At 43.9% G+C, this 56,769-nt stretch carries 62 protein-coding genes, 1 tRNA gene and 2 pseudogenes (1 of these 65 cut by a window edge); 31 read left to right on the top strand and 34 right to left on the bottom strand.

The genetic code is table 11. The features are described from left to right. Window positions 1-8: 8 nt before the first annotated feature. The gene (gene glgC / locus R7Z10_RS17840) at window positions 9-1,265 is read left to right on the top strand and encodes a glucose-1-phosphate adenylyltransferase (protein WP_262640673.1); all 1,257 of its coding nucleotides are present in this window, start codon (window positions 9-11) and stop codon (window positions 1,263-1,265) included. A 1,014-nt stretch (window positions 1,266-2,279) separates the two neighbouring features. Here glgC and R7Z10_RS17835 read toward each other — a convergent pair. From R7Z10_RS17835 to R7Z10_RS17785, 11 genes are all read right to left on the bottom strand, one after another. Beyond that, window positions 2,280-2,900 (bottom strand): hypothetical protein, encoded by a 621-nt coding sequence (locus R7Z10_RS17835; protein WP_262640672.1) that lies wholly within the window; start codon window positions 2,898-2,900, stop codon window positions 2,280-2,282. A gap of 97 nt (window positions 2,901-2,997) precedes the next feature. Further along, window positions 2,998-3,678 (bottom strand): hypothetical protein, encoded by a 681-nt coding sequence (locus R7Z10_RS17830; protein ID WP_262640671.1) that lies wholly within the window; start codon window positions 3,676-3,678, stop codon window positions 2,998-3,000. 170 nt (window positions 3,679-3,848) lie between these two features. Beyond that, complete coding sequence (locus R7Z10_RS17825) at window positions 3,849-6,542, bottom strand: hypothetical protein (RefSeq protein WP_262640670.1); 2,694 nt, start codon at window positions 6,540-6,542, stop codon at window positions 3,849-3,851. A gap of 65 nt (window positions 6,543-6,607) precedes the next feature. Next, the gene (locus R7Z10_RS17820) at window positions 6,608-7,039 is read right to left on the bottom strand and encodes a hypothetical protein (protein ID WP_140184401.1); all 432 of its coding nucleotides are present in this window, start codon (window positions 7,037-7,039) and stop codon (window positions 6,608-6,610) included. 243 nt (window positions 7,040-7,282) lie between these two features. Beyond that, a complete protein-coding gene (locus R7Z10_RS17815; protein WP_020329574.1) occupies window positions 7,283-7,531 on the bottom strand; it encodes a hypothetical protein in 249 nt (82 codons plus the stop codon). Window positions 7,532-7,544: 13 nt separating this feature from the next. After that, entirely contained in the window at window positions 7,545-8,708 is a 1,164-nt protein-coding gene (locus R7Z10_RS17810) for a site-specific integrase (protein WP_262640669.1), read from the bottom strand. 96 nt (window positions 8,709-8,804) lie between these two features. Then, window positions 8,805-9,926: a hypothetical protein gene (locus tag R7Z10_RS17805; protein ID WP_318105443.1), complete on the bottom strand. Its 1,122-nt coding sequence runs from the start codon at window positions 9,924-9,926 to the stop codon at window positions 8,805-8,807. Window positions 9,927-10,160: 234 nt separating this feature from the next. Continuing rightward, window positions 10,161-11,729, bottom strand: a complete 1,569-nt coding sequence (locus tag R7Z10_RS17800; protein WP_318105439.1) for a sensor domain-containing diguanylate cyclase — start codon at window positions 11,727-11,729, stop codon at window positions 10,161-10,163. 120 nt (window positions 11,730-11,849) lie between these two features. Next, window positions 11,850-12,044 carry a hypothetical protein gene (locus R7Z10_RS17795; protein ID WP_136977353.1) on the bottom strand — a complete coding sequence of 65 codons (195 nt, stop codon included), beginning with the start codon at window positions 12,042-12,044 and terminating at the stop codon, window positions 11,850-11,852. Window positions 12,045-12,135: 91 nt separating this feature from the next. Next, window positions 12,136-12,273 carry a hypothetical protein gene (locus tag R7Z10_RS17790; RefSeq protein ID WP_262640666.1) on the bottom strand — a complete coding sequence of 46 codons (138 nt, stop codon included), beginning with the start codon at window positions 12,271-12,273 and terminating at the stop codon, window positions 12,136-12,138. Window positions 12,274-12,288: 15 nt separating this feature from the next. Continuing rightward, on the bottom strand, window positions 12,289-12,411 hold the full coding sequence (locus R7Z10_RS17785) for a hypothetical protein (protein ID WP_254901957.1): 123 nt from the start codon (window positions 12,409-12,411) through the stop codon (window positions 12,289-12,291). A gap of 176 nt (window positions 12,412-12,587) precedes the next feature. Here R7Z10_RS17785 and R7Z10_RS17780 point away from each other — a divergent pair, with 176 nt between their 5' ends. The 3 genes from R7Z10_RS17780 to R7Z10_RS17770 all read left to right on the top strand — a co-directional run bounded on the left by R7Z10_RS17780 (window position 12,588) and on the right by R7Z10_RS17770 (window position 14,602). Further along, window positions 12,588-13,493, top strand: a complete 906-nt coding sequence (locus tag R7Z10_RS17780) for a WYL domain-containing protein (RefSeq protein ID WP_318105435.1) — start codon at window positions 12,588-12,590, stop codon at window positions 13,491-13,493. A 295-nt stretch (window positions 13,494-13,788) separates the two neighbouring features. After that, complete coding sequence (locus R7Z10_RS17775; protein WP_255212448.1) at window positions 13,789-13,914, top strand: hypothetical protein; 126 nt, start codon at window positions 13,789-13,791, stop codon at window positions 13,912-13,914. 229 nt (window positions 13,915-14,143) lie between these two features. Further along, on the top strand, window positions 14,144-14,602 hold the full coding sequence (locus tag R7Z10_RS17770; protein ID WP_318105432.1) for a hypothetical protein: 459 nt from the start codon (window positions 14,144-14,146) through the stop codon (window positions 14,600-14,602). A gap of 529 nt (window positions 14,603-15,131) precedes the next feature. Here R7Z10_RS17770 and R7Z10_RS17765 read toward each other — a convergent pair. The 4 genes from R7Z10_RS17765 to R7Z10_RS17750 form a co-directional block, all read right to left on the bottom strand. Then, window positions 15,132-15,563: a DUF2787 domain-containing protein gene (locus tag R7Z10_RS17765; protein WP_161687980.1), complete on the bottom strand. Its 432-nt coding sequence runs from the start codon at window positions 15,561-15,563 to the stop codon at window positions 15,132-15,134. A 100-nt stretch (window positions 15,564-15,663) separates the two neighbouring features. Further along, window positions 15,664-16,164, bottom strand: coding sequence for a hypothetical protein (locus R7Z10_RS17760; RefSeq protein WP_158156905.1), 501 nt, complete (start codon window positions 16,162-16,164; stop codon window positions 15,664-15,666). 44 nt (window positions 16,165-16,208) lie between these two features. Next, window positions 16,209-16,592 (bottom strand): hypothetical protein, encoded by a 384-nt coding sequence (locus R7Z10_RS17755; protein ID WP_158156907.1) that lies wholly within the window; start codon window positions 16,590-16,592, stop codon window positions 16,209-16,211. A 101-nt stretch (window positions 16,593-16,693) separates the two neighbouring features. After that, window positions 16,694-17,929: an integrase family protein gene (locus R7Z10_RS17750; RefSeq protein ID WP_318105419.1), complete on the bottom strand. Its 1,236-nt coding sequence runs from the start codon at window positions 17,927-17,929 to the stop codon at window positions 16,694-16,696. Between the two features lie 208 nt (window positions 17,930-18,137). On the opposite strand from R7Z10_RS17750, the gene R7Z10_RS17745 reads away from it, so the two are divergent. The 3 genes and pseudogenes from R7Z10_RS17745 to R7Z10_RS23780 all read left to right on the top strand — a co-directional run. Continuing rightward, complete coding sequence (locus tag R7Z10_RS17745) at window positions 18,138-19,223, top strand: phospholipase D family protein (RefSeq protein ID WP_213870420.1); 1,086 nt, start codon at window positions 18,138-18,140, stop codon at window positions 19,221-19,223. 358 nt (window positions 19,224-19,581) lie between these two features. Further along, window positions 19,582-19,776, top strand: a pseudogene (locus R7Z10_RS17740) (IS630 family transposase); the annotation flags it as partial. Further along, window positions 19,772-19,858, top strand: a pseudogene (locus R7Z10_RS23780) (IS3 family transposase); the annotation flags it as partial. The pseudogenes R7Z10_RS17740 and R7Z10_RS23780, both read left to right, overlap by 5 nt. A 59-nt stretch (window positions 19,859-19,917) precedes the next feature. Here R7Z10_RS23780 and R7Z10_RS17735 read toward each other — a convergent pair. The 7 genes from R7Z10_RS17735 to R7Z10_RS17705 form a co-directional block, all read right to left on the bottom strand. Then, window positions 19,918-20,118 (bottom strand): hypothetical protein, encoded by a 201-nt coding sequence (locus R7Z10_RS17735; protein ID WP_023585700.1) that lies wholly within the window; start codon window positions 20,116-20,118, stop codon window positions 19,918-19,920. A gap of 560 nt (window positions 20,119-20,678) precedes the next feature. Next, complete coding sequence (locus tag R7Z10_RS17730; RefSeq protein ID WP_203345219.1) at window positions 20,679-20,816, bottom strand: hypothetical protein; 138 nt, start codon at window positions 20,814-20,816, stop codon at window positions 20,679-20,681. 2 nt (window positions 20,817-20,818) lie between these two features. After that, window positions 20,819-20,965: a hypothetical protein gene (locus R7Z10_RS17725; protein WP_023585697.1), complete on the bottom strand. Its 147-nt coding sequence runs from the start codon at window positions 20,963-20,965 to the stop codon at window positions 20,819-20,821. A 560-nt stretch (window positions 20,966-21,525) separates the two neighbouring features. Continuing rightward, entirely contained in the window at window positions 21,526-22,086 is a 561-nt protein-coding gene (locus tag R7Z10_RS17720) for a hypothetical protein (RefSeq protein WP_029841376.1), read from the bottom strand. A 205-nt stretch (window positions 22,087-22,291) separates the two neighbouring features. Next, a complete protein-coding gene (locus tag R7Z10_RS17715) occupies window positions 22,292-23,197 on the bottom strand; it encodes a diguanylate cyclase (protein ID WP_318105411.1) in 906 nt (301 codons plus the stop codon). A 508-nt stretch (window positions 23,198-23,705) separates the two neighbouring features. After that, window positions 23,706-23,790: transfer RNA gene (locus R7Z10_RS17710), tRNA-Leu, on the bottom strand. Window positions 23,791-23,979: 189 nt separating this feature from the next. After that, window positions 23,980-24,645: an SDR family NAD(P)-dependent oxidoreductase gene (locus R7Z10_RS17705; RefSeq protein WP_262600331.1), complete on the bottom strand. Its 666-nt coding sequence runs from the start codon at window positions 24,643-24,645 to the stop codon at window positions 23,980-23,982. A 227-nt stretch (window positions 24,646-24,872) separates the two neighbouring features. Here R7Z10_RS17705 and R7Z10_RS17700 point away from each other — a divergent pair, with 227 nt between their 5' ends. Then, a complete protein-coding gene (locus R7Z10_RS17700) occupies window positions 24,873-26,141 on the top strand; it encodes a DUF2254 domain-containing protein (protein WP_005385537.1) in 1,269 nt (422 codons plus the stop codon). Between the two features lie 184 nt (window positions 26,142-26,325). After that, the gene (locus tag R7Z10_RS17695) at window positions 26,326-26,805 is read left to right on the top strand and encodes an RDD family protein (protein ID WP_005385535.1); all 480 of its coding nucleotides are present in this window, start codon (window positions 26,326-26,328) and stop codon (window positions 26,803-26,805) included. An 87-nt stretch (window positions 26,806-26,892) separates the two neighbouring features. Here R7Z10_RS17695 and lptG read toward each other — a convergent pair whose 3' ends face one another. After that, the gene (gene lptG, locus R7Z10_RS17690; protein WP_005381071.1) at window positions 26,893-27,963 is read right to left on the bottom strand and encodes an LPS export ABC transporter permease LptG; all 1,071 of its coding nucleotides are present in this window, start codon (window positions 27,961-27,963) and stop codon (window positions 26,893-26,895) included. Between the two features lie 3 nt (window positions 27,964-27,966). Then, the gene (gene lptF / locus R7Z10_RS17685; RefSeq protein WP_005381072.1) at window positions 27,967-29,067 is read right to left on the bottom strand and encodes an LPS export ABC transporter permease LptF; all 1,101 of its coding nucleotides are present in this window, start codon (window positions 29,065-29,067) and stop codon (window positions 27,967-27,969) included. 200 nt (window positions 29,068-29,267) lie between these two features. Between lptF and pepA the strand changes: the two genes are divergently transcribed. From pepA to R7Z10_RS17660, 5 genes are all read left to right on the top strand, one after another. After that, a complete protein-coding gene (gene pepA / locus R7Z10_RS17680; protein ID WP_005381073.1) occupies window positions 29,268-30,776 on the top strand; it encodes a leucyl aminopeptidase in 1,509 nt (502 codons plus the stop codon). A 115-nt stretch (window positions 30,777-30,891) separates the two neighbouring features. Continuing rightward, window positions 30,892-31,341, top strand: coding sequence for a DNA polymerase III subunit chi (locus R7Z10_RS17675; protein ID WP_031777270.1), 450 nt, complete (start codon window positions 30,892-30,894; stop codon window positions 31,339-31,341). Window positions 31,342-31,437: 96 nt separating this feature from the next. Then, a complete protein-coding gene (locus tag R7Z10_RS17670; protein ID WP_104975631.1) occupies window positions 31,438-34,296 on the top strand; it encodes a valine--tRNA ligase in 2,859 nt (952 codons plus the stop codon). Between the two features lie 202 nt (window positions 34,297-34,498). Then, window positions 34,499-34,903 (top strand): DUF2061 domain-containing protein, encoded by a 405-nt coding sequence (locus R7Z10_RS17665; RefSeq protein WP_005381078.1) that lies wholly within the window; start codon window positions 34,499-34,501, stop codon window positions 34,901-34,903. A gap of 115 nt (window positions 34,904-35,018) precedes the next feature. Further along, window positions 35,019-35,924: a bifunctional helix-turn-helix transcriptional regulator/GNAT family N-acetyltransferase gene (locus R7Z10_RS17660; protein ID WP_213908214.1), complete on the top strand. Its 906-nt coding sequence runs from the start codon at window positions 35,019-35,021 to the stop codon at window positions 35,922-35,924. 19 nt (window positions 35,925-35,943) lie between these two features. Here R7Z10_RS17660 and R7Z10_RS17655 read toward each other — a convergent pair whose 3' ends face one another. Together R7Z10_RS17655 and rraB are read right to left on the bottom strand one after the other, a co-directional pair. Further along, a complete protein-coding gene (locus R7Z10_RS17655) occupies window positions 35,944-36,744 on the bottom strand; it encodes a hypothetical protein (protein ID WP_054702640.1) in 801 nt (266 codons plus the stop codon). Window positions 36,745-36,898: 154 nt separating this feature from the next. Beyond that, complete coding sequence (gene rraB, locus R7Z10_RS17650; RefSeq protein WP_005381081.1) at window positions 36,899-37,312, bottom strand: ribonuclease E inhibitor RraB; 414 nt, start codon at window positions 37,310-37,312, stop codon at window positions 36,899-36,901. A 582-nt stretch (window positions 37,313-37,894) separates the two neighbouring features. Between rraB and arcA the strand changes: the two genes are divergently transcribed. From arcA to R7Z10_RS17620, 6 genes are all read left to right on the top strand, one after another. Then, on the top strand, window positions 37,895-39,115 hold the full coding sequence (arcA, locus tag R7Z10_RS17645; protein ID WP_005381082.1) for an arginine deiminase: 1,221 nt from the start codon (window positions 37,895-37,897) through the stop codon (window positions 39,113-39,115). Window positions 39,116-39,271: 156 nt separating this feature from the next. Continuing rightward, window positions 39,272-40,276: an ornithine carbamoyltransferase gene (locus R7Z10_RS17640; RefSeq protein ID WP_170897654.1), complete on the top strand. Its 1,005-nt coding sequence runs from the start codon at window positions 39,272-39,274 to the stop codon at window positions 40,274-40,276. A gap of 99 nt (window positions 40,277-40,375) precedes the next feature. Next, window positions 40,376-40,471 (top strand): hypothetical protein, encoded by a 96-nt coding sequence (locus R7Z10_RS17635; RefSeq protein WP_005381084.1) that lies wholly within the window; start codon window positions 40,376-40,378, stop codon window positions 40,469-40,471. Window positions 40,472-40,557: 86 nt separating this feature from the next. Next, complete coding sequence (gene pyrB, locus R7Z10_RS17630; RefSeq protein WP_005381085.1) at window positions 40,558-41,487, top strand: aspartate carbamoyltransferase; 930 nt, start codon at window positions 40,558-40,560, stop codon at window positions 41,485-41,487. A gap of 15 nt (window positions 41,488-41,502) precedes the next feature. Then, window positions 41,503-41,964, top strand: a complete 462-nt coding sequence (pyrI, locus tag R7Z10_RS17625) for an aspartate carbamoyltransferase regulatory subunit (protein ID WP_005381086.1) — start codon at window positions 41,503-41,505, stop codon at window positions 41,962-41,964. A 130-nt stretch (window positions 41,965-42,094) separates the two neighbouring features. Then, window positions 42,095-42,484, top strand: a complete 390-nt coding sequence (locus tag R7Z10_RS17620) for a RidA family protein (RefSeq protein WP_005381087.1) — start codon at window positions 42,095-42,097, stop codon at window positions 42,482-42,484. An 84-nt stretch (window positions 42,485-42,568) separates the two neighbouring features. Here the strand turns inward: R7Z10_RS17620 and R7Z10_RS17615 are convergent, their stop codons facing one another. From R7Z10_RS17615 to mlaF, 8 genes are all read right to left on the bottom strand, one after another. Further along, window positions 42,569-43,294, bottom strand: a complete 726-nt coding sequence (locus tag R7Z10_RS17615; protein WP_005381088.1) for a 1-acylglycerol-3-phosphate O-acyltransferase — start codon at window positions 43,292-43,294, stop codon at window positions 42,569-42,571. A gap of 155 nt (window positions 43,295-43,449) precedes the next feature. After that, window positions 43,450-44,706, bottom strand: coding sequence for a UDP-N-acetylglucosamine 1-carboxyvinyltransferase (gene murA / locus R7Z10_RS17610; RefSeq protein ID WP_005388419.1), 1,257 nt, complete (start codon window positions 44,704-44,706; stop codon window positions 43,450-43,452). Window positions 44,707-44,715: 9 nt separating this feature from the next. Further along, on the bottom strand, window positions 44,716-44,970 hold the full coding sequence (ibaG, locus tag R7Z10_RS17605) for a BolA family iron metabolism protein IbaG (RefSeq protein WP_005381092.1): 255 nt from the start codon (window positions 44,968-44,970) through the stop codon (window positions 44,716-44,718). A gap of 3 nt (window positions 44,971-44,973) precedes the next feature. Further along, window positions 44,974-45,294: a lipid asymmetry maintenance protein MlaB gene (locus tag R7Z10_RS17600; protein ID WP_005381093.1), complete on the bottom strand. Its 321-nt coding sequence runs from the start codon at window positions 45,292-45,294 to the stop codon at window positions 44,974-44,976. Further along, window positions 45,294-45,932, bottom strand: a complete 639-nt coding sequence (gene mlaC, locus R7Z10_RS17595; protein ID WP_005381098.1) for a phospholipid-binding protein MlaC — start codon at window positions 45,930-45,932, stop codon at window positions 45,294-45,296. The genes R7Z10_RS17600 and mlaC overlap by 1 nt, the downstream gene beginning before the upstream one ends. Before the next feature lie 2 nt (window positions 45,933-45,934). Beyond that, a complete protein-coding gene (mlaD, locus tag R7Z10_RS17590) occupies window positions 45,935-46,423 on the bottom strand; it encodes an outer membrane lipid asymmetry maintenance protein MlaD (protein ID WP_005381099.1) in 489 nt (162 codons plus the stop codon). A 2-nt stretch (window positions 46,424-46,425) separates the two neighbouring features. Then, the gene (gene mlaE, locus R7Z10_RS17585; protein WP_005381100.1) at window positions 46,426-47,217 is read right to left on the bottom strand and encodes a lipid asymmetry maintenance ABC transporter permease subunit MlaE; all 792 of its coding nucleotides are present in this window, start codon (window positions 47,215-47,217) and stop codon (window positions 46,426-46,428) included. Continuing rightward, window positions 47,207-48,010 carry a phospholipid ABC transporter ATP-binding protein MlaF gene (gene mlaF, locus R7Z10_RS17580; RefSeq protein WP_005388422.1) on the bottom strand — a complete coding sequence of 268 codons (804 nt, stop codon included), beginning with the start codon at window positions 48,008-48,010 and terminating at the stop codon, window positions 47,207-47,209. The genes mlaE and mlaF overlap by 11 nt, the downstream gene beginning before the upstream one ends. 374 nt (window positions 48,011-48,384) lie before the next feature. On the opposite strand from mlaF, the gene R7Z10_RS17575 reads away from it, so the two are divergent. From R7Z10_RS17575 to mgtE, 11 genes are all read left to right on the top strand, one after another. After that, a complete protein-coding gene (locus tag R7Z10_RS17575; protein WP_005381102.1) occupies window positions 48,385-49,350 on the top strand; it encodes a calcium/sodium antiporter in 966 nt (321 codons plus the stop codon). A 29-nt stretch (window positions 49,351-49,379) separates the two neighbouring features. Then, window positions 49,380-50,351, top strand: a complete 972-nt coding sequence (kdsD, locus tag R7Z10_RS17570) for an arabinose-5-phosphate isomerase KdsD (protein ID WP_005381104.1) — start codon at window positions 49,380-49,382, stop codon at window positions 50,349-50,351. 86 nt (window positions 50,352-50,437) lie between these two features. Beyond that, a complete protein-coding gene (gene lptC / locus R7Z10_RS17565) occupies window positions 50,438-51,001 on the top strand; it encodes an LPS export ABC transporter periplasmic protein LptC (protein WP_005381106.1) in 564 nt (187 codons plus the stop codon). Beyond that, window positions 50,982-51,476, top strand: a complete 495-nt coding sequence (gene lptA, locus R7Z10_RS17560; RefSeq protein WP_005381109.1) for a lipopolysaccharide transport periplasmic protein LptA — start codon at window positions 50,982-50,984, stop codon at window positions 51,474-51,476. The genes lptC and lptA overlap by 20 nt, the downstream gene beginning before the upstream one ends. A gap of 1 nt (window position 51,477) precedes the next feature. Continuing rightward, entirely contained in the window at window positions 51,478-52,203 is a 726-nt protein-coding gene (lptB, locus tag R7Z10_RS17555) for an LPS export ABC transporter ATP-binding protein (RefSeq protein WP_005381111.1), read from the top strand. Between the two features lie 50 nt (window positions 52,204-52,253). Next, on the top strand, window positions 52,254-53,723 hold the full coding sequence (locus tag R7Z10_RS17550) for an RNA polymerase factor sigma-54 (RefSeq protein ID WP_005381112.1): 1,470 nt from the start codon (window positions 52,254-52,256) through the stop codon (window positions 53,721-53,723). 24 nt (window positions 53,724-53,747) lie between these two features. Then, complete coding sequence (gene hpf / locus R7Z10_RS17545; RefSeq protein WP_005381114.1) at window positions 53,748-54,035, top strand: ribosome hibernation promoting factor; 288 nt, start codon at window positions 53,748-53,750, stop codon at window positions 54,033-54,035. A 2-nt stretch (window positions 54,036-54,037) separates the two neighbouring features. Beyond that, the gene (gene ptsN / locus R7Z10_RS17540) at window positions 54,038-54,484 is read left to right on the top strand and encodes a PTS IIA-like nitrogen regulatory protein PtsN (RefSeq protein WP_005381116.1); all 447 of its coding nucleotides are present in this window, start codon (window positions 54,038-54,040) and stop codon (window positions 54,482-54,484) included. Between the two features lie 14 nt (window positions 54,485-54,498). Beyond that, complete coding sequence (gene rapZ / locus R7Z10_RS17535; protein ID WP_005381118.1) at window positions 54,499-55,362, top strand: RNase adapter RapZ; 864 nt, start codon at window positions 54,499-54,501, stop codon at window positions 55,360-55,362. 2 nt (window positions 55,363-55,364) lie between these two features. Then, window positions 55,365-55,640 (top strand): HPr family phosphocarrier protein, encoded by a 276-nt coding sequence (locus R7Z10_RS17530; protein ID WP_005381120.1) that lies wholly within the window; start codon window positions 55,365-55,367, stop codon window positions 55,638-55,640. A 148-nt stretch (window positions 55,641-55,788) separates the two neighbouring features. Further along, window positions 55,789-56,769, top strand: the 5' portion of a protein-coding gene (gene mgtE, locus R7Z10_RS17525; protein ID WP_005381121.1) for a magnesium transporter. The gene runs 378 nt beyond the window's last position; the window shows 981 of its 1,359 coding nt (coding positions 1-981); the start codon lies at window positions 55,789-55,791; the stop codon falls past the right edge of the window.

Raw genomic sequence — 56,769 nt, 5'->3', positions numbered from 1 at the left:
AGGTCTCTATGCCCCAGAATTATGACAGACATATCAGTAATTTGACCAAAGACACTTACGCTTTGATATTGGCAGGTGGTCGAGGTAGTCGTTTATTTGAACTCACCGATTTTCGAGCAAAACCTGCTGTATATTTTGGTGGTAAGTTTCGTATTATCGATTTTCCACTATCAAACTGTTTCAATTCAGGTATTCACCGCGTAGGTATCGCAACACAATACAAGTCGCACTCGTTGATCCGTCACATTAGCCGCGGTTGGGGAAGCCTTAGAGCTCAACAATTTGTTGAAATTTTACCTGCTTCACAACGAACGGGCGATGACTGGTATGCTGGTACAGCGGATGCGGTATATCAAAATATTGATATAATTCGTTCACATAGACCCAAGTACATTCTAATTCTGTCTGGTGACCATGTATATCGTATGGACTATGGTACTCTACTAGCGGAGCATGTAGCAAATAACGCAGATATGACAGTCTGTTGCCTAGAAGTTGATACTGAAGAAGCTGCGGGTAGCTTTGGTGTTCTGACCGTAGATTCCAAAAATAAAATAGTTGCTTTTGATGAGAAACCAGCTCAACCCAATGAAATTCCGAATAAACCGAATAAGTGTTTGGCTTCAATGGGCAATTATTTATTCAATGTTGATTTTCTTTTTGACCAGTTATTAAAAGATGTGGATGTCCAAGGATCCACCCGCGATTTTGGCCACGATATCATTCCTTCAATCATTAATGAGAGTAATGTTTTTGCGTACTCTTTCAAAGATCCAGACAGTGAAAATCAGCCCTACTGGCGTGACGTGGGTACACTTGACTCATTTTGGGAAGCCAATATGGAACTTGTTACAACTAAACCACAACTTGACCTTTATGATAAAGACTGGCCGATTTGGACATATCAAGAACAGCTTCCACCTGCTAAATTCATTTTTGATAACGATGAACGCCGTGGTATGGCCGTAGATTCAACGGTTTCTGGAGGGTGCATTATTTCTGGTTCAACTATTAGAAAATCATTGTTGTATTCAAGTGTCCATGCCCACTCATACAGTCTTATTGAAGAGTCAGTATTGTTGCATGGCAGTCACGTTGGTGAACACGCTAAACTGAAGAGAGTTATCCTTGATAGTTATTGTTGTGTCCCGGCCGGCTTGAGCATTGGCTATGATAAGGAACAGGATAAAGCCAATGGTTTTCGTGTTACAGAAAAAGGAATCACCCTAGTAACTAAAACTATGCTGGAAAATCTTGCTAAATAAATGTACTGAACAATTTTTTCTCGAAATACGAGTCAAAGGCATCGCAATGGCGATAAATATGGCAAGCGAGTACAACTAGTCTGACACCCAAATTATGGTCTTATCTTCACCACTCGGAGATAAGACCACGTTTCACCTGAATATATACCCTGCGGCTAACAATTTTTTCATCCACAAAAATCGAGAAATTGGTGTGTTAAAAAGCGAATCTTATGTTGTAACATGCCTATGAATAGCCACCGACTTCATAGACACTCTGTCTCATAATAGTGGTATTACATTGAGTAAGCCAAAGGGAAACGAATCAAAGTGACAGCTCTAGCAAACAGTTGAGCATCAATGTTTTAGAGCGGATGTTCTAAGGCGCTACTGTCCCGAAGTGACTCAAAATCATCGTCAGCATATCTCCGGGCAACCGATGTCTAAATACTCACCTTTAATGAATAATTTTGCAAAACCATATATTTCTCTCACATGAATTTTATTGAGGAAAATTTTGAAGCAGGACGACAAGAAATTTAAAGAGCGAAAATTTTGAAGCAGGACGACAAGAAATTTAAAGAGCGAAAATGACAATGGGGCAAAACCGACTTAGCACAAGCACCACCCCCGATGTGATCACCAACCCCGAATTTATCACCATCTATCAGGTTCTAGAGCGAGCGAACTGAATGGCAGTTTTCAGGTCCAGAGTTAGAAACTAATTAATAATAACCAGTACAACAGCCGCTACCGCGTTGCTGTTGTACTGGTTATATTACGACTCAACACCCCAGACAGTCTCGTGCCACCACCTAACCATCCCAGCTAAAATCCAACAACAAATTCCCCCTCAGAACCTTCGAGCAGACACTCAGAGCGGAATATTCAACGGTATTGACCCAACGGCTATAAATACCAGTCGCAGTGGTTACAGGCAGAGAATTCGCAGCAGAACCACCAGCACAAAACGCAGACAACAAAAAAGGGAGCAGCCACTCAACGCAACTACTCCCTTTCAAACACCAATGTGCACTACTTCAGCTCATAGAACAGCTCGGTCAAAGCCGCTTCACCAACCAGATCAACTAACTGCGCAACAAAGCCATCAAACTCATCAGCAAACCCAATTTTCGCCAAACCAAACTCAGCAACAACTTGATCCAGTGATAGATTCAAAACCTCACCCTTATTCTTAGCTCGACGAGCCTTGTCATTCAGCGAGGTAACGGCCTTAACCAAATCACCACCAGCAACCAGCGCAGGATTAGCAAGCAACAAATGGCGCGCAGACGGATAGAGCTTACCTTGGTAGAACATAGGTTTGGACTGACCCTTTAACTTCTCACGCTCGGTGTGTGCAGCAGACAGCGCTTCCTCTACAGATATACCAGCCTTTATGCGGTTCATTAACGTACTTTGCGCCACACCTAGCTCTCTAGCCGCTTGTCGCATACTTGAGTACTCAGTGCCATCTATAACAACTTTCTTGCGGTAGTCACCTTTGGGTCGTGCTTCTAGCTCAAGGGCTTGCTCTAGCGTCCACCCGAACTTGGTAACGCGCTCATTCACCAGTTTAGGATTCAAACCATAGTGACGTGCAGCAGCAGTGCGAGAAGGGAACTCAACTCCCTCAATTTCATAGATATTTTTCATATTGTTATCTCTTTTCAATTTGCTAAGCATAAAACCACACAGAGGCCGCCTGGAACAAGCCAGACGACCTCTGCATGGTTACTACTCGAAATAGGTCTTAAAACGGGGCATCATCGTCCACAGGCGCTTTTTGAGCTACACCCTCGCCGAAGCTGACCTTGGATTTAATCTGCTCATATAGCGCCAGCATATCGCGCACGAGTTCAGCGTTCGGTCTCGGCTGTCCATTGGGCTTCACCCAGTTCTGTTGCTTCCACTTCGGTGCCCATTCAGTAAGAGTGTTCACCACAGTGATGTTCAGACCCAACACTTCAACGGAACCAGCACCATTATCCAGTTCAGCTTTAGCGCGCTTCAGACCATGTCGACCGAGTTGTAAGTGCATAGTGGCAGCAGTCCCCTTCAGAGCTTCGGTCACATAAGTTTCTCCATTCACCACCGATATTGTTGACGCCTTACCACCTGTACCAAGATGGCAGTTAACAGTGACTTTTTTATCTCCCGATGAGGGCAGATACTTACTCAGATAACTCAAGTCCTCCTGAACTTTCGGCATACCGTTATTACGTGGTCGCTTCGGTGCTTTTCTCTTCAAGCGTTTATTGTTTGCTTTGCGGATTTTGGGAATTGCATCAACCGCCTCCTGATAGCTATTAAAACCTTTAACATTGCCGCCCGGTTTACCGTGAGATAAAGCGCGAGCCTCATCGAAGGTTTTAACAGGTACGATCGCTTCATCAGTAATCGCCAAATAATAATTACAATGTGACTTAGCCATAATAATGCTCCTTAAAATTTTATTGAGTTAGCCGCCGGAATGACGGCTGTGGATTTGAATAAATGTCATTGCGTGTGAGGTTGGGTTTCTTATATCCCCAACGGTGCAATGGTTGATTGGTAAAAAAGCCCTTTGAGATAAGGGCTTTCGATAGGTCAATATTTACGATCTCAACGGGCGTTGAGAGCTTCTCGCAGTGAGGAACGAGATTCAGGGTTGAAGAGGATTTCAACTTCGAAGTCAGGAAACTTCGAGACTATTAAGCGAGCTAAACTGATGGTTAGCTCAGTCATCGGTACAGCGCCTTCAATCAATTTGGCGTTCTTAGCACTACGAACAGCGGTCGCTTTAGTCAGATAGCCGTTATCTGTTAACCACTCAGCTAATGCTTTGGCGGTAATGTCCTTCTTTCTCATGCCATTTTTCTCATGAGCATAGAAACGCAAAAACAACCGCGCCATTAAGCTTTCCGAAGTCTCATCAGCCTTTAAGCGAACGTCTTTGTGACTGGTACTTTCTGCCATTACTAAACGGTCTTGCCATGAACACCAATCATCAAAGTTTTTTAGAACATGAGACTTGCGCCAGCGATCAAAGCGCAATCGTGTAAACAGCATCTCATCCAAAGACTTGTGTGGCTTGGTTTCAAGCGCAATATGACTCCGTCCTTTCACGTCAACCATTACCGGATTTAGGAGCTGTCGCTTTTGATCATATTCCATATTCAGGAAGATAGACCGCTTCTCAAGCATCAAATCCTTATGTTCTAAAAAGCGCATCCGGTTCGGTGTCAGGTAGCTACCATCAACTTTGTCACCTGGTTTACGGGTTAAATATTTATCCACCATATAAGCACTTTGGTCATTGATGGTTGGATCGACTTTAACGCCACCTTTAGCCAGTATTGGCTCAAAACCTTCACTCTCTATAACGGTGTACTGAGCACGAGTCTTAGCACCGATCAGTTGCTTCGCTTGATGCTTGAGTTCTAGTACTTCACCGCCAGTTGGGTCTATACGGTGGTAGAGCTCTCGGAACCGCTGACAAATAGGACCTTTTAAGTCTATTTCATTCAGATCAGCATTAGTCAGGAAGCCGTCTGTCGTCACTGAAACAACAACCTTGTCATCGGGGATGCTATGAAGCATTTCCCCCAACAAGGCTCTAGCTAAGCCAGTCGTGTAAGCGGCGAAAAATGGGTTGGTCAAAGTCGATGGTGGTAGTTGTGTAGAGTAACCAGCTTGGATATCGAACGACCTCTTTGGGCGCAACGATTGAGCTAGCTTTCCATAGCAACTATTCAACATTTCCTTAGTCAATTTCTCGTCAAAGCTATTTTTAACGAATGACTTACGCCGTTCTCGCCCCCAGCGCATGAAGTCTTCGAAGATTCGTTTATCATTCTTCCAGGGCACGACAAACGCTTGCTTGATGATAATTTCTGCACCTTGGCTATAAGCAACTTCAAGCTCATGACCTGTACAGTGCGTCTCACCCGATAGCGGAAATATCAATCCATACTCAGATCGAACGGCTAAACTTGGGAAGCGAGTATGTTCAGGGAACTTAAACTCAACCCAAGCCAAAGCACATTTGTCTCCAAACAGCTCTTTCAGATCTCTGGTCATGTACATCTGGTCGTAATCTAACTCTCGCAGACCTAGCGTAATCGCCGAATAACATGATGGAACGTCATAATCTCGCCAAGTATCAATAGGAGTAGGACCAGCGATAAATGACTCGTTGCGTCCTCCATGGTAGGCCATGGTCGAAAAATGCTCTAATGTCATGCGAGCTGTTACAGGCACATCACGAGTTATCGTTAGCGGTTTACTTCGGTCAGAAGGCCACACTTCTTTAGTCACCTTCTCAAAACCAAACAAACCACGGTAACCGCGCTTATCCTCCAAACTATTAACAAAGGCTTTAACGGCAATACCACCGATGGTGAACGGAACCGAATTTAGACCGAGTGTATTTTGACAGAAGGAAGAAACACGCTCGAAATGACGAGCACTGATAATTGAATCAGTAATTGCATACTCAGCGAATTTCTCCGGTTGTGCTTCCAGAAACTCATCCATTCGAGAGATAGAGTAAGGCTCTGGGATTTCTACCTTTGGAATCTTCAATAGCTCTCCGACAGAGGCTAATGATGATCCATTGGGTGAAAGCAGCATGGTGTCGTAAAACGTGATATACAAGGTGTGTCGATTGCGGGATTTGTCGTGAACATTGAGAGGCTCTTTATCGATACGGCGAGACATGACTTTATCAAGTTCCAGTCCGTATACGTCATCAAGGCTCGCCACCGTCTTACGCAACCCTTTTACGTGGGTCTTTAGCTGATCAAAGGCTTGGCTGAAGTTAAACAAATCAGCCGATAGCCAATGAGCACACAAAACGATGTCAGTCGGCCACTTATCAAGTACTTCATCTTCCATCGCTTTTTCGATAGCCTGAACCAAGCATTTGTCCAGTGCTAGCCGTCCCGATTTTTTGGTCGATTCGGGGAACAAGATAATCGTTGATAACTTGCCGTTGAATAGAACCGCGAATTGGTAGCTCAAGATACGGTTGTAGCCTCCGCATTTAGATTCTACATACTCAGTATCCATGGCTATCACGGGACGTTCAAAGAACGGTGTTGCCTTTCGCTTTTTACGCTTGGTTTGCTTCTTCTTTTTAGGTTTACGAAGCAATATTGGCTTAGCTTTACGCTTAACGCCATCAAAAGAAGCAGACTCACTAGGTTGAGCTTCCCCCCAAGCACTTACCGCTTCTTCCTCAGTCCAACCGGATGTTGCGAGGTTGTCCATACTTAAGTCAGAAGCCTGTTCTAACCAATCATATGTTTCATTCATAATACTACTCTCTAGAAACGCAAAAAGACGCTCTAAGCGTCTTTTTGCAAGGTTTACAATGATGATTACTTAAAGTCTGACCAAGCAATCTTAGGCAGGTCATTACCCTCACTGTACGTCAGTAAGGCTTCTGTAATCGCGTCACGCAAACCTTCGAGGTCACTGAACTCTTCAGGCGTAAACATAGCAAGCAAGTTGTCACTGTTTACCACCGTCATCAACAGTGCACCCGACTTTGGAGAGATGAAAGCACCGCCGACCGTATCCGCATGGATCCAGCCACCGCTTTCTAGCATGAAACATTTATTCTTCTCAGGTTTCATCTTCTTGGAAACTTGCTTAAACAACTCTTCAGCATGTTCTCCTGATTCGGCAGCGATAAGGTTACCCTTGGCTCCCAAAACAACCAGCAGTTCATCTGATGGCAGAACTGTTTTGCCTCCAAAAATGTTTGCTACACCTGACTTAGTACGAATGAATAGAGAATTATTGCTCATTTTTCTGTGTCCTTCTAAAAATTGAATTGTTAAAGAGCAATCTGGTTGGACGAACCAATCCAGTTGCCCTCCCGCCCCAAACTTGGGATACCAATATTCTGCTTTTTTAAGACATCGCATTTTGGGGGTACAAAAATGCGATTTTCAGGTCACGAATCGTTGCACAATGAAAACTCCTGAAATAAACAAAGCCCAGAGTGCATAGCACTCTGGGCTTTGTTTTTAGCACGTTACAAACTTAAGTTAGATTAACCAACGAGGAGCCAACTTCCGTTCTTGCTCTTCCAACAGTTTCTTCTGCTTCTCAGCCTGCTCATCTTCCCAAGCAATCACATCACTTAACCGGAAACGAATAGGACTATTTCGGTTGGTCCCCAATTTAAAGAAAGGTGGTAACGAAGATGGGTTTCGGGAACAAGCTGTAGTAATGGACTCTAAGCTACGCTTTTGGCGTTCAGCAAGGTCTTGTTTAGTCAAGATAACATCATTCATTTTTCATTTTTCCTTATAGACGTAGTTCAGAATTGCCAGACAACAAAGACAAGGCGGTGCTTTGGCTCGCTTCTGCCAGTTTAGATTGTTGATGAAAAGCATATCGCTCAGTCGTTGTAATACTCTGGTGAAACAAGCTGGACTGCACTAATCGAGCATCACCAGTGAGCATCAACTGTCTACTGGCGTATGTACGACGTAAGTCATGGATATTAAAAGACTCACTCCCTCCCGTAGACTGCAACACAACGTCGCGAATCTTCTCATGGCAACTACGAGGGTAAGCTATATGCGCCCCTTCCTTCACAGCAGAAGGAAAAATCCACTCATTCCATGACAACTCTGCGCAGCTTTTTAATACTTCTCGAGCTGGCTCATTAAGCACCACACGGTACGACTTACCATTTTTAGTCATCGGCAGAGTCAACAATGTAAGGTCGTCACTCAGCATTTCTCGACGGATATCAATGACATTTCCGATACGAAGTCCTGTAATCAAACTGAACAACAATGCCTTAGACTGAAAGCTGCTAATGCGAATCGCTTCCCGAATATAGATACGCAACTCATCGTCACTTAAAACTCGGTCACGTATATTGTTTTCAGGCCACTTCTTGATCCCCTTACACGGGTTTACAACCAAAAGCTCCAGCTCTACAGCAAGTGAAAAAATGCGCGATAGAAGGGACAAATGACGGTTTACCGTTGAACCTTTAACTTGAGTAGATAGCTCAGTAAGAAATTGCGTAATCTGCAACTTACTGACATCACCTAGAGCTTGATGTGCAAAGATTGGAGCCACTCGGCGCCAACGTGTTTTTACACTCTCGATATCTCGATTTCGGCTTTCCATCATTGGAAGAACATAATCAATGAAGAAGTCACCGATTAAAAGGGATGCAGCTTTGTTGTAATAGCCAAGCTCAATCTTCGAGACACGCTCTCTGGCAATCTTGTCAAAAGTAGAAATGCTCATCTCAGGCCAGTGTCCAATCACTTCATTAAAACGCTGACCTTTAAATGTCTTAGAGATGCCTAGAGAGATCGTATTGGCATAGAATGTTACTTGCTGGTACTTCACACCTTCACGTCGCTTAACAATTGGACTCTGTCCAGGTTTAGGGCGAGGATGTGATTCAAAAATGGATGCGGTAAAAGGAATGGCACGACTAACCACAATTTACTCCTGTGCATAAAAAATCAAAAACATGCAAAGGATTTTACGGATTAGCCGCGTATTATCTGGCAGTACAAAATGGCGATTTTCAGGTCACTAAACTTCCTTCTCGATGATATTTCGCAAATAATTCTCCAACCTTTTATCGTTAAAGAGCTCTTCCGATTTCTCGCCGTCATCTTTCGACTCATAAGAAACCAAGAACTCGTCTATCAGCTCATAAACAAAATCATATAGCTCATTCACATCCCGCTTAGCCTGCTTTAACAGCGTTGTATTTCTGTTTTTATAGTCACCACACCCCGCAGCTAAATGTTTATAGCGCTCATCAACATACTGCTTTCTATCTTGAGGGATAAACGCGTCCAAACATAGCCGTCTCACGGTTTCCTTTGAGATTGGAAGATGATATTTACCCATTTCCGATACCACCTTAGACAGTAACTCCCGAACTTTACCTTGAAACTCCATAACTTCTTTCTGTATAGACGACTTCTTAGTCACAGTTCTTCGAATCTCGGACACCTTTGCCGCTTTGTTTTCAGCGTCAGCTTTAAGATTTAGTAACGGAGAAAGCGTCTTTTCACCGGAGAACTTTCGGCGACTTAAGGACATCATTTCGACAATCATTTCTACATCAGATAAAAGAGCATAAATCTTGGACAGAATGCCTTTAAGCTCAGCCGAAAGACCATCAACTTCAGACAAAGAGTCTCTAACCTTAGTCGAAATCTCATCAACTTCAGATAATGTAATAATATTATCTTCGACAATTTTTTTAGTAGTTTTTAACTTATGGTGCGCTAGGGCTGGAAACAAAAGTTCAGGTAGATGAGGATCTTTTAGGAGCCTGTCATCAAAATCAGGGTATAACTCCGGAACAATCATCGACAAATACAGCGCTTGTACATCTGTATAACCCGCAGATTGTTTAGGTGACGGCAAACCGATACTAAAGCAAAAATCATCATCAACAAACTCGGCGGCATTACATCGAACGTCTTCTATAGCTGCTTTGACGTAATGCCAGACTCCACTACCAGTTAAAACGGTTTCTCGACCATTGATCAATGTGCTCTCTGTTTCAAATGCGCTAGCGTGATACTTCAATCCTTTCTCATCTAAAAGCGCTTTTAACTGTAACTCACAAGCTTTGATTCGCTTCTTAAGAACATTAATTTCTTTCTTTTTTCTAGACATCGTTTTAGGCAGGTTCACAACACAACGACTGATAATCCTATCATAAGTCTTGGATATGTTAGTCCGTGTTATTAATTCCCCAACGGACTAAATGAACACAGAGAAAAAAGCCCAACGAGATAAAGGGAAACCACTTCTCATCAGTTACGATAAAGAAAAAAGTAGAGGCGAAATCGCCTCTACTCGTTCATGTCACCATCTCTGGGTAATCCTAGTACCGAAAAACTCCGTGACCCGTTAGACTCATTAGTCTTAGACATTGACTTCAGTTCGATTTCTACCTTTCCTTTTCGCTTGATACAGTGCTGTATCAGCTTTTTGGATAGCCATATGAAGTGTCTCTCCACTTCCAGTCCAATGTGACACGCCAATTGAAACAGTTAAATTACCTATGCTTGCAAACTGGTGCTGTTCAACATGCTTTCTTAATTTTTCAGCCTTCTCAAATGCATTTTCTACACTCATTTCAACAAGAAAAGTCATGAACTCTTCCCCACCAGTTCGACATAAAACATCTGTCTTACGCGATTGAGATTTAATCAGATTAGAAAGCTCTTTTAGAACCTCATCTCCAACACTGTGTCCATAGGTATCATTCACTTTTTTAAAGAAGTCAATATCAATAGCCATAATAGAAAGAGGTTTCTTACTTTCTTTAAACCTCTCAAGTGCTTCTTCAAAACCTCTACGATTAGTGAGTCCCGTCATGACATCAGTCAAACTATTGCAATGAAGTTTTTCTATCGTGTTAGAAACATCCTTGGAGGTTTTAACGACTGCCGACTTCAATAAAGACGCTTCAAAAAACCAAGGTTTTATCTTTTTGAAGTCGACAGGCTCAAAGTCTTCCATGTTTGTTCTATTAATAGAACGTGCAAGTTGCCATAGGGGTTTAGATATAGTGGCAGACGTTATCCAAATAAGGATAAAAGTAAAAAGGCTCAAAGGGATCGTGCGTGCAAAAACAGAATGGATTTGAGACTCTAATAAGTCAAAGCTAAGAGACTTTGATTTCTCGACGACAACACCCCATCCTGTTGTTTGTACAGGTGCATACCCGGCAAGCACTTTTTCACCGAAATAGTCAACCACTTCAAGACCACCGTCTTTACCTTCAAGAGCCGAGTTAACTCCTTCATTGTCTTCAACAACCTTGCCTATCAAGGTACTGTCTGGGTGGTAGATTATCGTTTTGCTATTATCAACTACGTACAAATACGAACCATCGCTATGGCTATGATCATCAAGGAGAGATTTTAAGACATTGTTATCTTTAAGGTAGATCGTCCCCCCTAAGTACCCAAGATATTCTTTATGAGGAGAGAAAATAGGATAGGAAATGCATAACAAGTAGTTTCCTTTAAGTGAAAGGAATGGTTTGGTAATAAAAGGTTGCACTTTGTTAATGGAGTGTAAGATAGCTTCATCTTTAATTTGTATCCCCTCTGCTTTTGTTATGTTTTTTGAGGTTGAAACGATGAATCCTTCATTATCTACAAGCACTGTAGAGTTAAATAAGTTCGCCTGTTGTTGTAAGCGATTCAGTTCACGCTCTATATAGTCTTTGCTCGTGAAATGTCTTCCCAAAAGCTCAGCAGAGAACTCAACTTGTCGCATAGTAGACTCCGAAAAAACATCCGTAACTTCTGCCATCTTCTTGGCACAAGTATGGTTTGTCTCTAAAGTGTCACGGATAATATGATCGCGTTGAACCTGATAAATTGAGAAAAAAGCATTAATTAATGTTATGGAAACACTAAAAATACAGATGACAAGAATGAGCTTTCTGAGGTTCAGTGTTTCTTTATTGATTCCAAGCATGAATTTGGAGATCTCCTATGTGAGAATCCATTGTTATAGTTTATAAATTATTGCTACTTATAACCCTGACAATGGAAGCAAAATCAAGAAAAAGAAGTAGGTCTCCCTACTTCTTTTTAATTACAGTTCAAGCTCGTCTAGAACACCTCCCACAAGAGCACCTGCAACAAACCCTATGGCTCCACCGAGAACGACGCCCTGTGGACCATAGCGGGTACCGAGTGTGGCACCGTACTTCGCGAATCGAACGCCTGTTGACGCGCTAGGCTTAAACCAGCGCTGTTGATGGTTAGAGTGAAAATGTGTCTTCGCCATAATGTTTTTCCTTTTCTCTAGATGCAGATATGAAAAAGGGCGATACCTTTCGATACCGCCCTTGTTGATAAGCCTAATTTAGTGATGGGACTTAATCATTGTCATCATCAGCCATGAAGTCGCCGCCGAGCCAACCATCGTCGCCCGGCTCCATGTCGAAGTCCTGACTGAAGCCAGAATCTTCTGTGCCATCATCATAGTCACCTTGGTCTTCTGTCCAACCGCCCATAACGAATACTCCTTCTTAACTGTAATCCATTGCGCCACACGTATCGCATGACCCACCCTTGGTGACCCAACCGGGACAACCTAAAGAACGACATGAATAACCTGATGCCATAAGTGGCTTAATGAATGTCACTTGCATTACTTGTTTCCTTTAATTGACGTTGTAGTAAATCTACGTTGTGTAGTATCCCACTGCGTTCGGACAGGATGTGTCCAAGACCGCAGAATGAGTGTGAAAATAGACATCGTCATTGCCCTGCCTTATCCGATGAAAGCTATACCAAATCTCAGTGCGTGAGGGCAAAACATTTAAAAATGTTTTGCCCTCAACCTGTCCAAGGGAAACCGTACGCTAGTAGCATGAGCGATAAGAGTGAAAAGCTAGCTTTAAGGCTAGGTGACATATTGACGAGATTGTTTATGGGAGAAGTGCTCTCCCCTGAGCAGTTGGTCGCGGATTATCAGGTAAGCGAGAAAACCCTGAGACGCGATTTCAATGAAAGGCTAGTCAACGCTCCGATTATCCGCACCAATGAGGGTTATCGGTTAGATCCGGTAACTCGAAATAATGGTAATGCGAATACCAACAAGGTACTGCACGATACGGGTTTGTCTGTGTTACTGCCTAGTCACTACAAGTTCAACGGTCACATTCCCGCTCTGTTTAAGAATCCACGCTCCGAACCCATCGAGAAGTTCGATGCGCTGTTTAGACAGCTGACCGAAGTTATCACCACTCACTCTGTTATTGACCTTACCTACAATGGAAAAACGTTTGAATCTGTCCGTCCCTATCGTTTGGTAAATGACCGTGGTATCTGGTTCCTCGCTGCGACCTACTGTGACCAGCTACATTCGTACCGATTACCGAATATTTCACGGATTCACCGCCGGGAAGATAAATACAAACCGAATCAAAAGGTCCACGAGGAGATACATAAACAGGGGATGGAGTGGCTAACTCCGGATGATGCTGAGGTGCTTGTACAGGTTGACAGGGAAGTAGCTCCACGCTTTCTTGAAGGTATGATTTTTCCCCACCAGCAGCTATTGAAAGAACTGAGTGACGGTAGTTTGTTGGTTAGTAGTCGAGTATCAAGATTGAGCGATATCTTGCCCTTGTTGAAGTCCTGGATGCCTCAAGTCGAGGTTCTCTCCCCAGTCAGTCTCAAGCTTGAGCTTATACGCGACCTCCACGCCACATTGGATCGTTACAAGTAGGTGCCACGTTGATAAATGACGTCCTAACACTCCCTCTAGAAGCACAGCTACATGACAACAAAGAACCATGACATAATGTCGTTTCGCTGCACCACTACAGCCCCTCCTAACCATCAACTTGCCACTATGTACCGATTTTGAGCTTACCTATGTGGGGTAAGCGAAAGAGACGATTTAGCGAAGCCTCAAACCGATACCACGCAAGGGAAAACTCAAAATGATGCTGTTTTTGGTCGGGTTCAGGCTAACTAATAAATAACTCCGGTAGGAGAAGTAATTTAATAGGGGTATTACCATGATGTCTGATGCACGAACTCTGCTCCAAATCACTCAGTCCAGTCCGTATTTTTACCTAGTTGATATCGCCAACTTGTTAAGCTTCACCGCCGTTGGCTATCTACTAGGTATGATGACTGGATAAACAGAGCCATGAATTGAACTTGTCACTATAGATTCCGGTGACAAGTTCCTTTTGTTACGCCTAGCCTGTTTTAACTAGCTTCTGAAAATAGGTGAAAAATTTGATTAAAAGTTCATTTGTGTCAATCCATTCACGAATATCGTTATAAATCTATCAGTTAGTCTAGTTTTTTATAAGTGAAGCATGTTTAATCCGCGTATCGAAACCAAAACAAAATAGGTACAAAAACATGTCTATTTCATTCAATAAAACAGAGCATCTACTTAACGACTGTCAAAGTGAGAAAATTGCCAAGTGTGCGGCAGCAGCTTGGGGACATGAAGCAACAATGGGAACTCAAATGTTTTTCGCAGAGTCGGATCACTACTCGATTCAGATGGCAGAAGAGCATTTGGAAAACCCAGAAAGCCAAGAAGTTATCTTCATTGACTTTCTAGCTTACAGCGACCATGAAAAGTCACGCACATCTGCGGTTGTTTACGAGAAAGAAGACCTCGTAATGCTTTGTCATTGGTTTACATTTGAGGATGATGAGGAAGAATATTTTGAGCCTGGGTACCCTATGACCACTTCCAGATTCTTCAGCTACCTGAACTCTCTACCAAATATAAAGAGACATGTTCACCCATCTGCACTAGATGACAAGTATCAGCTAGGGTTGTCTCTACTGGACGAACTAAGTCAGTAAGTTATACCTAGTTCTGTTTGTACTGGGAGTAAATTGGATAAGTTGTCATTTCGTATGGCAACGTTGAAAATGCCCAAGTTTTCGAGCCAAACTACGAACATAAGATTAAGGGGCGCCTCTCGTCGCATAATAAGGGCTAGCCTTTACCCCTAGTTGCAGAGATAGCATCAGACAAATCATTCTCTCGGTATTTTCTATAGGCTTCCCGTCCCTTACTGCTCCCATTGCTTCGACATAGCAATGGGAGCTTTTAATAACAAAACACCAGTGTAAACCAACCAAAGTCGTTAAAATTAAGACTCCTTTCCTTGGTGTTTCCACCGTCCATTGCAATCCAGCAACTTCATCCCCTCTGAATCCCGAAGGCAACGGATTGGGTAAACGTTGCTAAAACTTGCCCCAAGGAAAAAGGCTTCCCATCACACCATGATTAACATGGAGCAATGGGAAGCCTTAGTTTCACTAGGAAGTGAGTCAACTATTTTATGGTACATACATGGTGCTTTCTACTTAGTTTGTTGCCGATGGACTAATCCACAGTGACTTTTATATCATCGAACACGCCCATTTCGACGTAGCTGAGAAAGTTGGATTCCCACATCGAGTAGAACTCCATTACCTCACTACTTGTTATCGGCAGTTCTGGAACATAGGAAAAACTCGCCGTCCCAGATGAGAAGTTAAAATCCACCTCTTTAACCAGTTCGGGATAAGGACCACCGCAATACGCAAAGTCAGTGATGTAATCAAAAATCCACTGGTCGTAGAGTCGAACAAGCCTGATTTCGACAGGGTGCCAACCGCCGTTTTCCGAACTGTAGGAAGAATCTCGGAAGTTGATCACAACCGATTGGATCATGGGTGTCCATTTGCCTGATTCGCTGATCACTCGGTTTAAAGCATCTTGAAGATCGACACTGACAGGCAGCAGTAATCGCTCAACGTCAAAAGTTAAGTTCATAATAAAATCTCGTTTAGTTTGCTAAGGAAGCACTCTTGTTAAGTGCTCGGTATGAAAGCCTGAGTTGGCTTAGTGGATAAGGATTGATGTGGATTTGGGGTTATTCAGCTTTGGCTTCAGAGTCAACCAATGACAGCAACTCATCACGACACTGCTCGTAGTCTGGCGCTAGAACGTGGAGAAACACTGACTTCTCCGACTGGATGATAAGACCAAGCCCCCTACAGCAAGCTGCCATAAAACCCGCGTTGTTCGCAGACTGTCCGGAGAAGACACACTTCAGCACAGAACTCTTGAACGGCTTATCACCCTGCACATCTAGTACAGCTGTGATATCTTTAAGTGGGATCCATTCCTTGCTGTGTAGACCTCCACCTTCATTATCCGACATGCGGATATGGAGCTCGTTTTCCTCGTTATGTAAGGCGATTTGATAGAACACGTGGTTCTCCGTTTTCGGACTTAACTTCTTCGCTTTACCCTCGCGCACGATATTAGTGAAATGGTCTACTGGTTGATCGTCAGTGACCGTGACTTGTTCATTGCCTTCTACGATTTCAGGTTGAACCGTTTCTTGTTGTTGGTTTGATTTACGTGCCATAGGACACCTCCTTTAAGATGGAATTGTTTAGGTTTAATTTGGTTTTAAGATTCAGCTTGATCAGCTAACTTGGCGATAGGGAACGTTGGACTGTTCATTGGAGCGCAGCAGTAAACACCACCACCTTCCATGGTCACTATGGCAACCGCTAGAAGCCAAGGACAGTCATCATCGTTTAACAACAGCACCCATTCAGGGTAATTAGTAACAAAGCGAAGGAAGTGCTGATCTTCCTCAGATTCTTCACTCAAGGTTTCGTCGGTATCGGACTCCTCAATCAAGTACAAGGTCGTACCGACCTCATCCCAAAACGTTTTTGTGCTTTCTTCATCACCGAATGGCTCTATCAGGTGCTCTAGCAGTTTTGCTTTCACGCCATCAGGCATTGTCAATGATTGAATGTCTTCAAACTTGTTTACTGTTTTCATCGTGAATTTCCTTCTAATAATGAAAAAGCCCCTGTTTAGCTCATCGCTAAACAGGGGCTTTTCTAATGTATTTCTAAATTAACTGGTTAAACGTAACTTCTTCATTCCCAACGTATCTCTGGCTTCGCAGTCACCATATCCGACAAACGAGAGCCAATCTCCCTCCGACGCCCTACAGTCAATTTTGAGTAGCGCCTTGTTGATGAAAGGTCAGCGTGATTCAACTGCTTGGCTATGTCGTATAACGAGACTCCTTGGCTAGCTAACAAACTTCCAACCGTATGACGAGCAGAATGCAGGGTTAGATTCGCTTTATCACCGGGTATGTCAGGCAGTCCCATCTTGGCTTTGATAGCCTTGAAAGCATGCCTAGGTTGCCCTACGGGTTTACCCTTTTTGCGTCCAGGAAAGAGATACGGATTATTTGCCACATGAGGCACCGACCTCAAAATATCAAGCATGTAATCACTTAGGAATAAAACGTGACTACTACCGTTTTTCGTATGTGGAATAGTGAGTGTTTTTTCCTCCCAATTCACATCGGATTTCAAGCGCAAACGCAGTTCCTTATCCCTCGCGCCAGTCAAAAACAGCAAAGCTAGATACGCGCCAATACTTTTATCTTCATGGTTCAGAGCGTGACCGATGAACTCCTTTAGCTGTGATTCGGACAAGTAACCAGTACGCACGTTATCCTCTTTCAACAAGCTCACCTTGTCAGCAATGAGCGGAGCGTCCATCAACTTGTATGCTTGACGATTGATCGTTTTGAGCAGGGCTAGAACACGGTTTATCGAAGCAGGAGCATAAGGCTTACCTTTAATCGTAACGGCATTTTGCATCTCCATTTGAACTTTGATGATATCGGCCGCGGTTAGGTCATGAATCGATATGTGATGAATAGACTTTGCTAAACGAAATCGCGCTGCGTCGTCCTTCCAACTGCGTTTCTGTTTAGCCAGCGGCAAGTAAACTTCATCAAAGAACCGCTCTAGAGTCATTGTCTTCTCGGTAGTCTGATTGTCACGCTCAAGCTTTGGATCAATGCCTTCAATAATTTGCTGGCGATACTCTTTGGCGGTTTTGCGCAATATGGCGAGGTCAGTTTCAGGGTGCTTACCAAGACCAATGCTTGCCTTCTTACCTGTTACCGGACTGGTATAACGCAGCAGGAAGCGTTTCCCGCCGGATTTACCCACTAAGCAGCGAACGCCAGTAGGCAAGCCACTATCTTTCATAGCAGACAAGTTAACTTCGTAGTCGGTGGATTTAGCGCTAGCAGGATTGGGCTTGAGATTTTTGAGGAAAGTGGTGGTGAGTCGTTGTGATTTGCTCATTAAAACCTCCGTTAATTTATATACCCACACTTCAGTAATATAAATTTCAGAGGTCTTTAGTTACGGGTACACCATTGATTAATAGTGGTTTTAGGTACAAAACCACTCTAGTTAACAAAACTGAACAGTCATAGGACGATATTGATGCACTACCAAGCACAGCCAAATATGATGAGATATCGACACGTCATTCAAGGCTAGAAAAAACATGTATATATTATCGAATATCACTGGCTCTCATCACCAAGATCTGCAAAGGTTAGTTGATCAAGGTGGCGATAGACTTCTCATTACATCACCGTTCTTAGCTTCTGATATGACAAGTTTTTTAGATGGCTTTCATTTCAATGCAGTCAAGAACATTGAACTGGTAACGACATTCAAAGCCAATGATCCCGAGCAGTTAACAAAGCCAAAACAACTATTAGACTTCCTCGAATACTTCAATGCCAAATACCCAAAGGTAAAGGCAAAAGTTCACATCGATAATAGTCTTCATGGAAAAATCTATGCCCTAACCAAAAACCATGAGCATCAAGCTATCATCACATCGGCAAACTTCACTAAAAACGGATTACACTACAATCACGAATGGGGGGTACTAACCCCACACAGCGACCATCTGGACAATCTTATTGATGAAATTTACGAAGCCATTGAATTTAGAGAGCTTACGTTAACTCAACTCAGAAAAGCCGTGATGTTCGCTGAGCAGTATAGATCACAAAAAGCATGGGAAACAAAGCAGCCAAGTGCTGACATCGATATCCTACCACGAGTCTATTCCTCTGAGAGCGACTCAGATAAAGAGCCACTCTACTTCCTAAAACCAATTGGGACTCAGGATGATCCTGTACTTCTCGAAGAACGACGAGATTACTCAGATCTCCACCAGAACTTACACTTTTCCAAGAAAAAGCCTAAAGGTGTAACCAAAGGCGATATCGTCATTACAACTGGCGTAGGGTGTGGTTCCTTGCTTAGTTACTTCAAAGTCACGGGTAGTCTTTTCCATGTAACAGATCAAGAGATAAAACAGGAGGCTTGGAAAGAACGCTGGCCTTGGTATATGGAAGGACAAAACCATAGCTGTGACTTCGGTGGCTCATGGTGGGAATATGACATTAAACGTAACGCAGCATTAGAAGAATTCCGACAACTTTATCCCACAATTCCAGTGACGAAGTCAGGAAATTTCACTCTAGGCACGCTTAACTTCGGTAACGATAAAGTACAGATAACTAAAGAATTTGGCGAATTTTTAATAGGTAAAATAAAGAATTGCATGAAGTAAAAATAAAAGCCGAACGATACAACACGAAGTTATATGGTTCGGCTTTACCCACCCCTATCCCTAATAAACCTTGAACCGTTTCAGCTACTTGCCTCAGCGTTTTCACTTAGTCAGTGACAGGTTACAAGGTTATCCGAATACCTATACACGACCTCAACTTTAAAGCTAAGGTGGTGCTCATGATGAAAGGTACTTGTTGTTGAACTGACATCCAGTTCTGCTTTGAGGTTTGGCTATTGGGTTTTCGGCTACATCTTAAAACGGCAACAGATCGCTATGCAAACCAAGTTTCATTAGCTTTTGATAAAAAGAAAATCTCATCGGTGAAGTATGCTTGAGATTAAAAAATGGGAAGGCAAATTTAAATCCAATCGAGCGGTTATGGAAAGTGATGAATGAGCATGCGAGGAACAATATTTACTTCTCCTCGAAGGCTGAATTTACAACGGCTATTAATGAATTTTTCAATGTAACGTTGCCAGAAGTTGCAGGCTCACTGGTATCCCGAATTACGGATAATTTTCAGATTTTGAAACCTGCATCTTCAAGTTGAGCGAGTATATAATCGGACGAGAAGGCACAGTGCTCTTGGGTATCTAAGCCCAGTTAACTTTGAACAGCAAAATGTCGCTTAATGAAGTGTCCAGTCTGGCTGGAGCAGATCAGAGTTTTGCTTACCAGATCGAACGACAGTTTACCTCCAATGTGTTTCTTCTAGCTCTTTTTGAGCTTTATCTAGCAACGCCATTAGTCTGTCTGCATCTTTGTATTTCCCTGCGATGATGGCACTGCGTAATTCGACCTGTAGAGCCTTCAATTTATCTAAGCCAGTTGGAGGTTTCGCAAGACGACGCAAACCATCAGCTTGATCCATAGATCTGATGTCATTGTTCATTTAAGCTCCCATTTCGATGAAGAACTATATCTATTTGAGTTTGATGAGAAAAAACTTCTGCTGAACAATTTACACACTCATATTTGAAGTATTTTTTGCGGAATACTTTTTCTATGAATGATCGGTGTATTCGATTAAACACCGTACTCTTCTTACACGAAGGGCACACCCCATAAAGTTGCATATAAATTAGCCTACTGACGAACGGACAATATTTTATTCATACCCAAATTGATATGAAACTTGATTATATGCATAATATTACTTCGAGTTTTTGTTTTTTGATGTGATCTTTGCCGCATAATTTAATGTTAAATAGGCGGTTGGATAAAGTTGGCAGCGGTAGGTTGAAGGTAGATTTATGTAGGATTTTTACACAGGCTAGGCTAAATATTTTCTGCAATTTCTTGTCTATTGGCGATATTGAGCGTATCCGCCCCGTGGGAGCATGGGGAGGATACTGGAAAACAGCTTAATAAGGATTTATACCGAGAGCGAGCCGATGTGCTCAGAGAGTGGGCTGGTGCGGATCAGATGGCATTAAACCATCGGCTTTAGACTTAGTCATCCCCTAAGTAGTCATCATTATTTGGATTGTGAGCATCCGCCCAGTCATCCATATCAGAATCATTATTAGGGTTATTAATATCAGACCACAGGTCTAGCTCGTCTTGTGACATATCTGAAGGATTCATCATAATTATTTCTTTCCTTGATAACGTGAGTTGTTTGGGTTTAGTTGATTTGCTCGATTATCTTGAGCCTTTTGGTACGTGGTGTTATGTCCAGATGTACCTTTGTTGCTGTTAGCTTGATTTGCTTTATGGTTGTTCTGTTTGTTGCTCATCGTTCTATCTCCTTTGTTGAATGAACGATGACATTGTATGAGAGGTGGTTTAGTAGCGACGATGATGGGACGGTGATTGTTCAGTGATTCTTAGTGATATTCAGTGATTTTGGACGGATGAGTGAAAAATGTCATAGCTTAAAAGGGAAACTACCACTGTATTACCTACAGATTTCGCCACCAGAACCACTAACATAGTATTAATAATAACCAGTACAACAGCAGCCTACGGCAAGCTGTTGTACTGGTTATTATATATTTAATATAAAAATCCCAACCAAGATCTAGTCCTCATCTATCAAGCCACATCCACGTAATCCTACAACTACCGACACCAGCAACGCGTTTAGAGTCCATAACTTACATAGAAACTCGCTCAAACCACATATTTTTCTACGGTACGCCACTCGGCACACCAATTCCTCACTCGAATCGCCAGAGAGTACCGAGATCATCACTCAGCAAGCTTAGGACAGCGACATTCACACACTGATGGTTAGTAATAGCGATGGAGAATACCGCCATTTATTACACTTTAATGAGGTCGGTAAGTCAGCGTACTAACACCTAACCCATTTTTTCTTGGACTGAGGACTACGCTTGATTTGGTTATTTTTGGAAAGCTCATTGATTGCCTTGGTAAAATCTGACTTTGACAGCCCTAGCTGCTTTTGAAAGCTAGGATCTAAAGCACGAGGAGACTTCAAAGCATGAAGAAGCTTGTCTTCAGGAGATTTTTGAGGTGTCTGTTGTGGCTTAACAATTGGAACAACGGTATTCTCTCTAGTCCTGATGCTTTGAAAAGGTGCGCCTAATTGCTTGCACTGAAATTCAAATGCTGAAATTAAACTTTCATCGTTACTGTATAGCTCAAAATGAACAGAGCCCAACTGCTTTTTATCTAAAGCAAGTAGTACCCTAGAAAGATATGCAATGATATAGAAATCGGCTTGATTCTGACCTGTCGGATAGTCAGATAAGAACAGGTACAGCGACTTTTCACAAACAAGCTTGACTGAATCTGACTTAGAAAAAACAAAGACTTTATCAACAACAGAAGCGTTAATTTTTTCTAGCTCCTTAAGTCCTACATTTTCAGCATCGACGAAAATCATCTTCATAGTTGGCCAAGCTCCATTTGTTCACCAGTATAAAGAAGATTTCACAGTTGCATATCGATAGCAAATTGAGGTTAATTCATTTGTGTGATTGGTTGTTAATGTCTATCCCCGACGAACTAACCACACACTACCCAACAACGCCCATGACAAAAGGCTTAACGACAACACAATCAAAACGATCAATCACTTTATTTACTAATACAGATCAATTTAAAGTTGAAGTAAGCACATACAGTAGTTTTTGTTTTTTAGCTACATACATAGCTCTATCCGTCTTATCTATTAACACTGATAATTCACGGTCATCATGCGGATAAATGCCAATTCCAATACTGACTCCAACCGCAATATCACCATCAACCTTATCGACTGAAACAGGCTCTGAAATTAGTTCATGTAGTTTATTAGCTATGCCTTTAGCTTCTTGTTCATAGTTCTTGTGGTCATTAATATTAAACAATATAAGGAGTTCATCCCCACCGACTCGAAAACAGATATCACTACTACGTAAATTCCCTTTCAAGCGAGTAGATATCTCAACAAGAAGCTGGTCACCAATATCATGTCCAAACGTATCATTAATTAACTTAAATCCGTTTAAATCAAGATAGGCAACCCCCAAACAGCCAGAATCAAGTACGCTTAATGACTGATTTTCCAATACACTCTCAAGGTGACGCTTATTAAATAAGCCTGTTAGTGCGTCAGTATTTGCCTCTTCCTTTAGCTCATCAATTAACTCTTGAACTATAGAGTAATCATGTAAAGTCGCTATCCCGCATTGCATACCATTAAAAACAATGTTTGCTATAGAAATCCTGGCGTTAAACCCATCACCACTAGAATTTCGACAAGGCATAATACTTCTAGACATCATAGCTCTTGCTTGTGACTGGTTAAGTACAAAGTTACTAACCTTCGCATCGTGATGATTGACAACATTCGGTTGCATCAAGTCGTTCAGCCTAAGAGTTAACAATACATCTCTTTCATAACCAAATAACCGAGCACATGACTTATTCGCAAACACAATATTAGAGTATTGATCAACAATCAAAATTGCATCTACCAGAAAGTCTAAAAACTGAGAAATTTCATCTGATTGTGCCATTACCATACATATCCATACTGATTGACATCAATAGATAATAATTTGATTTCATATACATATCTTTGACTTAAGTACAACATTCACGCATAAATACCCCAATGCCCTTCCAAAGCACACTGCAAAACCGCCTATCTCAAACCGACTTTTCGACATATCCATCAAAACGATCAGTTGTCCCATAGAAGAAAAACCAAAACCGCATAGCACCGTAAAGTCACCATGGTCGTACCATGGTTCTTCTCGCTCGAAGCCCTTGGTAATACTGGCTTGCGCGACGACTGCTTTTAGCATTTGTTGGATTTACTGGGATCCCCTTGCGCACAGAATCGTCATGCGATGAACCATATATGGACCATGGGCGAAATTTTAAGGCGGATAAAGGGAGTCTATTTTGGGAAAAAAAGAGGCGATAGCAGGAAAGGAGTTTTGAGATAAGCACCTGAAAAATCGAATATTTACAAACGCCTAAAACGACGAAAGGCCGCTATAAAAGCGACCTTTCTATGTATGGTACCGGTGGGCGGACTTGAACCGCCACGCCCGAAGGCAACGGATTTTGAATCCGTCGTGTATACCAATTTCACCACACCGGCATCTTTGGGCTATTGCCCTTTGATGGTTGGCATTATACGTAAGCTTTTGACCTGCGCAAGCAGAAATACCTTAAATAACTATCGTTTGCTGATAATTTCGCCACAAAGTGTGACAAAGCTGTACTCATAAGAAACGTACGCTCCATTTTCTACTACTCTTCCAGATGAAAATGAGTATACGAAACTCTTTTAAGTTCTATTCACTGTAATATCAGAAACATAACCATTCCCAATGCTCGACACCGCATTATGGAGCATCTCTGCGGCATCTTCTGCTTGCATGAAGTGACTCGTGTCCATCGTATTGCCGCTTGTTTTCCAGAATTCCGTATCCATTCCACCAGGATAAACCGCGATGATTTTCATAGGTTTTCCTTTTAGCTCCAAACGAACCGACTCAATTAATCCTTTGACGGCCCATTTCACTGCACAATACGTAGACTCTTGCGCTTTAGGTTGTTGCGCGGCTGTGGACATGATCATGACCACTTTTATTGGATGATCTTTGTAACGCTTTACTAACTCTCTTAACACATGAATCGCAGAATTCAGGTTGTTATCAATCAACTTTTGAATCTCTTCCGGCTCCTGCTCTTCCAGTAAGCCAAAATAACCACTTCCCGCACTATGAATGACCATTTCAGGGGACTGTTTCACCCCATCAAAGAGCTGTTTCACATTTTGGTGCGATGAGAGGTTGCAAGCTTGATAACCAACGTTATGAGAGAGTTGTTTTGCTAGTGCGGATAGTTTTTCTGTATTTCTTCCTATTACATACGTCTCTTTGCCTTCCGCATCATAACGCTTTGCTAGTTCCGCCCCTAAGCCGCTACTTGCACCTGTAATTACAATCATGCGCTACCTCTTTTCAATCACATACTTTTAATTCATCTATCAATTAAGGTAACAGAATCGTGGTAATTCACACCTCAAGAGCACCATTCTTTGAAGCAAGCAGCTTTCTTACTTTCGTGATGCATGAAATATCAAGCAGAACGACGGGCATTTAACCTATGCTTAAGCAAGAATAACTTTCTGAATTTTCTATCGACTTTCTAGTGAGAACTGAATAGGAGCAAAGAATGACTGGGTCAAAATGGCAGTGGTTACTGAAACAGATGACACGAAAACTGTGGGTCCGGACGTCACTCTACGCATTACTAGCTGTTGCTACCGCCTTAATGTCGATTGTTTTAAACCAGTTCATTACTCTGCCCCCTGCCATCAACGTCAGCAAGGATTTGTTGAACAACATATTAAATATCCTCGCAACCTCCATGCTTGCAGTGACTACATTCTCTCTCAATATTATGGTCTCAGCGTACAGTGCCGCTAGTGCAGGGGTAACGCCGCGAGCGACAAAACTGTTGATGGAAGACAGCACAACACAAAATGCCTTAGCAACCTTTCTTGGCTCTTTTCTATTTAGTTTGGTAGGAATTATCGCGCTAGGTATTGGGGCCTATCATCAACAAGCACAAATTTATCTATTCATCGTGACTATCGCCGTAATCGTGATGATCATACTCACTCTGCTACGTTGGATTCAGCACCTTTCCGTACTAGGAAGGGTCAGTGAAACCACTTCATACGTAGAGCAAGCCTTGTTAGATGCGATAAGAAAACGGGGCAAAGAGCGCTGGCTAGGTGCTCACCCATGGAGCCACCCAGAGCATAAGCCCAGAGGAAGTAAACCTATTTTGAGCCAAGAAATTGGCTACTTACAGCATGTTGATATGCATCACCTCGATAGTATTGCTGAAGCAAACCAATGCACCATCTACCTTGAGCGACAACCGGGAAGTTTTGTGTACGTAGGTCAACCATTGGCTTGGGTTTGTGGAGAATTGCCAGACGAAAGCGAAGTAACGGCAGCCTTCACGATTCGAACGGAGCGTTCATATGATCAGGACCCTCGCTTTGGTTTAGTCGTTATGGCGGAAATCGCCTCACGAGCACTATCTCCGGCTGTAAATGATAATGGCACCGCGATTGACGTTCTTGGGCGTTCTGTACGAGCACTTTCATTATGGGGAGACCTACTCAGTGAGCCGCCTACCAAAACTCGATATCCTAGACTATTTGTGCCCGCATTGAGCTGCCAGGATTTGTTTGATGATGTCTTTTTGCCGATAGCACACGATGGTGCAGCGCAACTCCAAATACAGATTCGCCTACAAAAGGCCTTGCTAGCTCTCTCTAGTATGCACCCTAAGTTATTTTTGTCACCAGCAATCAAGCTGTCAGAAAAAGCTTTAGAGCTTTCATTAAGCCAACATTATACCGAAGATGAGAAACACCAACTCTCTCAGCTATCTAATCTGGTCACAGACCAAAAAGCCAATGGTTAAGAGAGTCGAATTCAGTTGAAACATATTGCTGCACGGCCTCGTGTATCATGACATGTGCTGATAACGTAGGGCAGAAAAGTCTCTTCGTTTATACACAATTAAAGACTCTGTGCGTTAGGTCTCTTTTCTCTTGGTGAGGGAATCTATATTCTGACGCACAATTTTTAAGGTAAGTGATGGAATAATGACAACGTCTACAACTCTTCCACCTGCTGGTCTCTTTCGCCGACTTGCAGCGTTGATTTACGACACATTGATTATTATCGCAATTGAAATGATGGCCGCTGGTATTGTTATGGCCGTTGTGTTTGCACTAAATGCAGCAGGATTGTTGAGCTATGGCGAGTACGCTGATGCCGCAGATATGCTCGGAAAGCACCCTGTATTCAGCCCTCTATTTACACTTTATCTTGCGGGTGTGTGGATATATTTCTTTGTGTTCTTCTGGACGCGAGCAGGACAAACTCTTGGGATGCGCGCTTGGAAGCTTCGAGTTCGCAATGCCAAAGACGGAGCACCAATTACGGTAACTCAAGCTCTGATTCGTATTTCGACATCTGGCTTTGGCTTGGCAAATTTGACTGTACCGATTGATCCGAAGAAACGTGGTTTCCACGACATTTGGGCCAAAACAGAGGTTGTTGTATTACCTAAGGCAAATTAACTTGTCTAGGAACACAAAAAAGGAAGGCGTAATGCCTTCCTTTTACATTTGGTTCGGTAAAACTTGGTTTATTCGATGATGCTTCAGTTATAGCTTTCTTCGTAGCAGTGCAATCGCAATAGCTAAGAACACCAAACTCGGGGCCAAAGCACCAAACACTGGGGATATGCCATACACCAAGCTTAATGGGCCAAAGAACTCACTGGATATGTAAAAAGTAAACCCGGCAACCACGCCCGACAATACCCTTGCCCCCATGGTCACGCTTCTGAGTGGCCCGAAAACAAAAGATAGCGCCATTAACATCATCACAGCAATTGAAAGCGGCTGAGTCAACTTACGCCAAAACGCCAACTCATAGCGAGATGCATCTTGTTCCGATGCTTTTAGGTAAGTCACATAATCATACAAACCGCTCAGTGACAGTTCTTCTGGCTTCACGGTCACCACTGCTAGCTTATCTGGTGCCAAAGAGGTGTGCCACTCCATCTGTTCGATGTCTTGCTTTGAAATTACGTTTTCATTTTCCATGTCCGTAATTTGTACGTAGCGCATCAGCCAGTTGTTATCTTGTTGGTAGTCGACTTCTTCGGCGAAAATAACTTTTTGTAGATTCTTATCATCATCAAAACGCCACATATTTAAAGCATAAAGCTTGTCGTCTTCGACTTTACCTATAAAGATAAAGTCGTTTGCGTCACGAGCCCACACACCTGAACGCACAGACACAATGCTACCACCTGATATCGCAAACGCACGTAAGTCACGGGCCATCTTCTGAGCCTCAGGAGCGCCCCATTGACCTAACGCCATAACAACAATCATGAGCGGGACGGCCGTTTTGAGTACCGATAACCCGATATCCAGCTTAGAGAAACCAGCAGCTTGCATCACCACCAGCTCAGAGCTTGAAGCCAACATACCTAAGCCGATCAGGGCACCGAGTAATGCCGCCATTGGAAAGAACATTTCGATATCACGCGGCACACTGAGTAACACAAAGTACAACGCATGAGTGAGGTCGTACACACCTCGCCCTACTTTACGTAGCTGTTCTACATATTTGATGATGCCCGATAAGCCAACAAACGTCGCTAAAACCAAGGCAGTGGTAGAGATGATGGTTCTACCGATGTAAAGGTCTAAGATTTTGAACACAGCTTACGCGAGCCTCTTCTTGCGGAATTTGTCTTTTATTCGTCTAGCAGCAACGCTGTCCATCATATTCGCCATGATAGCAACAATCAGCAACATCGCATTGATTGGCCACATACCAATAGCAGCCGGGATGTCACCATCTTCTAATGCAGATTTGGTTGCACTGATCGCCAAGAAATACGCTAGGTAGATCAGAATCGCAGGCCCCATTTTGGCAAACCGTCCCTGACGCGGATTCACCGCAGACAAAGGAATAACGAGCATTGTTAAGAGTGGAATACACACAAATAACGAAATTCGCCATTGTAGCTCCGCTTGCGCCTCTGGATCTGGGTGACCTATCAAGTCAACCGTTGGGTATGCTTCCCAGTCTCGCCCTTTCTTTTTGACCTCACGTTGGCCGATAACACCTTCGTATTCATCGAATTTCGTGATCATATATTCAACGCGAGTAGGCACACCTTCATAACGCGTACCTTCTTTCATAGTGATGATCTGACGACCGTCCGAAAGCTCTTTTACTTCACCAGAAGATGAGAACATCACACTCGGTAACACTGAATCTCGAGGGCGCATCTGCGCAACAAAAACGTTGCTCAAGGTATTGTCTTTAATGTCATCGATGAACACAACCGATGAACCGTCTGGTGTACCTTGGAACTGACCTTTTTTAAGTAGGTCAACGCTGTTTTCTGACGCTACCTGCTCATAAAGCTGCTCAACGCGGTCTTGAGACCACGGCGATAGCCACAACGCATTGAAAGCCGCCACCGCTGAAGTAATCAACGCTAGGTATAAGGCCGCTTGAACCAAGAATTTATTACCAATACCTGTCGCGTTCATTACGACAATTTCGCTCTCTGCATACAGACGACCAAATGTGATCAATATGCCGATATACAGACTTAAAGGCAGCATTAACAGACCCATTGCTGGCATGTTCAAACCAACAATCGAGAAAATCAATCCAGCAGGAATATCCCCATCAGAAGCATCAGCAAGAACACTTATGAATTTCTGGCTTACAAACACCAAAAAAAGTACGAAAAAAATCGCAAATTGGCTCTTGAGTGTTTCGCGGATCAAATATCTAACAATAATCACGCTGAAATTACCTATACAAAACTTGTTTTTTTGGTCGAATCACTATAGTTTCCCGTTGAACCATTTATTTTTTTAAAAATTATAAACTAGATGTTAGTCGCTTAATCAGCTCTGCATGTAAGCCTGGAGCTAAAATTCAACAAGTAAGCGATCATTATCTAACATTTAGAGCAATTTGTCTTCAGGATGTAGGAGTACGCATGGAGTTCAGTGTAAAAAGTGGCAGTCCAGAGAAACAACGTAGCGCATGTATCGTTGTTGGTGTGTTTGAACCACGTCGCCTTTCTCCAGTAGCCGAACAACTTGATAAAATCAGTGACGGTTACATCAGTTCACTACTTCGCCGTGGTGATCTAGAGGGTAAACCTGGTCAGATGCTGCTACTGCATCAAGTACCAGGTGTTTTGTCAGAGCGCGTTTTACTTGTCGGTTGCGGCAAAGAGCGTGAACTTGGCGAGCGCCAGTACAAGGAAATCATTCAAAAGACGATCAGCACACTTAACGAGACAGGCTCAATGGAAGCGGTATGTTTCCTAACTGAACTGCATGTTAAGGGTCGTGATACATACTGGAAAGTGCGCCAGGCTGTAGAAGCGACTAAAGATGGTCTATACACATTTAATCAATTCAAGAGCGTGAAACCTGAGACTCGCCGCCCACTGCGCAAGCTTGTTTTCAACGTACCAACGCGTCGTGAATTGAACTTGGGTGAAAAAGCAATCACTCATGGTCTTGCTATCGCATCAGGTGTCAAAGCCTCAAAAGACCTTGGCAACATGCCGCCAAACGTAGCTAATCCAGCTTACCTTGCTTCTCAAGCTCGTCGTCTAGCGGACGATTACGAAACCGTAACCACCAAAATTATTGGTGAGCAAGAGATGGAAAAACTGGGTATGACCTCTTACCTAGCAGTAGGCCGTGGTTCTAAAAACGAATCTATGATGTCTATCATCGAGTACAAAGGTAACCCTGACTCAGATGCAAAACCGATTGTGCTCGTAGGTAAAGGTCTAACCTTCGACTCAGGCGGTATCTCTCTAAAGCCGGGCGAAGGTATGGATGAGATGAAGTACGACATGTGTGGTGCGGCATCGGTATTCGGTACAATGAAAGCGCTAGCGAAGCTAAACCTACCAATCAACGTTATTGGTGTTCTAGCGGGCTGTGAAAACATGCCTGGCAGCAACGCTTACCGTCCAGGTGACATCCTAACGACCATGTCTGGTCAAACTGTAGAAGTTCTGAACACGGATGCGGAAGGTCGTCTTGTTCTTTGTGACGCACTGACTTACGTAGAGCGTTTCGAACCAGACTGCGTGGTTGACGTTGCAACGCTAACTGGTGCTTGTGTTATCGCACTAGGCCACCATATCAGCGGCGTAATCTCTAACCACAACCCTCTTTCTCATGAGCTAGTAAACGCTTCTGAGCAAGCGAGTGACCGTGCATGGCGTCTACCAATGGCAGACGAGTACCACGAACAGTTGAAAAGCCCGTTTGCGGATATGGCAAACATTGGTGGTCGCCCTGGTGGCACAATTACTGCGGGTTGCTTCTTATCTAAGTTCGCGAAGAAGTACAACTGGGCACACGTCGATATCGCAGGTACCGCGTGGAAATCAGGCGCAGCGAAAGGCTCAACGGGCCGTCCTGTCTCAATGCTTGTCCAATTCCTTTTGAACCGCAGCGGCCAAGAGACAGAAGAGTAATTTCTGAACAGAATCTAAAAGGGCCGCAAGGCCCTTTTTTATTATCCTAATTTTCTAAAATGAAAGTGGGACTTAAGATGGTCTTAGGAAGAGACCCAAGGCAAGTGAGAGAATGATGCAAACTGCAACCTTCTACATCATTAACGAAGAGAGCCCGCAAGCAACGGTGGCTGGCTTTGAAGAATACATCGTGTTTTTGGCTCAGCACTTTGCTCGCCAAGGCGCTAAAGTGTATTTAAACTGCCAAGACAAACCACACGCCGAGCAGCTCGCTGAAGCCTTTTGGCAAGTTGATGCAGACAAGTTCATGGCACATAACCTCGTAGGCGAGGGACCGAAATACGCCACCAATATTGAAATCGGCCATGAAGGTGTAAAACCTAATTGGAACCGTCAGCTGGTAATTAATTTGGCGGAAAATGAGACAACCTTTGCGAACAAGTTTGCTCAAGTGGTAGACTTCGTGCCCTGCGAAGAAAAAGCTAAACAACTCGCAAGAGAAAGATATAAAATTTACCGTCAAGCAGGTTACCAGCTGCAAACGATCGAAATTCAATATCCTTAACGGTCAATCCTTATAGTTAAGGCGATCTTGTTAAGATCCCTCACTTATAAAGATTGACTAAGATTCAACCATCAACGTATCCATTAAAAGAGCGCTATGGAAAAGACATACAACCCAACTTCAATCGAACAAGCTCTGTATCAGACTTGGGAAGAGAAAGGCTACTTTAAGCCACACGGTGACACTACTAAAGAATCATACAGCATCATGATCCCGCCACCGAACGTCACTGGTAGCCTACACATGGGCCACGCGTTCCAAGATACGATCATGGATACGCTTATCCGTTGTGAACGTATGAAGGGTAAAAACACCCTTTGGCAAGTAGGTACTGACCACGCTGGTATCGCAACTCAGATGGTTGTTGAGCGTAAGATCGCTGCAGAAGAAGGCAAAACAAAACACGATTACGGTCGTGAAGCTTTCATCGACAAAATCTGGGAATGGAAAGGCGAATCTGGCGGCACTATCACTAAGCAGCTTCGTCGTCTTGGCGCATCTGTAGACTGGGATCGTGAACGCTTTACGATGGACGATGGTCTATCTAACGCCGTTCAAGAAGTCTTCGTACGTCTATACGAAGACGATCTAATCTACCGCGGTAAGCGTCTAGTTAACTGGGATCCAAAGCTACACACAGCGATTTCAGATCTAGAAGTAGAGAACAAAGACACTAAAGGCCACATGTGGCACTTCCGCTACCCACTAGCAGATGGCGCTAAAACAGCGGATGGCAAAGACTACATCGTTGTTGCAACGACTCGTCCAGAGACCGTGCTAGGCGATACGGGTGTTGCAGTTAACCCAGAAGATCCACGTTACAAAGATCTTATCGGTAAAGAAATCATCCTTCCTATCGTTGATCGTCGCATCCCAATCGTGGGCGATGAGCACGCAGATATGGAAAAAGGTACTGGCTGTGTGAAAATCACACCTGCGCACGACTTCAACGACTACGAAGTAGGTAAGCGCCACCAGCTACCAATGATCAACATTCTGACTTTCGACGCGAACATCCGCGACTCAGCAGAAGTATTCAACACTAACGGCGAAGCAAGCGACGCTTACAGCACTGAGCTACCAGCTAAATACCACGGTATGGAGCGTTTTGCCGCTCGTAAAGCTATCGTTGCTGAATTCGACGAGCTAGGTCTACTTGAAGAAGTGAAAGATCACGATCTACAAGTTCCTTACGGCGACCGTGGTGGCGTTGTTATCGAACCAATGCTAACTGACCAATGGTACGTACGTACTGCGCCTCTAGCGAAAACCGCAGTTGAAGCAGTAGAAAACGGCGACATCCAATTCGTTCCTAAGCAATACGAAAACATGTACTTCTCTTGGATGCGTGACGTTCAAGACTGGTGTATCTCTCGTCAGCTATGGTGGGGTCACCGCATCCCAGCTTGGTACGACAACCAAGGTAATGTTTACGTAGGTCGCACTGAAGAAGAAGTTCGCAAGAACAACAACCTAGAGTCAGTCATTGAACTTCACCAAGACGAAGACGTACTGGATACGTGGTTCTCTTCTGCACTATGGACGTTCGGTACTCAAGGTTGGCCAGAGCAAACTGACGATCTGAAAGTATTCCACCCTTCAGACGTACTAGTAACTGGTTTCGACATCATCTTCTTCTGGGTTGCGCGCATGATCATGATGACCATGCACTTCGTGAAAGACGAAAACGGCAAACCACAAGTACCATTTAAGACGGTTTACGTTACTGGTCTAATCCGTGACGAAAACGGCGACAAGATGTCCAAGTCGAAAGGTAACGTACTTGACCCAATCGACATGATCGATGGTATCGACCTAGAGTCTCTCGTAGAGAAGCGTTGTGGCAACATGATGCAGCCTCAACTAGCGAAGAAGATCGAGAAGAACACTCGTAAGACGTTTGAAAACGGTATCGAAGCATACGGTACAGACGCACTGCGTTTCACTCTTGCAGCAATGGCATCAACAGGTCGCGATATCAACTGGGATATGAAGCGTCTTGAAGGTTACCGTAACTTCTGTAACAAACTATGGAACGCAAGCCGTTACGTAATGATGAACACAGAAGAGCAAGATTGTGGCTTCAACGGTGGTGAGATTGAATACTCACTAGCAGACAAATGGATCGAGTCTCAGTTTGAACTAGCAGCGAAAGCGTTCAACAACCATATCGACAACTTCCGTCTAGATATGGCTGCGAACACACTTTACGAATTCATCTGGAACCAATTCTGTGACTGGTACCTAGAGCTAACTAAACCCGTTCTATGGAAAGGTACTGAAGCGCAACAGCGTGGTACTCGCCGTACACTAATCACGGTACTTGAGAAGACGCTACGTCTAGCTCACCCTGTGATTCCTTACATCACAGAAACTATCTGGCAAAGCATCAAGCCACTAGTTGACGGTGTTGAGGGCGAGACAATCATGCTACAAACTCTGCCTCAGTTTGACGAAGCGAACTTCCACCAAGAAGCGCTAGACGACATCGAGTGGGTGAAAGCGTTCATCACTAGCATCCGCAACCTACGTGCTGAATACGACATCAACCCTGGTAAGCCGCTTGACGTTATGCTGAAAGCAGCAAATGCAGAAGATGCCTCTCGTCTAGAAGCAAGCAAGCAAGTACTGATGTCACTAGCGAAGCTAGAAGCAGTACGCGTGCTTGAAACTGGCGAACAAACTCCTGCATGTGCGACAGCACTGGTTGGTAAGTCTGAGTTGATGATCCCAATGGCAGGTCTGATCGACAAAGATGCTGAGCTTGCTCGTCTAGATGGCGAAATCAAGAAAACTCACGGCGAAATCAAGCGTATCGAAGGCAAACTAGGTAACGAAGGCTTCGTAGCGAAAGCACCTGAAGCAGTTGTTGCTAAAGAGCGTGAGAAGCTTGAAGGCTACAAAGAAACGCTAGCTAAGCTAGAAGAGCAGAAGACAACGATCGCTGCGCTTTAAGCCTCAGTGAAAGAGAAGAATTAACACTTCTCACTTTTGGTTCAAAAGGTTGGTCATCATGGCCAACCTTTTTTGTATACATTTCACCAAAACCATCATCAATAGCTTCCCCCTATCACAACAATACTCATTACCCATTATCATTAATGAGAATTATTATCGATAATGAACTCATCGAAACAAACACGATTGAGTAATTATCATGAAAAAGACACTAACTTTCGCAGCACTGCATTTTACTATCGCATTTAGTGTCGCTTACGTACTCACAGGCGACATTCTAATTGGTAGTTTAATTGCCATGATTGAGCCTTCAGTGAACACCGTAGCCTTCTACTTTCATGAAAAGGCATGGGCCAAAGTCCCAGCACTTAAAGCTCGTCAGTGGATGACCAAATTAAAAACCGCAAGCTTTGCGACCGTGCACTTCAGCGTCGCTTTTACCGTGGTTTACTTACTAACAGGTGATGCATTCGTCGGCGGCGTAATGGCGATGCTAGAGCCGAGTTTGAACACGGTGGCTTACTACTTCCACGAGAAAGTATGGATGCGTAAATCATCAGAAAAAGCTCCAGCACCGCAGTTTTGTTTACATCACCACGCTTAAACATGGAGGCTCACTACGTCTCCTAACGAGAAAAATGACATTTACCATTGACAAGGTTGCGCACCGCAATTAATTTAATTGCGGTGCGCAACTTTATTTTTAGAGGTAAGTGATAATGAACGCTCGTCAACTTCGACACTACTCCCGTCAAGCCGTCCGATTGCTTGGTATGCTTGATAAACAATGCAGCGATGTCGCTCTCACTCCAGTGCAAGCGCACGCATTGGGTGAAATCCAATTGCAGCCATTGACCATCAATCAGCTGGCACAGCAGCTTAATGTCGACAAGTCCAACGCGAGCCGAACCGTTACTGGTTTGATTAAATTAGGTTTGGTCGAGAGCATCGAAAACCCAAAAGACAAACGTAGTCAACTCGTAGCGATTACAGAGCAAGGCCAACAGGCGTTATCACAACTGGACCAACAGCAAAACCACTTCTTTGAACAACTGCTTACCCAACTCGATGACAGCGAGCAAGAGCAACTCAAACTTGGTCTAGAGACTTACCTAAAAGGGCTAACAAAAGTGTGTCAGTCTGAGGAATACGTTCTTCGACCTCTTACTAAAGCAGACAACCCGCAAGTCGCAGATGTGATTCGTAAAGTCTCTGCAGAATACGGCTTAACCGCAGACAAAGGTTATGGTGTGGCCGATCCAACGCTTGATGATATGTATTCGGTTTACAATCAATGCGGGGCCGCCTATTGGGTCATTGAACATCGCGGAGAGATCGTTGGTGGCGGTGGCTTTGCCCCTTTAGCGGGCGAGCCAAATGTGTGTGAACTACAAAAGATGTACTTCTTACCTCAAACACGAGGACACGGTTTAGCCAAACGCATCGTCGCATTGAGCTTACAATTGGCGAAACAATTTGGGTATCAGCAGTGCTATTTAGAGACAACTGAATGTCTGAGAGAAGCGGTAAGCTTGTATGAAAAGCTAGGCTTTGAGCATCTCGATGCCCCGCTTGGACAAACAGGGCATGATGCATGTGAAGTCGTAATGCTTAAGATGCTGTAATAGATAATATTATTAGACGTTAAAGCACAACATGGGTAACACAAAGCTCCTGGCTCAAGGCAACAGTGAAGTTTTGGTGCTGCCCATCCAACTCAACAGACAACTGGTAGAGATCACTTGGATCAGGAGCAGTAAGATCGGCATACTTTGGCGCTTCGATCTGGAATAAAGCGCTCGCATGCTCCGCTCGGACATCAATAGGAATATGGTAAGTCATGCCATTGAACTTAACCGATGCCGATACTAAACCCGGCGCAAAAGTTTGGTAGTACAAATCCACCTTAAACTCACAACCACCACCGTGGTGCCAAATCTGTTCAGTAGCCACGCGGTCTAAACGCACATTGCGAATAAACTGCAGATACGGCTCTTGCCATACCCCTAAGCGCTCGTCACTCTTTTGGTATTCATGATCTGCAAGTGAACACAACTCCGGTTTATCCTCATCCAACAGAAGATCTTCTTCTTCCTCAAGGAATAGGATCTCAAAACGGTTGCGCCCCATCTGCATGAACGGGCGAATGTCTTTCTTGTAGACATTTTGAGAACCGTCACAGTCAAACAATGCTACTCCGTTCAAACGCACTTCTGCATGGTAATCCACACCACCCAACACCATTTCTACCGCTGGGAATGCCATCATGGATTCATCCACTTCAATGTCATGCATCAGGTGCCACTCTTGCTGACGAATTGCTTCTTCTGTCAGTTCAGCTGGCAATACCTGACTCAAAGGAGCAGGGAAAGTAATGTCATCCTGTGGGATAGAAAGGTCCGTCAGTGGAGAGACTTGCCATAAACCGGCGAGTGAGAGTTGCATATACACCTTGAGCTAGATCAATTTTCACGCATTATAGGGAGAAATCCCCTATAAACTCAATGTGAATTATTTATCGCCTCCACATTCGTCAGTTTTTCAAGGAATAAAAAAACCAGCGTTAAACGCTGGTTTTTCCAAAAGTAGTGAGCTTTGATTACTCGTCGTCTTCATCTTCTTCAGGGTAAAGCGCATCTTCGCCTTCGTAGTACGTACCCCAACCGTCATAGATGATGTCGTATTTTTCTGCCAAGTGAATCAATTTTTCAACTTGCGCATCAATCGCTTCTGCGTCTAGTGCGGACTCCATAGTCGCATCACAGCAAAGCAACTTGTTACCATCTTCATCTTCAGTTTCTTCTGCTTCAAGAACTTCAAAGCCCATCTTGAATGCTTCAACTACCGCTTTTTCTAGCGTGTCAAAATCTTCGGCAAACAGGTGGTGCTCAATTTCGTATAGCGAATCTGGATCGCTGCCATCTTCTAGCAATGCTGCAATGATATCGCGAGTCTCTTCCTTTTGAATCTCAATTAATTCTTCTACTGATAGATATTCATCTTCGTGAGACATGTTTTGGCTCCAGATTAGTTACTTGATGGAAACACAATACCCGATACTGAGTATGCTGATCCGGTGAAATATGGCATGGATTGCGATGAAAAGCCACAAACAAACATCATACCACTGCGATTCTTATCGGTTATTTGAATCTAAATATTAAACCGACCACACAAAGAAACAAAAAATTAACAAAGAATGGCATTTTTTAATATTCAGAACATCCTAATTGACACTTAATGTGGTTATTTTCTCTTTCTATGCGTGTTTATGATGCTTTCTTGAATACACTCACGTGTAAAACGAAGAAGCATAACGAATAAATTCACTTTAATAATGCATAATTTAGAATAAAAATGCACGTTTTATGCACTGTGCGTGTATTCTTTCTCAACGGGAAAATTAGAATAAAAACGCACGCACTCTAATTTTAGTAAAATAGCATTTATATCTAATAATAAATTTCATAAGAATAAAAATAAAATAAAAAACCAACAAAACCAGAAACACCAGAATATAAACAAAGCTTGATAACTTGCATCTTTCTAGGAAGCTTGTCATAACTAATGGCTGGAAAATTTGTAAGGATACAAAATGAGCAAGCTGTACGTTGGATCAGAAGTTGGTCAACTTCGACGAGTTCTATTAAATCGCCCTGAACGCGCCCTAACCCACTTAACTCCGTCAAACTGTCATGAGTTGCTATTTGATGACGTTCTTGCTGTAGAAGCGGCAGGTGAAGAGCACGATGCATTCGCACGTACGCTGCGCGAGCAAGACGTTGAAGTGCTTCTCCTCCACGATTTACTGGTCGAAACCCTCGCCGTTCCAGAAGCAAAACAATGGCTGCTGAACACTCAGATTTCTGACTTTCGCTACGGGCCAACATTTGCGCGAGACCTACGCCAATACTTTTCAGAAATGGATGATGAACATCTTGCCTGCATCTTTTTAGGTGGCTTAGCTTACTCAGAGCTACCGATCTCCTCATCTTCTATGCTTCCAAAAATGAAGCGTCCTCTCGACTTTGTTATTGAGCCGCTACCTAACCACCTATTTACGCGTGATACCTCGTGTTGGGTTTATGGCGGCGTTTCTCTTAATCCGATGATGATGCCTGCACGTCAACGTGAAACAAACCACCTACGTGCGATTTATCGTTGGCACCCAATTTTTGCTGGCCAAGATTTTATCAAATACTTCGGTGACGATGATCTGCATTATGATAACGCGAATGTCGAAGGCGGTGATGTGTTGGTTATTGGTAAAGGTGCAGTTCTTATCGGTATGTCTGAGCGTACGACTGCGCAAGGTGTAGAGAACCTTGCAGCGAGCCTATTTAAAGCAGGCCAAGCGACCGAAGTGATTGCAATTGATCTGCCTAAACACCGCTCATGTATGCATTTAGACACCGTGATGACCCATATGGATGTAGATACTTTCTCTGTCTACCCTGAGATCATGCGCAAAGATCTCGACACATGGCGCTTAACACCAAAAGGCAACGGTGAAATGCATGTTGAAGCCTCACATAACTATCTGCACGCGATTGAGTCCGCTCTTGGCTTAGATCAGCTGAAAATCATCACCACTGGTGGCGACAGCTATGAAGCGGAACGCGAACAATGGAATGACGCCAATAACGTTCTAACTGTAAAACCGGGCGTAGTAATTGGTTACGAACGCAACGTATACACCAACGAAAAATACGATAAAGCTGGCATCAAAGTACTGACAGTACCTGGTAACGAGCTTGGTCGTGGTCGCGGTGGCGCTCGCTGTATGAGCTGTCCAATAGAACGAGACGATATATAACTTACTCGTCCCTTTACATTAGGTGAATCAAAACTAAGGTTGATGTGAATACATCAACCTTTTTTAGCTTTAATTAAAAATAATTATTCACAATAAAAGCATTTATATGTTTTAATGAATTCTATTAATCTAATCACATGTACTAAGGGACGAGCTATGGCTTTCAATTTACGTAACCGCAACTTTTTGAAGCTATTGGACTTCTCAACCAAAGAAATCCAGTTTTTGCTCGAACTGTCTGCAGAGCTGAAAAAAGCTAAATATGCAGGAACAGAGCAGAAGACACTTCAAGGTAAAAACATCGCACTAATCTTTGAGAAATCTTCGACTCGTACCCGATGTGCGTTTGAAGTCGCTGCCTTTGACCAAGGTGCTCAAGTCTCTTACATCGGCCCTTCTGGCTCGCAGATCGGTCATAAGGAATCGATGAAAGACACCGCTCGCGTCCTTGGTCGTATGTATGACGGGATTGAATACCGAGGCTTTGGCCAATCCATTGTTGAAGAGCTTGGTACTTATGCTGGTGTTCCAGTGTGGAATGGTTTAACGGATGAGTTCCACCCAACCCAGATCCTTGCTGACTTCCTGACCATGCAAGAGCACGGCCGTGGTAAACAGCTACATGAAGTAACCTTCGCTTACCTAGGTGATGCGCGCAACAACATGGGTAACTCACTTATGGTGGGCGCAGCGAAAATGGGCATGGATATTCGCCTTGTCGCGCCAAAAGCGTTCTGGCCTGAAGAAGATCTCGTGGCAACTTGTCAAACTATCGCGCAACAAACCGGTGCAAAAATCACGTTAACAGAAAGCGTTGAGGAAGGTGTGAAAGGTTGTGACTTCCTATACACCGACGTTTGGGTGTCTATGGGTGAGTCTGCCGAGGCATGGGATGAACGTGTAGCGTTAATGACACCTTATCAAATCAATATGGACGTGATTAAGCAAACGGGTAATCCACATGTGAAATTCATGCACTGCCTTCCAGCTTTCCACAATGATGAAACCACAGTCGGCAAAGAAGTCGCTGAAAAATACGGTATGAAAGGCCTTGAAGTAACAGAAGAGGTATTTGAATCGGAATACTCCATCGTATTCGACGAAGCTGAAAACCGTATGCATACCATCAAAGCCGTGATGGTTGCGACGCTAGGAACCTAAACCAGCGCGCAAAAACAGCCGATAAAAACCATGATGTAATCGCTTGCGCTCACGAAAGTTAAGCGTATAATGCTCGGCAATTTGTCTGAGGATTAAGAAATGACCACGCTGATTGCTGACGTAAAAACGCGATTTGCTCTCGCTAAGCGACTACGCTTACGTGGTGTTATTTTCGTTAATTCTATTGAATTTTAAAACCTCCCCATTGGGGAGGTTTTTTTATGTCCAAAATTCCTTTCGGTTATTTGGATGTAGTCATCAATGTTATAGGGAAGAAGATCATGGCGAACTCGCTTTACCAGAAGCACATCATCTCTATTCCAGAGCTTTCACGCGAAGAACTGGAACTTATCGTAGAAACAGCAGGTAGCCTTAAAAAAGCACCTCGACCAGAGCTGATTAAAAACAAAGTCGTTGCAAGTTGTTTCTTTGAACCATCAACACGTACACGTTTATCGTTTGAAACAGCGATTCAGCGCATTGGTGGTGACGTGATTGGCTTTGATAATGATGGTAATACCTCTCTGGCGAAAAAAGGCGAAACACTCGCAGATTCAGTACAAGTCATCTCTTCTTACGTCGATGCCTTTGTGATGCGTCATCCACAAGAAGGCGCCGCTCGCTTGGCCTCTGAATTTTCAAATGGCGTGCCAGTGATCAACGCGGGCGACGGTGCAAACCAACACCCAACTCAAACGCTACTCGACCTATACACCATCGCGGAAACACAAGGGCGTCTAGACAACCTGAACGTCGCATTCGTAGGTGATCTAAAATATGGCCGCACAGTGCACTCACTGACTCAAGCCTTAGCAAAGTTTAACAACATCCGCTTCTTCTTTGTTGCACCAGATGCGCTGGCAATGCCAGATTACATCTGCGAAGAACTAGATGAAGCTGGCATTCAATATAGCCTACACACAGACATGGAAAGTGTGATTCCTGAACTGGATATTCTGTACATGACACGCGTACAGAAAGAACGTTTTGACGAATCGGAATACGCACATATTAAGTCGGCTTACATCCTAACGGCGGCACTACTAGAAGGCGCGCGTGAGAACTTGAAAGTGCTGCACCCACTACCACGTGTGGATGAAATTACAACTGATGTTGATAAAACGCCTCATGCTTACTTCTTCCAGCAAGCTCAAAATGGCGTGTATGCTCGCCAAGCACTGCTGGCGCTTGTTCTAAACGAAACACTGTAATCGAGGGGAAAAATCATGGCTAAAGAAACTCAATTGCAGGTAGAAGCAATCAAAAATGGTACGGTCATCGACCACATCCCTGCGCAAATCGGCATCAAAGTATTAAGACTGTTCGATATGCACAATTCATCACAACGCGTAACGATTGGACTGAACTTGCCATCATCAGCACTCGGTCATAAAGATCTACTCAAAATCGAAAATGTGTTTATCAATGAAGAGCAAGCGAGCAAGCTAGCGTTGTATGCTCCTCACGCGACCGTGAATCAAATCGAGAATTATGAAGTGGTGAAAAAGCTCGCGTTAGAGCTTCCTGAGCGCATCAATGATGTATTTGAATGCCCGAATTCAAACTGTATTTCTCATAATGAACCAGTAGAAAGCAGCTTTAGCGTGTTCGAGAAGAAACAAGAAATCCGCCTAAAGTGTAAATACTGCGAGAAAGTGTTCTCACGCGAGATCGTAACCGAGCGATAAACACGCCGCACGACTAGGCTGTGATACGTTTAAAATACCCTGCAATGTCAGGGTATTTTGCTCTTTACCTACCGAGGGTTTAGAGGCAAACTGAGAATCTTTATTCCCTACAACTGATGGAAAAAATCAAATGACGAAAGTACTTCACACTGAGTCTGCACCAGCAGCAATCGGTCCTTACGTTCAAGGCGTAGATCTAGGTAACATGGTTCTTACTTCAGGCCAAATCCCAGTAAACCCAGCGACAGGTGAAGTGTCTGCTGATATCGCAGAACAAGCTCGTCAGTCTCTAGAAAACGTAAAGGCTGTAGTTGAATCTTCAGGTCTTAAAGTATCTGATATTGTAAAGCTAACGGTTTTTGTTAAAGACCTAAATGACTTTGGCACAGTGAACGAAGTTTACGGCAAGTTCTTTGATGAGCACGGCGTAGCAAACTACCCTGCACGCTCTTGTGTAGAAGTGGCTCGCCTACCAAAAGATGTTGGCATCGAGATTGAAGCAATTGCAGTTCGCAAATAATTGTACTTGCTGACAAACATAAAAAACGGGTAGCTCAGGCTACCCGTTTTTTATTGTCTTTTCGTGATGATATCGCAGTAAAACTTAAGCAGCATTACGCTGTTTGACTTCTTCATCTAACGATTCAAGCTTCTCTTTCATCTGTTCACGACAGATATTCGCTAACTCGCGAATGCCCTCTTTACCATAGCCTTCAGTGCTGATTGGAGGTAGCATTTCAACAATCACATGACCATTGTTCCAACGGTTCAGCTTAATTTTATTCGTCGAGCTACATACGATAGGAATGATTGGCACACCTGCTCCAATTGCCGCATGAAAAGCACCTGTTTTGAATGGCAGCAAACCACGCCCACGAGAACGCGTGCCTTCTGGGAACATCCACACCGAAACATCACTTTCTTTCATGCTGCTCACGACCTGATCGATAGTCCCTTTTGCTTTAGAGCGATTCGCTCGGTCAATCAGAATGTTACCCGTAAGCCAGTAAAGCTGACCAAACAGTGGCATCCAAGCCAAGCTCTTTTTACCTACTGTCACAACTTTCGGAGTCACAGCCGCAGAAACAGTAAACATGTCCCAGTTGTTCTGGTGGTTAGCAATGTAAACATGTTGGCCGCGTGAATACGCATCTTCAGGGATACGCAACTCTAACTTAATCCCAAACACACGAGACATCTTGGCAAACAAACGGCCAAAAGTGAAAACGTGCTTAGGGTTTCTAGGGCTTAATAGGCAGTAACCACAACCACCAATAAACATAACAATCGCAAAGATAGCGACAGCAAATACACGTAACAGTGCAATCATTCTTGTTCTCCAGGAACCGGCTTTTGCCAGATACAGCTATTAATATCTCTCTTTCCATAAAGGGAAAATATGGTCATGAGAGTGATATAAAAAAGCCGAAACTCAGGTTTCGGCTCTCTTGATATCCAAGTTACCTGCGGTGCAGTTTAACTTGCCTAGCTCACTCGCTCAATATTTGCGCCAAGTGCAGCCAGTTTATTTTCGATTTTGTCGTAACCACGGTCGATATGGTAAATACGATCAACGACGGTTTCGCCTTTAGCAATGCAACCTGCAATAACCAAACTAGCCGAAGCTCGTAGATCGGTTGCCATCACTTGCGCACCGCTGAGTGACTCAACATCACCACAGATAACCGTATTGCCTTCGATCTCAGCTTTAGCGCCCATACGCATGAGTTCTGGTACGTGCATAAAGCGGTTTTCAAAGATAGTCTCTGTGATCACGCCGCCACCTTTCGCCATCATGTTCAGAAGCGTAAATTGAGCTTGCATATCCGTCGGGAAACCAGGATGTGGCGCAGTACGTACACTTACCGCTTTTAGCTCGCGGTCGGTCATATCAACGGAGATCCAATCTTCACCCGTTTCGACAAGCGCGCCAGCTTCTTCCAGCTTGGCGAGAACCGCTTCAAGCAAATGAGCATTAGTGTTGCGACATACCACTTTACCGCCAGATACTGCTGCTGCGACAAGGAATGTTCCCGTCTCAATACGGTCAGCAACCACGTTGTGTTTACAACCGCCTAGGCGCTCAACACCTTCAATCGTAATGGTATCTGTGCCAGCGCCAGAGATTTTTGCGCCAAGCTTATTTAGGAAATCAGCGGTATCGACGATTTCAGGCTCACGCGCAGCGTTATCTAGTGTTGTTGTGCCTTCCGCCAGCGCTGCGGCACACATGATGGTGATCGTCGCGCCTACGCTGACTTTATCCATCACGATGTGCGCGCCTTTTAGACGACCATCCACTTCTGCTTTCACATAACCATCTTCTAATGTAATGGTTGCGCCAAGCTGCTCTAAACCAGAAATATGCAGATCCACAGGACGGGCACCGATGGCACAACCGCCTGGTAAAGAAACCTGACCTTGACCAAAGCGCGCCACCAAAGGACCTAAAGCCCAAATAGAAGCACGCATGGTTTTCACCAAATCATAAGGCGCGCAGTATTCTGTAATACTGCTTGGGTCAACATGAACAGAGCCATTGCGGCTTACTTTCGCGCCTAAACGCTTAAGCAATTCCATGGTTGTATCGATATCACGAAGGTGTGGTACGTTTGCCACTTCTACTGGCTCTTCCGCCAAGATAGACGCAAATAAAATCGGCAGTGCTGCGTTTTTTGCACCTGAAATGGTCACTTCACCAACTAGTGGTTTATCTGACCCAATAACTCGAAACTTTTCCATCAATAAACCTTAAAGCGACATCAATTTCTTATCACGAGCCCACTCTTCTGGTGTGAACGCTTTGATTGATAATGCGTGAATGTCGTTACGCTGGATGTATTCCATCAGAGGAGCATAAATTAGCTGCTGCTTCTTAACGCGGCTCATTCCATCGAAACAAGCATCAACAGCAACCACTTCATAGTGGCTACCTTCACCTTTCACATGCACTTCTTGAAGGTTTAGTGCTTCTTCTAATAACTGTTGTACTTTTGCGCTATCCACAATTTACCCCTGATAATTCTGTATGTGTTTGGCCACTAAAGATTCAACATTGCTCAGTTGAAACAAAGTGCGCAGTTGCGCCGGCACGAAACTGAGCATTATATGACAGTTTTGCTTTTTTGCATGCTCTAATAAGTGGATTAACATCACCATTCCTGCAGAGTCGACGCGCTCTATCTCTTTTAGCGAGCATTCCAGCTCCGATTGAGCAGGTTGCCATTGCTGAGCATACGCCCACAATGAAGGCACTGTATCTCTATCAAGTGCCCCTGTTAGCTTAAGAATGTTTTGATCCAATTGCCACTGAGCGGGAGTCTGGGCCATTATTTCTTCGCCTCGAAGCGGATCGGTTCTGCGGCCAATTTTTCTAAGTCTTTAGCAACAGATAGAATGCCTTCTTGACGAATTTTACTGTTCCATTCGGATTGTTTACTAGAAAGCAAACTAATGCCCTCTGCAATCATATCGAATGCTTCCCACTCACCAGACTGGTTGTCTTTACGCAGTTTAAACTCAAGTTTGATGTTTGGACGCGGAGTATCGATGATATCAACTTTAATGCTTGTAATACGCTTAGAGTCATCAATGCTAGGCTCAGGACCAAACTCAATTTTTTGGTCAGAGTATTGCGTCAACACTTGTGCATAAGACGCAATCAGGTACGCACGAAATGCATCGATAAACTCAAGTACATCTTCACGCTTAGCACCTTTTAAGTTTGGACCAAGAAGTTTTAACCCTGCATAGCGGTAGTTGACGTAAGGCATTAGCTCTTCTTCAACGATCACTTTAAGTAAATTTGGATCTTGTTTGATTTTCGGCTGTTCGGCTTTCAATCTTTCGAACGTGACTTCAGCTACCTGCTTCATCATCTTATAAGGTTCAGTTTTATCCACCTCTGCTGCTGTTGCTCCAAAGACGCTAAACACAGCACAAACTGAAAGTAGTAATCTCGCTAACATAGTTATTCCTTACTTGAGTCGTCTGAACCACCTACGCTGTATAGTACTTGACCAATTAAGTCTTCAAGCACAAGCGCCGATTTGGTGTCTTCGATGGTATCACCATCCACCAGCATGACTTCATCATCAAAAACGAAGCCAGGTACTAAACCAATGTATTGCTCACCAATCAGGCCAGATGTCAAAATTTGTACGCTCGACGTTTCTGGGAACTGATTGTATTTGCTATTGATAGATAGTGTTACAACTGGCAATAAGTTATCTGGGTTAAGCGAAATACTACTTACTCGACCAATCACAACGCCCCCCACTTTTACGGGAGAACGAACTTTTAAACTGCCAATATTATCGAACTCGGCTTTGAGGGTATAAGTATCACCAGAGCCAATGCTTTTTACGTCAGCAACTTGAAAAATCATCACAAGAATCGCGCAAATTCCCGCTAATACAAAGCTGCCAACCCATAATTCAGTTTTACGTGTTTGTTGCATGATTAATTCCCAAACATCAATGCGGTCAGTACAAAGTCTAATCCTAGTACTGCTAAAGAAGAATGCACAACAGTGCGCGTAGTTGCTCGGCTGATCCCTTCCGATGTTGGAATAGCATCATAACCGTTAAATAGAGCGACCCAAGTAACCGTAATTGCAAACGCAAAACATTTGATCATACTGTTACCAATGTCTTGCCCTAGCTCAACAGAGGACTGCATCGCTGACCAAAAACTGCCGTGATCAACGCCTTTCCAGTCAACACCAACAAGCTGAGCGCCCCAAATTCCCACAGCCATGAAAATCATAGCCAGTAAAGGCATTGAGATAACCCCAGCCCAAAACCGTGGTGCAATCACTCGTTTCAATGGGTCTACCGCCATCATTTCAAGGCTAGACAGTTGTTCCGTTGCTTTCATTAGACCTATCTCTGCGGTTAACGCAGAACCGGCACGACCAGCAAACAAAAGTGCAGTAACAACGGGTCCTAATTCACGGAGTAACGAAAGCGCTACCATTTGCCCCAAACTGCCTTCTGCGCCGTAATCCACCAACACAACATAGCCTTGTAGACTCAAAACCATTCCAATGAACAGACCAGATACGACGATGATCGCCAGCGACTGAACACCAACAGAATAAAGTTGCTTAACAAGCAGAGGAAAGCTTCTGATCGGTTGTGGCTTAGAAAATAGCGCCCCAATCAACATGAAAGTCGCACGACCAAATGCTCCGCAAATAGAAAGCGTGCGTCGACCCAGCGAGGCGACAAAGTGAATGAAGTTATCGACCATCAAATAAGTCCTTTTCGATACTTTGAGAAGGGAAACGAAACGGTACAGGACCGTCGGCATCACCTTGTAAGAACTGCTGGACACGAGGATCAGAGTTTTGAGTCAGCTCTTCTGGCGTACCATAGGCGATGATTTTTCCATCGGCCATCAGGTATACCCAGTCAGCAATACTCATGACTTCAGGTACGTCGTGAGAAACCACAATAGAGGTCAAACCTAACGCTTGGTTTAGATTGCTAATTAGCTCAACCAAAACGCCCATAGTAATTGGGTCTTGCCCCACAAACGGCTCATCGTACATGATCAGGTCAGGGTCAAGTGCGATTGCCCGAGCCAAAGCAGCGCGTCTTGCCATACCACCTGAAAGCTCACTCGGCATTAATTGCGCCGCGCCGCGCAGACCGACAGCTTCGAGCTTGAGTAACACCATGGTGCGAATCAAATCTTCCGATAAATCGGTATGCTCTCTCAATGGAAAGGCGACATTATCAAAAACATTCAAATCAGTGAATAAAGCCCCTGACTGGAACAACATGCTCATTTTCTTTCGAGCGTGGTAGAGTTTTTTACGCGAGAGAGAGGGAATATTGTCGCCATCAAACCAGATCTCTCCTTGCTCGGGATACAACTGACCACCAATCAAACGCAGCAGTGTTGTTTTACCAATTCCCGATGGTCCCATAATGGCCGTCACTTTGCCTTCAGGAACATGCAGATCAATATCATCAAAGATCATGCGTTCTCCCCGTGAAAAAGTGAGGTTGTTCACGGTGACTAAATCGTTGTTCGACATATCATCTCTTCTACTGTAGGAGCGTTGCAACTCACGGAATCATCAAGCAGATACTCATCGGAGTTGAATTCTACGTTTAATAAAGTAACGTCGGTACATTTATTAGGCTGCAATCATAAGCACATTGGCGTTGAATTTAAAGCACTGTTCAATTAAATAAAGTCGACTATATCCCTGCAATTTCTCATGGTTTATGACCTAATTAGCACGAAGTGTTTAAATCCTAGACCAGAATTGCTCATTTAAATGAGTGAGATTTACATACATTTTCGTTACTAACCTTTAATTTATTCTTCGTTTATCTTCCATTTTAGGCCGCAAAAGGTCAAAATTAGCGGTTATTCATTTTACTTATTTAATACTTAGGAATTCTCATGCTCGAAGCCGTTGCGTTGCTTATAGTCGGTCTTGTTTTGCTTGTTTGGAGTGCAGATAAACTTGTTTTTGGCTCTGCAGCGATAGCCCGCAACGTCGGTATTTCCCCGCTTGTCATCGGCATGACAATCCTTGCGATGGGCTCATCCGCCCCTGAGATGATGGTATCTGCAACCGCCGCTTGGGATGGCAAAACGGATACAGCGGTGGGTAACGTATTAGGCTCAAACATAGCGAACATTGCGTTAATCCTAGGTATTACAGCGCTGATCAAGCCTTTGTCGATTAGCTCCGCCGTCATCCGCCGAGAACTGCCACTCATGATAGCCGTAACCGTACTCGCTGGTATTCTGCTTTGGAATAGCCATCTCGGTTTTTATGAGGGTGTCTTATTGTTTGTACTCTTTGGGGCATTTTTATTTGCTATGTTGCAAATCAGCCGCAAAGAGCAAAAATCAGGTGATGTTTTTCTTGATGACCAAGAGTCAGAGATCCCAGAAGGCGTCAGTAACCCTAAAGCAATCATGTGGGTGGTTATTGGCTTGATACTGCTTCCTTTGGCAGCCAGCATGCTGGTTGATAACGCGGTAATTATTGCTAAACACTTTGGTATGAGCGACCTTGTTATCGGCCTAACTATTATCGCCATTGGCACTAGCCTGCCAGAACTGGCCGCATCACTTGCGGGAGTTTTAAAGGGTGAAGACGACATGGCTGTCGGTAACATTATCGGTTCGAATGTGTTTAACATTCTGGCGGTAATGGGGATTCCTGGCATCATTAATCCATCGGTGCTCAGTGAGTACGCGATGGGACGTGACTTCTGGGTCATGTTAGGCGTTTCATTGTTACTTGTCGCGATGTGTTTGGGTAAATCACGCAGTATTAACCGTATTGAAGGTGCCATCTTGTTTGTGTGCTTCTTAGGTTACCAAGTGTACTTATTCGCAAACATGACCGCTTAATTACCACGATCAATAAGTAGAGATCTGATATGTCCAATCAATTTGATTTTCGCGCTGCTGCTAAACAAGTTCTTGATATCGAAGTTGCTGCTCTGCAAGAGCTAGATACCTACTTTGATGATCAATTTGAAAAAGCGTGTGAACTTATCCTTTCCAACAACGGCAAAGTTGTCGTTATGGGTATTGGCAAGTCAGGCCATATTGGTAACAAGATTGCCGCCACTCTGGCAAGCACTGGGACTTCTGCGTTTTTCGTTCATCCAGGCGAAGCCGCACATGGTGACTTGGGTATGATTAGCCCTGGTGACATTGTGCTGGCAATTTCTAACTCTGGTGAATCAAACGAAATTTTGTCTCTATTTCCAGTATTAAAGCGCCTGAATATTAAGATCATCAGCATGACAGGTAAGCCAGAATCAAATATGGCCAAGCTGTCTGACTTACACCTGCAAATTACGGTACCTCAAGAAGCTTGTCCGTTAGGCCTGGCGCCAACTAGCAGTACGACTGCCACATTAGTGATGGGAGATGCATTAGCCGTAGCTCTGCTTCAAGCTCGTGGTTTTTCTGCCGAAGATTTTGCCCTATCTCACCCAGGTGGTGCACTGGGGAGAAAACTGCTACTTAAGTTGTCTGATATTATGCACTTTGGAGAAGCGTTACCTAAAGTTTCTCCTGACGCATTAATTCGCGATGCCCTGCTTGAAATTTCAGAAAAGGGGTTAGGCATGACAGCCATCGTCGATGAGCACGATGCTATGCTTGGTATATTCACCGATGGTGATTTACGTCGTACCTTAGACAAGCGTATCGATATTCATACGACGGCAATTGGCGAGGTCATGACGACAAACCCAACCACAGCACACCCTGATATGCTGGCGGTTGAAGGTTTGAACTTGATGCAGAATAAAAACATTAACGCTCTGATTTTATGTAAAGACGAAAAAATTGTGGGTGCACTGAACATGCACGATTTACTAAAAGCTGGCGTGATGTAATATCAGCACAAACATTTAAATCATTTATTAGACGAATAAAGGCAATGGTCAGGGAAGTACTGAGCTAAACGATAGGCCTTCATTATATGAGTTTTACTCGCCTTATTTATTTGCTCTTGATCTTCGTTGTAGCGTGGTGCGGTTATTACCTACTAACCCCTAAAGGCAACGACGCAATTCAAGTAGCACCAGATTCTGAACTGCCCATGTTCAGTGGTTCTGGATTAGAAAACATCACCTACGGTGAAGATGGTGTCCGCAGTTACATCATTCGCTCCACTAACTTAGACCATTATGCTAAGAGTGGAGATACTATTTTTAATAACCCGACTTTGATGGTTTACCGTGAAGGTAGCGTCATTGAATGGAAGGTGACTGCCACAAGAGCAGTGTTAGATGAAGACCAAGTTTTGACTTTATATGACAAAGTCTTAATGCAAAATCTTCTGCCTGGTGCGAGTTTTGATACCATGGCAACAGACAAATTGGTCATTAATCTAACCAATCGTGATTTTAAAGCTGACCAACAAGTGATGTTGGTTGGACCACAATTTGAAACTACTGGAGGCGCAATGCAAGGCAACTTAAAACAGCATACCGCGACTCTGACAGATGAAGTTCAAGGTCGATATGAAACCGTTACACCTTAGCCTACTGGCACTGGTATTGGCGGCGCCTCAAGCGCTGGCACTCAAGTCGGATACTCAACAGCCGGTTTACATAAACTCTGACACCCAACAGGTGGATATGAAGAGTAACCAGGTTGTTTTTGAAGGCGATGTATCTCTTAAGCAAGGGAGCATCAATATCGATGCTGATAGAATCGTGGTAACTCGCGATCCTAAAACCGAAGCAATTAAACAGATTCAAGCATTTGGTAAACCTGCGAAGTTTTCTCAGCTGATGGACGATGGTAAAACACTTAGTGGTCAAGCTACGGAGCTGGATTACCGTATTTCTACAGACGAACTGACCATGAAAGGTCAAGCGCAGCTGGCGCAAGACAACAACACCATCAAAGGTTCTTCGATTCGTTACCAAATTGGTAAACAAAAGCTAGTCGCAGATAGCTCTAAGGAAGAGCGCGTTACGACCATTTTGCAACCCAATCAGATAGAGAACTAATATGGCAGTACTGAGTGCGAAAAACTTGGCGAAAAGCTACAAAAAACGCAAAGTCGTCACTGATGTTAGCTTAGAAGTTGAATCTGGTCAGATTGTTGGGCTACTCGGTCCAAACGGCGCGGGTAAAACCACCTCGTTTTACATGATTGTCGGCTTAGTACCTCGTGATGAGGGCACCATTACCATTGACGACAATGACATCAGTATTTTACCGATGCATAGCCGTTCACGCCTTGGCATTGGCTATCTTCCGCAAGAAGCGTCGATTTTCCGTAAGCTTTCAGTAGAAGATAACATCATGGCCGTACTTGAAACTCGTCAAGAAATGACGAGGGAAGAGCGCCAAGATAAACTGGAAGATTTGTTGGAAGAATTCCACATCCAGCACATCAGAACCAGTGCTGGTATGGCACTATCAGGGGGTGAGCGACGCAGGGTGGAAATCGCTCGAGCTTTAGCGGCCAACCCTCAGTTCATTTTATTGGATGAACCTTTCGCTGGTGTTGACCCAATTTCGGTTAATGACATCAAGAAAATCATTGAGCATCTGCGCGATCGTGGTCTCGGAGTGTTAATCACTGACCATAATGTACGTGAAACACTGGACGTATGTGAAAAAGCCTATATCGTGAGCCAAGGGCACCTAATTGCATCGGGAACTCCGGCAGAAGTTCTCAATAATGAACAGGTGAAACAAGTTTATCTCGGCGAACAATTCCGTCTATGATTATATTAGGAACGGTAAGATTCTGAGCATTACAAGGTAAGTAACACTGAATGAAACCTTCATTACAACTCAAGCTAGGTCAGCAGTTAGCCATGACGCCACAGTTGCAGCAAGCGATTCGCTTATTGCAATTGTCGACACTCGATCTTCAACAAGAAATCCAAGAAGCGTTGGACTCAAACCCATTATTGGAAGTTGAAGAAGGCCAAGACGAGCCTCTAGCAAACGGTGAAGATAAGTCAGCGGTCGAGGCTGCTGATAGCAACAGTGCTAGCGAACCAACAGAAATTGACGTTCCAGATAGCTCCGATGTGATAGAGAAATCAGAAATTAGCTCTGAACTTGAAATCGACACGACTTGGGATGACGTCTACAGCGCGAATACTGGTAGCACTGGCTTAGCTCTTGATGATGATATGCCCGTCTACCAAGGCGAAACCACTGAATCATTACATGATTACCTCATGTGGCAGCTTGACCTAACACCATTCAGTGAAACCGACCGCACGATTGCATTAGCGATTATTGACGCTGTTGACGACTACGGCTATTTAACTTTGTCGCCTGAAGAGATTCATGAGAGCTTCGATAATGAAGAGATAGAGTTAGACGAAGTAGAAGCTGTTCGTAAACGCATTCAACAATTCGATCCTCTTGGCGTTGCATCGCGTAACTTACAAGAATGTTTGTTACTGCAACTGACGACCTTCCCAGAAGACACGCCGTGGCTTGCTGAAGCCAAAATGATACTTGCGGATCATATTGATCACCTAGGCAACCGAGACTACAAGCTCGTCATCAAAGAGACTAAGCTGAAAGAAGCCGATCTTCGTGAAGTCTTAAAGCTTATCCAACAGTTAGATCCTCGTCCAGGTAGTCGCATCACTCCTGATGATACCGAGTACGTAATTCCAGACGTATCCGTTTTTAAAGACAATGGCAAATGGACCGTTTCTATAAACCCGGATAGCGTGCCAAAATTAAAAGTAAATCAACAATATGCTCAATTAGGCAAAGGTAATAGCGCGGATAGCCAGTACATCCGCAGCAATTTGCAAGAGGCAAAATGGTTAATTAAGAGCTTAGAGAGTAGAAACGAGACGCTACTCAAAGTTGCAAGATGTATTGTTGAACATCAACAAGATTTCTTCGAGTATGGTGAGGAAGCCATGAAGCCAATGGTGCTCAATGATGTCGCTTTGGCTGTGGACATGCATGAATCCACGATTTCTCGTGTAACAACGCAAAAATTTATGCATACACCACGTGGTATTTTTGAATTGAAGTACTTCTTCTCTAGCCATGTTAGTACTGACAACGGCGGAGAATGTTCGTCAACAGCAATTCGTGCACTCATTAAAAAACTGGTCGCAGCAGAGAATACTGCCAAACCACTGAGTGATAGCAAGATTGCTGCTCTTCTGGCTGACCAAGGGATTCAGGTCGCAAGACGTACGATAGCCAAATATCGCGAATCCTTGGGAATTGCCCCTTCAAGTCAGCGTAAACGCCTATTATAAGGCACTAACTGAAAAGGAAAGTCTATGCAAATCAATATTCAAGGCCATCACGTTGATCTTACCGATTCAATGCAAGACTATGTAAATTCTAAGTTTCAGAAGCTCGAAAGGTTCTTCGACCACATCAATCAAGTGCATGTTGTACTAAAAGTTGAAAAAATTACTCAAATCGCGGAAGCTACGCTTCACATAAATCAAGGCGAAATCCACGCATCAGCCGATGACGAAAATATGTATGCCGCGATCGATTCGCTGGTAGATAAATTGGTTCGCCAACTTAATAAGCACAAAGAAAAACTAAACAGTCATTAATCATGCAACTGAGCGAAATACTGTCATTGGACTGCACCAAAAGTGCGGTCCACTGCACGAGTAAAAAACGCGCCCTTGAAATGATCAGCCGTATCGTGGCTGATCAAACGGGCCAAGATTCTACCGAGCTGTTCGAATGCATGCTCAATAGAGAAAAAATGGGCAGTACCGGTATCGGAAACGGTATTGCGATCCCTCACGCGAGAATGCAATCAAGCGACAAGGCCATTGCTGTCTTACTGCAATGTGATGAAGCAATCGAATTTGATGCGATTGACAATCGACCTGTCGATCTTCTTTTTGCGCTCCTTGTACCAGAAGAACAGTGCAAAGAGCACCTCAAGACTCTATCCTCTATGGCAGAACGTCTGAGCGATAAGCAAGTATTAAAACTACTGCGTAATGCTCAGAGTGATGAAGAACTTTACGACATCATGATTCACCAATAAGCAGGACTAACTCCATGCGACTAATCGTTGTTAGCGGGCACTCAGGTGCCGGTAAAAGTATTGCGCTTCGTGTACTGGAAGACTTAGGTTACTACTGTGTTGATAACCTACCAGTTAACTTGCTGGACGCATTTGTTCATTCTGTTGCTGACAGCAAACAGAATGTTGCAGTCAGCATTGATATTCGCAATATTCCTAAAAAGCTAAAAGAACTGACGAGTACACTAGAACAGTTAAAAACTGAGCTTGATGTGACCGTGCTTTTCTTGGACGCCAATAAAGAAACGCTACTCAAACGCTACAGCGAAACACGCCGAATTCACCCGTTATCTTTAGGTGGCACCTCCCTCTCGCTCGATCAAGCCATCGAGCGTGAGAAACAAATTTTGACGCCACTCAAAGCGCATGCAGATCTGGTCCTAAATAGTAGTGGGCAGTCTTTGCATGAATTGAGTGAAACCGTGCGTATGCGCGTTGAAGGCAGAGATCGCAAAGGGCTCGTTATGGTATTTGAGTCTTTTGGTTTTAAATACGGCCTGCCTTCCGATGCCGATTACGTATTCGACGTTCGCTTCTTACCTAACCCACATTGGGAACCAGCACTACGCCCGCTTACAGGTCTGGATGCTCCTATCGCCGCATTTTTAGAGCAACACCAATCGGTGTTAAGTTTGAAATATCAAATTGAAAGCTTTATAGAGAATTGGTTACCTCTGCTTGAGAAAAACAACCGCAGCTACCTGACCGTTGCAATCGGTTGTACTGGTGGTAAGCACCGCTCGGTGTACTTAACTCAGCAAATCGGTGAATACTTCGCCAACAAAGGACACCAAGTACAAATTCGCCATACCTCACTAGAGAAAAACGCTAAGGAATAGCCGTGGAGTTAAGTCGTAAAGTATTGATTCAAAACCGCCTTGGCTTACATGCTCGTGCAGCAGTCAAACTGGTCGAACTGGCACAGAGCTTTGAAGCGGTCATCACCATCGACAATGAAGAAGACAAAACCGCCACAGCAGACAGCGTAATGGGCCTGTTAATGCTAGAGTCCGCTCAAGGACAATACGTCACGATCCACGCAACGGGTGGGCAAGCGGAAGAAGCACTGGATGCCGTTTGCCACTTGATCGAAGATAAATTTGATGAAGGCGAGTAGTTTACTCGCTTTTTTCTTACCTCCCATTATCTTTCTCTTCCCTGACCTAATAAATAAATTTGCTTAGTATCATAAGTTGTTATTAAAAGGCGCCTAGAATTAAGTTATTATTCAACGCATTGTAAATATCAGGAATTGGGAGGAATGAATGGCAGAGCAAATTGAATTCGACCAAGCTCACCAAGCCCTCCAAGAAGTCACAGAAGCGCTAGAAAATGGCCGCTTCGTCCATGTTCGTCGTCAATTACAGGACATGGAACCTGAGGATATCGCTCACCTTTTAGAAGCCTCCCCACGGAAGAGCCGTGAAGTTCTTTGGCAACTCACCGACCCTGAAGATTATGGTGAAATCCTTGACGAGCTGAACGAAGACGTCAAAGACAGCCTCGTATCCAAAATGGCACCAGAAGCGCTTGCAGAAGCGACAGAAGGCATGGATACCGATGACGTGGCTTACGTACTGCGTAGCTTGCCTGACAACCTGTCACGCGAAGTCCTGTCGCAAATGGACTCCTCTGACCGTCTACGGGTCGAAACCGCCCTATCCTACCCAGAAGACACCGCGGGTGGACTGATGAACACCGACGTCATCACAATTCGTGGTGACGTCGATGTGGACGTAGTTTTGCGTTATCTACGTATGAAAGGCGAGCTTCCAGAAGCTACGGATGCCCTGTATGTGATCGATGAAGAGAGTAAGCTCATCGGTGAACTGCCGATCACGACGCTTATTACCACTCAGCCAGACGTAAAAATCATTGATGTAATGGAAGACGCGGACGAGGCCATCACCGTCGATACTAGCGACTCAGATGTTGCGAGTCTGTTCGAACGCCGTAATTGGGTATCTGCACCTGTTGTTGATGAAAACTTGCATTTGGTCGGCCGTATCACCATCGATGACGTGGTTGACGTTATTCGTGAAGACGCGGAACACTCGATGATGAGTATGGCGGGTATGGACGATGACGAAGATACTTTCGCGCCTGTTGTAAAATCAGCTCGCAAACGCAGTATCTGGCTTGGCGCTAACGTATTAGCCGCCCTTGCTGCTGCTTCCGTTTCTAACATGTTTGAGGCCACATTAGATCAAATGGCGGCCATTGCGGTATTGATGACGATTGTTCCG

The organism is Vibrio sp. Vb1018, assembly GCF_033338775.1.
GTDB lineage: Bacteria > Pseudomonadota > Gammaproteobacteria > Enterobacterales > Vibrionaceae > Vibrio > Vibrio alginolyticus.
The sequence above is the reverse complement of the archived record's forward strand: the minus strand, read 5'-3'. Positions and strand labels throughout refer to the sequence as shown.

Excerpts from the sequence above, each read along its gene's own strand:
- glgC (WP_262640673.1), top strand. The coding sequence starts at position 9 with ATGCCCCAGAATTATGACAGACATATCAGTAATTTGACCAAAGACACT.
- R7Z10_RS17835 (WP_262640672.1), bottom strand. The coding sequence starts at position 2,900 with ATGAAAAATATCTATGAAATTGAGGGAGTTGAGTTCCCTTCTCGCACT.
- R7Z10_RS17830 (WP_262640671.1), bottom strand. The coding sequence starts at position 3,678 with ATGGCTAAGTCACATTGTAATTATTATTTGGCGATTACTGATGAAGCG.
- R7Z10_RS17825 (WP_262640670.1), bottom strand. The coding sequence starts at position 6,542 with ATGAATGAAACATATGATTGGTTAGAACAGGCTTCTGACTTAAGTATG.
- R7Z10_RS17820 (WP_140184401.1), bottom strand. The coding sequence starts at position 7,039 with ATGAGCAATAATTCTCTATTCATTCGTACTAAGTCAGGTGTAGCAAAC.
- R7Z10_RS17815 (WP_020329574.1), bottom strand. The coding sequence starts at position 7,531 with ATGAATGATGTTATCTTGACTAAACAAGACCTTGCTGAACGCCAAAAG.
- R7Z10_RS17800 (WP_318105439.1), bottom strand. The coding sequence starts at position 11,729 with ATGCTTGGAATCAATAAAGAAACACTGAACCTCAGAAAGCTCATTCTT.
- R7Z10_RS17795 (WP_136977353.1), bottom strand. The coding sequence starts at position 12,044 with ATGGCGAAGACACATTTTCACTCTAACCATCAACAGCGCTGGTTTAAG.
- R7Z10_RS17790 (WP_262640666.1), bottom strand. The coding sequence starts at position 12,273 with ATGGGCGGTTGGACAGAAGACCAAGGTGACTATGATGATGGCACAGAA.
- R7Z10_RS17785 (WP_254901957.1), bottom strand. The coding sequence starts at position 12,411 with ATGCAAGTGACATTCATTAAGCCACTTATGGCATCAGGTTATTCATGT.
- R7Z10_RS17780 (WP_318105435.1), top strand. The coding sequence starts at position 12,588 with ATGTTTTGCCCTCAACCTGTCCAAGGGAAACCGTACGCTAGTAGCATG.
- R7Z10_RS17775 (WP_255212448.1), top strand. The coding sequence starts at position 13,789 with ATGATGTCTGATGCACGAACTCTGCTCCAAATCACTCAGTCCAGTCCG.
- R7Z10_RS17770 (WP_318105432.1), top strand. The coding sequence starts at position 14,144 with ATGTCTATTTCATTCAATAAAACAGAGCATCTACTTAACGACTGTCAA.
- R7Z10_RS17765 (WP_161687980.1), bottom strand. The coding sequence starts at position 15,563 with ATGAACTTAACTTTTGACGTTGAGCGATTACTGCTGCCTGTCAGTGTC.
- R7Z10_RS17760 (WP_158156905.1), bottom strand. The coding sequence starts at position 16,164 with ATGGCACGTAAATCAAACCAACAACAAGAAACGGTTCAACCTGAAATC.
- R7Z10_RS17755 (WP_158156907.1), bottom strand. The coding sequence starts at position 16,592 with ATGAAAACAGTAAACAAGTTTGAAGACATTCAATCATTGACAATGCCT.
- R7Z10_RS17750 (WP_318105419.1), bottom strand. The coding sequence starts at position 17,929 with ATGAGCAAATCACAACGACTCACCACCACTTTCCTCAAAAATCTCAAG.
- R7Z10_RS17745 (WP_213870420.1), top strand. The coding sequence starts at position 18,138 with ATGTATATATTATCGAATATCACTGGCTCTCATCACCAAGATCTGCAA.
- R7Z10_RS17735 (WP_023585700.1), bottom strand. The coding sequence starts at position 20,118 with ATGAACAATGACATCAGATCTATGGATCAAGCTGATGGTTTGCGTCGT.
- R7Z10_RS17730 (WP_203345219.1), bottom strand. The coding sequence starts at position 20,816 with ATGATGAATCCTTCAGATATGTCACAAGACGAGCTAGACCTGTGGTCT.
- R7Z10_RS17725 (WP_023585697.1), bottom strand. The coding sequence starts at position 20,965 with ATGAGCAACAAACAGAACAACCATAAAGCAAATCAAGCTAACAGCAAC.
- R7Z10_RS17720 (WP_029841376.1), bottom strand. The coding sequence starts at position 22,086 with ATGAAGATGATTTTCGTCGATGCTGAAAATGTAGGACTTAAGGAGCTA.
- R7Z10_RS17715 (WP_318105411.1), bottom strand. The coding sequence starts at position 23,197 with ATGGCACAATCAGATGAAATTTCTCAGTTTTTAGACTTTCTGGTAGAT.
- R7Z10_RS17705 (WP_262600331.1), bottom strand. The coding sequence starts at position 24,645 with ATGATTGTAATTACAGGTGCAAGTAGCGGCTTAGGGGCGGAACTAGCA.
- R7Z10_RS17700 (WP_005385537.1), top strand. The coding sequence starts at position 24,873 with ATGACTGGGTCAAAATGGCAGTGGTTACTGAAACAGATGACACGAAAA.
- R7Z10_RS17695 (WP_005385535.1), top strand. The coding sequence starts at position 26,326 with ATGACAACGTCTACAACTCTTCCACCTGCTGGTCTCTTTCGCCGACTT.
- pepA (WP_005381073.1), top strand. The coding sequence starts at position 29,268 with ATGGAGTTCAGTGTAAAAAGTGGCAGTCCAGAGAAACAACGTAGCGCA.
- R7Z10_RS17675 (WP_031777270.1), top strand. The coding sequence starts at position 30,892 with ATGCAAACTGCAACCTTCTACATCATTAACGAAGAGAGCCCGCAAGCA.
- R7Z10_RS17670 (WP_104975631.1), top strand. The coding sequence starts at position 31,438 with ATGGAAAAGACATACAACCCAACTTCAATCGAACAAGCTCTGTATCAG.
- R7Z10_RS17665 (WP_005381078.1), top strand. The coding sequence starts at position 34,499 with ATGAAAAAGACACTAACTTTCGCAGCACTGCATTTTACTATCGCATTT.
- R7Z10_RS17660 (WP_213908214.1), top strand. The coding sequence starts at position 35,019 with ATGAACGCTCGTCAACTTCGACACTACTCCCGTCAAGCCGTCCGATTG.
- R7Z10_RS17655 (WP_054702640.1), bottom strand. The coding sequence starts at position 36,744 with ATGCAACTCTCACTCGCCGGTTTATGGCAAGTCTCTCCACTGACGGAC.
- rraB (WP_005381081.1), bottom strand. The coding sequence starts at position 37,312 with ATGTCTCACGAAGATGAATATCTATCAGTAGAAGAATTAATTGAGATT.
- arcA (WP_005381082.1), top strand. The coding sequence starts at position 37,895 with ATGAGCAAGCTGTACGTTGGATCAGAAGTTGGTCAACTTCGACGAGTT.
- R7Z10_RS17640 (WP_170897654.1), top strand. The coding sequence starts at position 39,272 with ATGGCTTTCAATTTACGTAACCGCAACTTTTTGAAGCTATTGGACTTC.
- R7Z10_RS17635 (WP_005381084.1), top strand. The coding sequence starts at position 40,376 with ATGACCACGCTGATTGCTGACGTAAAAACGCGATTTGCTCTCGCTAAG.
- pyrB (WP_005381085.1), top strand. The coding sequence starts at position 40,558 with ATGGCGAACTCGCTTTACCAGAAGCACATCATCTCTATTCCAGAGCTT.
- pyrI (WP_005381086.1), top strand. The coding sequence starts at position 41,503 with ATGGCTAAAGAAACTCAATTGCAGGTAGAAGCAATCAAAAATGGTACG.
- R7Z10_RS17620 (WP_005381087.1), top strand. The coding sequence starts at position 42,095 with ATGACGAAAGTACTTCACACTGAGTCTGCACCAGCAGCAATCGGTCCT.
- R7Z10_RS17615 (WP_005381088.1), bottom strand. The coding sequence starts at position 43,294 with ATGATTGCACTGTTACGTGTATTTGCTGTCGCTATCTTTGCGATTGTT.
- murA (WP_005388419.1), bottom strand. The coding sequence starts at position 44,706 with ATGGAAAAGTTTCGAGTTATTGGGTCAGATAAACCACTAGTTGGTGAA.
- R7Z10_RS17600 (WP_005381093.1), bottom strand. The coding sequence starts at position 45,294 with ATGGCCCAGACTCCCGCTCAGTGGCAATTGGATCAAAACATTCTTAAG.
- mlaC (WP_005381098.1), bottom strand. The coding sequence starts at position 45,932 with ATGTTAGCGAGATTACTACTTTCAGTTTGTGCTGTGTTTAGCGTCTTT.
- mlaD (WP_005381099.1), bottom strand. The coding sequence starts at position 46,423 with ATGCAACAAACACGTAAAACTGAATTATGGGTTGGCAGCTTTGTATTA.
- mlaE (WP_005381100.1), bottom strand. The coding sequence starts at position 47,217 with ATGGTCGATAACTTCATTCACTTTGTCGCCTCGCTGGGTCGACGCACG.
- mlaF (WP_005388422.1), bottom strand. The coding sequence starts at position 48,010 with ATGTCGAACAACGATTTAGTCACCGTGAACAACCTCACTTTTTCACGG.
- R7Z10_RS17575 (WP_005381102.1), top strand. The coding sequence starts at position 48,385 with ATGCTCGAAGCCGTTGCGTTGCTTATAGTCGGTCTTGTTTTGCTTGTT.
- kdsD (WP_005381104.1), top strand. The coding sequence starts at position 49,380 with ATGTCCAATCAATTTGATTTTCGCGCTGCTGCTAAACAAGTTCTTGAT.
- lptC (WP_005381106.1), top strand. The coding sequence starts at position 50,438 with ATGAGTTTTACTCGCCTTATTTATTTGCTCTTGATCTTCGTTGTAGCG.
- lptA (WP_005381109.1), top strand. The coding sequence starts at position 50,982 with ATGAAACCGTTACACCTTAGCCTACTGGCACTGGTATTGGCGGCGCCT.
- lptB (WP_005381111.1), top strand. The coding sequence starts at position 51,478 with ATGGCAGTACTGAGTGCGAAAAACTTGGCGAAAAGCTACAAAAAACGC.
- R7Z10_RS17550 (WP_005381112.1), top strand. The coding sequence starts at position 52,254 with ATGAAACCTTCATTACAACTCAAGCTAGGTCAGCAGTTAGCCATGACG.
- hpf (WP_005381114.1), top strand. The coding sequence starts at position 53,748 with ATGCAAATCAATATTCAAGGCCATCACGTTGATCTTACCGATTCAATG.
- ptsN (WP_005381116.1), top strand. The coding sequence starts at position 54,038 with ATGCAACTGAGCGAAATACTGTCATTGGACTGCACCAAAAGTGCGGTC.
- rapZ (WP_005381118.1), top strand. The coding sequence starts at position 54,499 with ATGCGACTAATCGTTGTTAGCGGGCACTCAGGTGCCGGTAAAAGTATT.